This is a genomic window from Polaromonas aquatica (assembly GCF_042659145.1).
Taxonomy (GTDB): Bacteria; Pseudomonadota; Gammaproteobacteria; order Burkholderiales; family Burkholderiaceae_C; genus Polaromonas; species Polaromonas aquatica.
In genome coordinates this window covers 1-56,431 of sequence record NZ_JBHSRS010000082.1, presented here as the reverse complement: position 1 = coordinate 56,431, position 56,431 = coordinate 1, and the positions used below count along the sequence as shown (strand labels likewise).

The window sequence follows — 56,431 nt, the reverse complement described above, 5'->3', positions numbered from 1 at the left end:
CTTCTATGAGTCGGCCATGGAACGTCTCCTGGCACAAGGGGACATGAACCGTCCGGGGCCGGCCGCCGCCTGGTTTCGCCTGAAAGTTCCGATGGTGCAGGGCCAACCCACCTCACCCGCGATGCTGGCCGCTGCCGCAGCCGATTTTGGCAACGGCCTGAGCTGGGTGTTGCCCGCTGACCGCTACCTTTTTGCAAATGCAGACCTTAGCCTGCACCTGCACCGCCCGCCAAAGGGCGAGTGGGTCGGCCTGCTTGCGGAAACCCAGGCCGCTGCCAGCGGCGCGGGCACCACGCTGACACGCCTGTACGACGTGCATGGTCCCGTCGGCGTCGCCATCCAGTCGCTGGTGCTGCGCGAGCGCAGCGCGGCACCGTCCGCAGCGGCGAAGGCGGGCTGACTCCCTGCCTGGGCCGCCACCGCTGACTCCACCCGCATCAAAGACTTTGCGCAGGAATCTGCGGAACGGCAGATTAGCCGGTCAGGAACTGGTCCGTGGACAGGTCCTTGAGCGGCGTGTCGCGCTCGACGATGTTGCGCTCACGGTAGAAGGTTTGCACCTTCTGCATGCGGAAGGTGTTGATCTCGCCCGGCGTACGCTGCCCGGGGTAAACGAAGGATGCGTAGTAGCGCACGATGTCGCGCACGAGCTCTTCCTTGCCCTTGTGCTGCGGAAACTTCGCGGTGATGGCTGCGGCAGCGGCGTCGGGTGCGGCAATGGTGTCGGCCAGGCCGCGCAAGGTGGCACGCACAAAGGCCCGCAGCGCCTTTGGCCGCGCGGCAATGGTCTGGTCGGCGCTGATCATGGCCTGCGCCATGCTGGGGAAAAATTCGTCGGAGCGGAAAACCATGGTCTTGATGCCGCTGCGCTGCACCGGCACCACCCAGTCCGGCACGCCGGCCATGGCATCGGCCTTGCCGTCGATCAGCATTTGATAGACGCCCGTGGGCCCGGCCGGAACGATTTTGAGTTCATCGGGCCGCACGCCGATGGACGACAGGAAACCCAGCAGCGTGAAATAGGTGGTGTCCGTGTTTGAAACCACGGTGATGGTCTTGCCGCGGAAATTCTCGGGCGAGTAGATGGCGCTGTCACGCCGGGTCATGATCTGTGTCAGGGACTTGCCGCCCAGCACGGCAATCGTCTTGACGGCCATGCCGCGCGGGCGAACCAGGATAGGTGTATCACCGGTGCCGCCGCCCAGGTCGAACTCGCCGGCCGCGACGCGCTTGGCGACTTCGGTACCGCCTGCCACGGTCTGGAAATCAACCTCCAGCCCCTCCTCGGCGTAATAACCCTTGATCTGGGCCAGGTTGATGGGTGTAAAGGCCGGCAGGAACGCCGGCGCAGGCAATGCATAACGGATACGTTCGGCAGCGCGGGCGCGGCGCGGAACAGAGGCGGCCAGGGGAGCGAGCAGACCGGCCAGCAGAAACTGCTTGCGGTTGAGCACAGGCCGGGTGACAGATTCGTAAGTCAAAAGTACCCCTATCCAAAAGTTGTTACAACTTAAAAGTTTAGTCTGAATTCATTCCCGCCAAAGAGTCCCTGGAACTGGCGCGCGGATGTCAGCCGGACCCGCGTCAAAGGATGTGAAACCAGCATAACTTGCTATATTTTTCATAGCTGGCTGCGCGCATTCCTGCGGGGCCACAGGCCTATTTGGCATAAAAAAAAGCGCCTCCAGGGCGCTTTTTTCATGAATGCAAGCCCCACGGGGCCGTATCAGCAGAAACCGGCTCAGCCCTGGTGTGGGCGCTTGCCTGGGTTCTTTTTGCTGCGGGTATGCGAGCCGCGCTCCAGGCTGATCTTCTGGCCGCGACCAGTCGTGATGGTGTAGCCCTTTGGCGGGACTGGCTTGGGGGCGCAGATGTCGGCTTCGACTCTGATTTTCTTGGACATGGAAGACTCCGGGTTAAAAATGGCTGAACGGGTGATTTTAAGCCACTGGCCGCCAACTGCCGTGTCAGGCGTACAGACGGGCAGGTGCATCGCCCCAGGCTTGTTCTGCCTGCCGGCCAGGCAAGGCCCGCAGGACAGGCTCAAACATGCCGGCATAGGCCGGCAGGGCGGAAGGTGCAAAGGAGGTGTGCGGCCAGTCCGAACCCCAGACCATTCGCCCGTCAAACAGCGAGGCGACCTTGCGGATGTTGTTGTCCAGCGCCTCGTAAGGTGCGGCGGCCTGGAGCCTGTACCAGCCCGACAGCTTGACCCAGGCGCCAAACTGCGCGAGATCCGCCAGGGCCCACCAGGCAGCGTCATCGGCAGGCAGGCCTGCATGCATCCCGGCAAGGTGGTCAAGCACGGCAGGGATACCGCTCGCCGCGCTGCTGGCGTGCAGGGCCGAAATGACGGGCAGGTCCTGCGGGCGGGGATACCACTGCACGTGCCAGCCCAAAGCTCGCAAACGCGGCGCCAGATCCAGGAAAGTTACGGACGTATCAGCAGCACCGCCACTGCCCACGGGTGAGACCAGGTTAAAACGCACGCCCCGCACGCCCAGCGCGTGCATCTCCTGCAGCGCCGCGTCACTGACCGACGGCCCGAGCACCACCACACCACGATGCCTGCCCCGGCTGGCCCGCAGGGCATCCAGCAGCACCGTGTTGTCGGTGCCGTAGACGCTGGGCTGTACCAGCACCAGGTGCATCAAGCCCCTGCTGCGTGCCAGCGCCTCTATATCTGCCAATGGCCTGTGCACGGGCCGGTAGTGGCCCGGCGCCACTGCGGCCGTCCCATCGAATACATGGACATGGCTGTCCCAGCCAGGGGTGGCCCGGCCTTGCGCTGCAAAATCCACCTGCGTTTTACCCTGCGGTGATCTTGCGCTCGCGCACAATGCGCCCCCATTGCGCCTGCTGCGCCTTGAGGAAGGCCGGCACCAGGCCATCCGGGCCGTCGGGAAAGGCCTCGCCGCTCAGCGCGCGTATGCGGCCCAGCACCTCTGGGTCGGCCATCGCCTTGCGCAAGGCTGCAACCAGGGTGGCCTTGACTGCCGGATCCATTCCCGCAGGTGCCAGGACGGGATTCCACTCCAGCACCTCGTAAGCCGGCACACCGGCTTCTTCCATGGTGGGAATATTCGGCAACGCACGCGTGCGGCGGCGCGTGGTCACCGCCAGCGGGCGCAATCTGCCCGACTGGATCTGCCCCAGCGATGAGGCCACGTTGGCAAAAAACAGCGGTACCTGGCCGGCCATCACGTCGTTCATGGCCGGGCCGCCGCCGCGGTAGGGCACATGCACCAGGCTGACACCGGCGCGGTCTTCAAACAGCGCACCGGCCAGGTGCTGGGCCGAGCCGTTGCCCGACGATGCATAGGAGATCTGGCCCGGCCTGGCCTTGGCCATACCGATCAGGTCCTTGACGTTTTTGGCCTCAAAGCCGGGCGTGCAGACCAACACATTGGGAAACAGCGCCAGCACGGCCAGCGGGGTGAAGGCCTTGTCGGTGTCATAAGGCAGCCTGGGGAAAAGCACCGGGTTCACCGCAAAGGAAGATGCGTCAAGCAGCAACTGGGTCCCGTCAGGTGCGGCCCGCGCCACCAGGCCGGCGGCGATCTGGCCGCTGGCGCCAGGCTTGTTGTCCACCACCACGGTCTGGCCCAGGGCGTCGGCAAGTTTCGGTGCGATCAGGCGCGCCATCAGGTCGGCGCCGCCGCCCGCGGCATAGGAAACCACCAGGGTGATGGTCTTGCCGCCCGCCACCTGGCCGGCGGCGCGCGCCAGTGTCCAGGGTGCAGCGACAGTTGCAGCCGAGGCCTGCAGAAGCTGGCGGCGCGACAGGCTGCCCGCCTTGATGTGTTGGAGTGTTCGGGTCAATATCATGTTGTGTTCTTTCGGTATTTCAAAAAGTCGTCCGGGAGGCCGTCAAAACTCAGGTGATGGTGACGGTGTAGTGAAAGGCGTGGGCGTCACCGCGCGTGAAGCGCACCTCCACACAATGGCCCGCCAGGTCATAGGCATTGCGGGTCACCAGTGCACACGGGTGGCCTGCCGGCAAGGCAAGGTGCCTGGCCTGCGCGGCCGTCAGCGCTCCAAAGGCAATCTCGTCCACGGCCCGGTGCACATGGACCCCGCAACGCTCGGCAAACAGGGGGTAAAGCAGATCACCCCACGCCTGGGTATCGCTCTCCACCAGTTCGCCAAAAAGCGCTGGCGGCAGCCAGATTTCTTCGTAGACACCGGGCTGGCCGGCAAAGGAACGGACACGCAGCAGGCGCAAGGCGGTGTCACCGCGCGCCAGTCCCAGGCGGCGCGCCACCTCGGCGGGAGCGACCAGCAGCTGGCGCGACACGATGCGCGAGACCGGCACCTCACCCGTGCCCTCGCCAAAGCGGAAAAACCGCATCATGGTGGCGCCCGTCATGCCGGCGCGTACAAAGGTGCCGCGGCCGTGAATGCGCTCGATCAGGCCTTGATCCGCCATGAGCTCCAGCGCCCGGCGCAAGGTCCCCAGCGCCACGCCATGCTCGGCAGCCAGCGTCTGCTCGGCCGGCAAGGCGCTGCCCGGCGGCCATTCCCCCGCCACCACGCGTGCACGCAGGGCGGCGGCCAGCGCGGCGTAGCGGCTCTGGCCGGGTTCGACGGGTACGACGGTCAGGTGAGTGCTTTCTGCCATAAATTTACTAAAATTGATCTAGTCCTATAGATGACTAGATCATCGCATCAATTCGACCGCAAGTACTTCAGGGTTTACGCCATACGGTTCTGAAATAAAAAAGGGCAGCCAATCCTGGCTGCCCTGCGTATCCAGCGTCAGCTTCTATTCGATGGTTGCGCCGGAAGCCTGCACGATACCCTTCCACTTCTGGTAATCGGTCTTCAGCAGGGTTGAGAACTGCTCGGGCGACATGTTCTGCACCTCGGCGCCCTGCGCATGGACGGCAGCCTTCATGTCGGCCGTGGCCAGCAGCTTGTTGACTTCGGCATTCACGGTGGTGACGATTTCTTTCGGCGTGCCGGCAGGCATGAACAGGCCATACCAGGTGCTGACGTCAAAGTCCTTGAAGCCGAGTTCGGCCACGGTCGGAATGTCGGGCATCGAGGTGCTGCGGCGCGCCGAGGTGACGGCCAGCGGGCGCAGTTTGCCGGACTTGATCTGGCTGATGGCCGAGGGCAGCGACGACACCATCAGGTCCACATTGCCTGCCAGCACGTCCATCATGGCCGGGTTGGAACCCTTGTAGGGCACGTGGCGCAGCTTGATGTTGGCGGCGCTGTTGAAAATCTCGCCGGCCAGGTGGATGGTGGTGCCATTGCCGGGCGAGCCGTAGGTGATGGTGTCGGGCGCAGCCTTGGCCGCGGTCACCACGTCGGCCAGCGTCTTGAAGCGCGACTGCACGCCGGTGACGATGACCACGGGGGTGTAAGCCACATGGGCCACGGCCACCAGGTCTTTGGTCGGGTCATAGCTCAGCTTCTTGTAAAGCCAGGGCGCAACCACCAGGTTGTCTTTCTGGCCCATGACCATGTCGTAGCCCGTGGGCGCGGCGCGCACGGCTTCAACAATGCCGATGGTGCCGCCGGCGCCCGCACGGTTGTCGGGGACCACATTCCACTTGCTCACTTCCGTCAGCTTGTTGGCCACCAGGCGCGACAGGATGTCGGTGCCGCCGCCCGGGGGGAAAGGCACGATCAAACGTATCGGTTTGGAAGGGTAGGCCGGGGCGGGCGACTGCGCTTGGGCGCCGGTCACGGCAAGTGCAAGGAAAGCGAGGGGAAGGATTTTCCGGAACATATAAAAGAAGTCTCCTGGGTGGCCGACAAACGTCACGTGGACACAATGAACACGCACAAAGCTGCAACCAATTGGTCCCGCATTTTATGCAAGGGGCGGCATGGCGAACCCCAAGCCGGAATTAATCCGGCAACAGGGCCCTCTTGTCTGGCGATGGCTGGCCAGCCCCTGCCGCGCTACACCGCCTGGCGCAGCGGCAGATTCACAAGCAGGTTCTGCGGCTTGAGCCTGAGCACGCCTTCGGCGTTCATCATGAGGCCCAGGTAAACCGGCTTGCCGGCCACATCTGCGCGCATTTCCAGCGGGTCGGCAAAGTCCAGCCGGAACAGGCTCACCAGCCGCTGCAGGCGCGCGGGCTCAACCTCCCGGCCCTCGTACAGGTCGTTGAGCAAGGCACTCGCCTCAGCATCCAGGCCCACATGCCAGCGCCAGGCCGCATCGTCAATCTTTTGCAGCGGCCGGATGCTGACGGCCACGCCCAGGAAATGCTGCACCCATTTTTGCAACACGCCCGCCAGTGCCTTGAGGCCGGAACGGGCCCGGATCATGGTCAGGACCAGGCCGTGGCTCAGGTCATTGCTGACCTCATGCGTCAGGTCCAGCAGAAACGAATGCTGGCCCGGCTTGTCCCGGGCAGCCAGGAAATCGGGGGCATTGTCATCCGAAAGCACCCGCATGTTGATGTCCGGCATGGGCGCTTTGGCCTCTGCCAGAAAGCGCCCGATATCGCCCAGGCCGCCGGTTTCGTTGAGCATGTCCAGCGTGTCGCGGTCACCGCTGAGCACCTGGCCGTCCTGCGTGCTGATGCGCTGGCTGCGAAACAGCATCTCCGCGGCACGCATCTCGTAAACATCGCCGGAATCGGCCAGCAGGTTGCGCGTGATGGCCTCTGCCACCATGTCGATAAACAGTGGCGGTATGTTGATGCGGCCTTCCCCGCTCCGGGGGAACAGGCCCAGGTAATAAGCCTCCAGCGTTCCAGCCGCCTGCAGGCCGTCGCGAAAGCGCAAGAACAGCGTGTAACTTTCCCTCGCGTCGGCGTCCTGCAATGCCTGCAAACCGGCGGCTGGGACAACCGCGGAGGGATTGGCCAGCAGCGCCGCGTGCAGGGCTAACTCGGCCGGACACGACTCGGAAACAGGCGCCAGCTCGGGCCTGAGCAGGAAAAGCCGCAGGTAATCATCCGTGGGACGCAACCAGCCGCGCTCGTTGCGCTGGAGCTTGAACGGGGCGGGAGCGCCAGCAGGCCGGGAAATTTGCATGGCTGCAATCGTCGCATACCTTGAACCCGGCCATTGACTGGCGCACCCGGATGCTCCTGTTTTTATAGCTGCCTGCGCGCTCCCTGCAACGGCCACGGCCACTATTTATGCCCAAAACAGGCCCTGGGCAGGCTCTGGACAGGTTCACGGACCCAAAAACCCATTACATCCTGTTTCAGCGCACCCACACATGTGGCGCAATCTTTACCCGCCGTTAGCAGTCCGGCCTTCTCCTGAAGCGTTGTAAAGACATGCTTGTAGCTGTCTGCATCCAGGGCAGCGCAGCCAAGTCATAGCCCGGGGCCCGTCCGGGCGCGCAACAACGCAGGAGAGCGTGCACCATGACCACATCCATCACTCCATTGGCAACGCTGCGTTTGCGGCTCGCCGGTCCGCGCACGGGATGGTCACGCCGCATCGCGACCGCCCTGCTGCTTGTCATGCAGGCCACAGCCTGGGCTCAGGCGCCCGCGCCCGCCGGCGCGCCGCTGGACCCGCCCGGCCGCGTCGCCAGGCTGAACCTGATTGAAGGCGCGGTGAGTTTTGCGCCCGGCGATGCACCCGCGGGTTCTGGCGACAACGCCTGGATACCCGCCACGCTCAACCGTCCGCTGACCACCGGCGACCGCCTGTGGTCGGCCCAGCATGCACGCACGGAGCTGCACACAGGCTCGACCGCCTTGCGCATGAACGAGCAGACTAGCCTTGATTTTTTAACCCTGGACGACAACGTCACCCAGCTCCGCCTGGAACAGGGCACCATCAACCTGCGCGTACGCAACCTGTTTGAAGGCCAGCGGCTGGAGGTCGACACACCCAACCTGGCGTTTGTCGTTTCGCAGCCGGGCAACTACCGCCTGGACGTCAACCCCGCCAGCAACACCACGCGGGTGGTCGCGCAATCGGGCGCCGGCGAGATCTACGGCGACAGCGGAACGCCCCTGAACCTGGGCAACCAGCAGCAGGCCAGCTTCACCGGGACCGACCTGACACCCGCCGCACCGGGCGCCAGCGTACAGGACAGTTTTGATGCCTGGGCCCTGGCACGCGACCAGCGCGAAGACCAGTCTGTGTCGGCACGTTATGTGCCGCGCGAAACCGTCGGTTACCAGCAACTGGACACTTACGGCGACTGGACTCAGGACCCGAGTTACGGCGCCGTCTGGCTGCCGCGCGCCGTGCCCGTCAGCTGGGCGCCCTACCGCTTCGGCCACTGGAGCTGGATTGCCCCCTGGGGCTGGACCTGGATTGACGATGCGCCCTGGGGCTTTGCACCCTTTCACTATGGCCGCTGGGCCCAGATCGGCCCGCGCTGGGCCTGGGTGCCGGGACGGCTGGCACCACGCCCGGTGTATGCGCCCGCGCTGGTCGCCTTTGTAGGCGGCAACAGCGGCGGCGTGGGCTGGAACCTTTCCATGGGCGTGGGCGGCCCGCCGCGTCCCAGCGTGGGCTGGTTCCCGCTGGCGCCCGGCGAAGCCTTTCGCCCCGCCTACCGGGCAAGCCCGCGTTACATCACCCAGGTCAACAACAACATCGTGGTGAACAACACCACCACTGTGACCAACATCTACCGTTACCAGCGCCAGCCTGCGGCCGTGACGGCCTTGAGCGCCGCCGACTTTGCCAGCGGGCGGCCGGTGCGCGGCAACCAGCAAATCCCCAATGCCAATGATTTGAACCGCGCCCAGGTCGTGACAGGCGGCCCTGCAGGCGCCGCCGCCCTGCCGCAACGCCCCGACAGGCGCGAGCCAACCAGGCCAGCCCTGGCAGCGGCGCTGCCGCCTGCAGCCGTACTGGCAACGCGCCCTGTGGTGGACAGCCGCAATGACAGGCGCGACAACAGAAGGGACGAACGCGCCCAGGATCGCGGCGGCAACCCAATGGCCCAGGCGCCCGTGCCACAAACCGCTACGCCCGCCACACCGGCCACAAGGCCTGGCCTGGCAGGCAATCCGCCAGCCAATGTGAGGCCCGAAGCCGCAGCACCCGCCCGCCGGGAGCCCCAGTTGCAAGCCCAGCCCCAGCCTCAGCGCGAACAGGCACAAAGGCCCGGCCCACAACCCCAGCCGCTGATCGCCGGGCCAAGCCACCAGAACGCCCGCCCCGCAGCCGTCCAGCCCCAGCAGCCATCGCAGGCCCAGGAAGAACAGGCACAGCAAAGACAGCTGCGCGACCAGCAACAACGCCAACAGCGCCAGCAGGCGCAAAACGAGCAGCACAGCCGGCAGCTGCAACAACAGGCACAACAGACGCAACAGCAGGCCGAGGCGCGCCAGCAGCGGCAGCATGCCCAGCAACAGCAGCAGGAACAGCAAAGGCAGGCGGCGCAGGCACAACACCAGCAGCGCGCGCAGCAGGCAGAAGCAAGGCAGCAGGCCAACCGCGCAGAAGCGGCCCCGGCACGCGAAGCACGCACCGAAGGCGGTGCCAACCGGCACAGGGAGCCCTGAAGCCCGAAAGCAAACAGGCCCGGGTAGCTACAAAGTAGCAGGGCGTCGAACACCCATCATGGGGCGGATGCCATCACCCTTGTGCCAGGCAGGATGTCACGGCCCAAATGTCAGGCTGGCGACAGTCCTGCAGTCAGGGTCACCCATGACGCAAAACTACCTAAGGGTCTTACCCGGTATCGCCACCCATGGGGGCTGGCTACTATCACCTCCTGTATTGCACGGGGTCCGGCATTTTTGCCTGTGAAAGCGGCTGCTTGCGCCGCAGATTCAACCCCATCTGCCGGAGATTCATTTGCCAGTTGAGTTCATTCTCGAAACACGCGGCCTGACCAAGGAATTCAAGGGATTTGTCGCCGTCAACAACGTGGACCTCAAGGTCCAGCGCGGACATATCCATGCATTGATCGGGCCCAACGGCGCAGGCAAAACCACGTTTTTCAACCTGCTGACCAAGTTCCTGCCGCCTACCCGCGGCTCCATCGTTTTTAACGGCACAGACATCACGTCCGAGCAACCAGCGCAAACAGCGCGGCGCGGCATCGTACGCTCGTTCCAGATTTCCGCCGTCTTCCCGCACATGACGGTGCTTGAAAACGTGCGCGCCGCCCTGCAGCGCAACCTGGGCACCTCGTTTCACTTCTGGAAGGCCGAAGATACGCTGTTCCACCTGCATGAGCGCGCCCGCGAACTGCTGGCCGCCGTGGACCTGAGCAGCTTTGCCGACGAGATGACCATCAACCTGCCCTACGGCCGCAAGCGTGCGCTCGAGCTCGCCACCACACTGGCACTGGAACCCGAGCTGATGCTGCTTGACGAACCAACCCAGGGCATGGGCCACGAAGACGTGGACCGCGTGACACAGCTGATCAAGAAGGTCTCCGCAGGCCGCACCATCCTGATGGTTGAACACAACATGAATGTGGTGGCGTCGATTGCAGACCGCATCACGGTGCTGCAGCGCGGCGCCATCATTGCCGACGGCCCCTATTCGGAAGTGTCGAAAAACCCGCTGGTCATCGAAGCCTATATGGGCACCGCCAATACCGAGCTTCAAGGGGCACATTGATGACGACTGAGCTCCTGAAAATAGAAGAACTCAACGCCTGGTACGGCGAGTCGCACATCCTGCACGGCGTCAACCTGACCGTCAACGAAGGCGAAGTCGTCACGCTGCTGGGGCGCAACGGCGCGGGCCGGACCACCACCATGCGCGCCATCGTCGGCCTGACCGGCAGCCGCAAGGGCTCCATCCGCATCAAGGGCGAGGAATCCATCAAGCTGGCGCCGCACAAGATTGCCCGGCTGGGTGTGGGTTACTGCCCCGAAGAGCGCGGCATCTTCGCCAGCCTGTCGGCCGAAGAAAACCTGATGCTGCCGCCCACCATCGCCCCCGGCGGCATGAGCATCGACGAAATTTATGCCATGTTCCCAAACCTGAAAGAGCGCGCCAGCAGCCCCGGCACGCGCCTGTCGGGCGGCGAGCAGCAGATGCTGGCCGTAGCCCGCATCCTGCGCACCGGCGCGCGGCTGCTGCTGCTGGACGAAATCTCCGAAGGCCTGGCCCCGGTCATCGTGCAAAAGCTGGCCGAGATGATCCTCACGCTCAAGGCCAAGGGCTACACCATCGTGCTGGTCGAGCAGAACTTCCGTTTTGCCGCGCCGCTGGCCGACCGTTTTTATGTCATGGAGCATGGCCGCATCGTCAAGCAGTTTGCCCAGAGCGAGCTGTCTGCCAACATGGGCATGCTTCAAGAGTACCTGGGGGTCTGACCGGCCCGGCCGGCAACCCCGTATTTTCCGCGTCCCTTCACAACACCTTTAACAGGAGACTCTCATGAAACTCAAAGCTCTCGTCGCCGCAATGGCTCTTGGAATGGGCGCAGTCGCCTCTGCGCCGGTCCTGGCGCAAAACACCGGCCCGATCAAGATCGGCATCATCACGGACATGTCCAGCCTGTACGCGGACATCGACGGCCCTGCGGGCGCCGAAATGCTCAAGTGGGCCGTTCAGGACTTCGGCGGCAAGGTCCTGAACCGCCCCATCGAAGTGCTGAGTGCCGACCACCAGAACAAGGCAGACGTCGCCTCCTCCAAGGCCCGTGAGTGGATCGACAAGGACGGCCTGCAGATGCTGATAGGCGGCACCAACTCCGGCACGGCGCTGGCCATGTCCAAGGTCACGACCGAGAAAAAACGCCCATTCATCGCCATCGGCCCCGGCTCGGCCCGCCTGACCAATGAAGACTGCTCGCCCTACACCGTCCACTATGCCTACGACACCGTGTCGCTGGCAAAGGTAGCAGGTACCGCGCTGGTCAAGGCAGGCAACAAGAGCTGGTTCTTCCTGACGGCGGACTATGCTTTCGGTTACTCGCTGGAAGCTGATGCATCCGCCGTGGTCAAGGCCAACGGCGGCACCGTGGTCGGCTCGGTCCGCCACCCGCTGAACGCATCCGACTTCTCGTCCTTCCTGCTGCAGGCGCAGTCATCCAAAGCCCAGATCCTGGCGCTGGCCAATGCAGGCGGCGACTTCACCAATGCGATGAAGGCGGCCAAGGAGTTCGGCATCGGCAAAACCATGAAGGTCGCCGGTCTGCTGGTATTCATCAACGACGTGCACAGCCTGGGCCTGGCCAATACCGAAGGCCTGCAGCTTGCAGACAGCTGGTACTGGAACCAGGACGAAGGCTCACGCAAGTTTGCCAAGCGTTTCTTTGACAAGTACAAACGCATGCCTTCAAGCCTGCAGGCTGCCGACTATTCGGCCACCATGAACTACCTCAAGGCCGTACAGACCGCCGGCACCACCGATTCCGACAAGGTCATGAGCACGCTCAAGAGCATGAAGATCGACGACTTCTACAACAAGGGCCAGATTCGCGCTGACGGCCGCATGATCCACGACATGTACCTTTACCAGGTCAAGGGTCCCAAGGAGTCCAGCACGCCATGGGACTACTACAAGACCATTGCAAAGGTTCCCGGCGACCAGGCGTTCACTTCGCTCGCCGAATCCAAATGCTCGCTGGTCAAGAAGTAATCAGAAGATAGAAAATTAAAACGGGGAAGAACGAGGGTTTATTCCAGCCGGTCATGCCTGCATGACCGGCTGGCTTTTTAAGCAGGTCCCGCGTTTTCCCGATGTATTGACAGGCTCTCATGGAAATTTTCGGCATCCCTTTGCAAGCATTCATGGGCCAGTTGATGCTGGGCCTGGTCAACGGCGCGTTCTACGCCATGTTGAGCCTGGGCCTTGCAGTCATCTTTGGCCTGCTGGGCATCGTGAACTTTGCGCACGGCGCGCTTTACATGCTGGGCGCATTCGCGGCCTGGATCATGCTCGACCAGTTCGGCATCAACTACTGGGCCGCGCTGGTTCTTGCGCCGCTGGTGGTCGGCATCCTGGGCGTGGTGATAGAACGGCTTTTCCTCAGGCACCTGTACAAGCTCGATCCCCTGTACGGCCTGCTGCTGACATTCGGCCTCGCGCTGGTACTGGAAGGCGTCTTCCGCGAAATCTACGGCGTCTCGGGCCAGAACTACAACGTGCCCGAACTGCTGTCGGGCGCCACCAACCTTGGCTTCATGGTGCTGCCGAATTACCGCGCCTGGGTGGTGCTGGTGTCGCTGGTCGTCTGCCTGGGCACCTGGTACCTGATTGAACGCACCCGCCTGGGCGCCTACCTTCGCGCCGGCACTGAAAACGCGCCGCTGGTGCAAGCCTTTGGCGTGAATGTGCCGCTGATGGTCATGCTGACCTACGGCGCAGGCGCCGCATTGGCCGCGCTGGCCGGTGTGCTGGCCGCGCCCGTGATCCAGGTCAACCCGTTGATGGGCTCCAACCTGATCATCGTGGTGTTTGCCGTCGTCGTGATCGGCGGCATGGGATCCATCCTGGGCTCGGTCATCACCGGCCTGGGCCTGGGCATCATCGAAGGGCTTACACGGGTGTTTTACCCGGAAGCCTCCAACATCGTGGTTTTTGTGATCATGGTCATCGTGCTGATGGTCAAGCCCGCCGGCCTGTTTGGCAAAGAAGCATGACTGCCCCCACGCTCCCCACTTCGTGTGGTTCGCTGCCCCCTGAGGGGGCGCTGCGCCTGCGGCCTGGCAAAGCCAGTTCCGCGGCCCCGGCTTGCAATACTCCCCGCCGCCTTCCAGGTTCGTACAAAAAATGAATAGCTATAACAAAGTGACACGCGTCACCTATCTGGTGCTGCTGGTATTCGCGCTCGCCGCGCCCTTCCTGGGCCTGTACCCAGTATTCGTGATGAAGCTGCTGTGTTTTGCGCTGTTTGCCTGCGCCTTCAACCTGCTGCTGGGATTCACCGGCCTGCTGTCATTCGGGCATGCGGCCTTTTTCGGCTCGGCAGCCTACGTGACCGGCTGGTTCATCAAGTCGCAGAACTGGACACCTGAGCTGGGCCTGATTGCAGGCGCTGTCGCAGCAGGGCTCATAGGCCTGCTGGTCGGCATGGTCGCGATCCGCCGCCAGGGCATTTACTTCGCAATGATCACCCTGGCGATTGCGCAGATGGTCTACTTCGTCTGCCTGCAGGCACCGTTCACCGGTGGTGAAGACGGCTTGCAGGGCGTTCCGCGCGGCAAGCTGTTCGGGCTGTTCTCGCTGGAGTCGGACATTTCGCTTTACTACGTGGTGCTCGTGGTTTTTGTGGGCTGCTTTTTGTTCATCTCGCGCATCGTGCATTCGCCCTTCGGCCAGGTGCTCAAGATGATCCGCGAAAACGAACCCCGCGCGATCTCACTCGGCTACAACGTGGACCGCTACAAGCTGCTGGCCTTTGTGCTGTCGGCCGCGCTGACTGGCCTGGCCGGTTCGCTCAAGACACTGGTCATGGGTTTTGCCACCTTGTCCGATGTGCACTGGTCCATGTCGGGCGAAGTGATTTTGATGACGCTGCTGGGCGGCGTGGGCACATTCTTTGGCCCGGTCATGGGCTCGGGCATCGTGATCGCGCTGCAGAACCTGCTGGCCGACAAGGTCGGCTCCTGGGTCACCGTGATCATAGGCGCCATCTTTGTGCTGTGCGTGCTGGCCTTCCGCAAGGGCGTGGTCGGCGAGCTGCTGGCCTTCAGGGAGCGCCGCCGCAACGCCGCTGGCCGCAACGCTTCATCACAAGCCTGAACACCGATAGCCCAAGGCAGACAGGACGCGCCGCTTGTCCGGCGCGTCCTGCTTTTTGTTTTGTGTTTTTACTATCTTTTTGATAGCTGGCAGCGCGCACAAGACGGCGGCCGCAGGCACTTTTCGATCCAAGAATGCCCTGCCAAAGGCTCAAATCACCTTGACGGCACGGCCTATGAACTGGATGGGCCCGGTCGGTTTATTGATCGGTGAACCATTGACCGGCTCCAGCGTCAGCTCAAACAACTGGTTGGGCTGCAGCGGCGGCAGCTTGTCCAGCGGTATCTGTATCGTCTGGCCGGGCTTGACGAGGCCAAGTGACACCGGGCCGCTCCAGTTGTCGCCCTTGGTCCAGAACTGCAACGATTTTTCTGCCGGCACCTCGGACTGGCCCAACGGAATCAGGCTCAGCTGCTTGGGGCTGCTGGCCTGGACCACCCAGCCGGGCGCCTTGTCCTGCGGAGCCACCAGCACCACCATGTACTGCGGAGCAGCCGGCAATGCACCCTCCTGGCGCGTCACCAGCACGGCAGCCAGTACCGCCGCCGCGGCAAAACCGGTGCCCGCCAAACCGCGCCAGAGTTTCACGCTGTCCCACCAGCCATGTTTTGCCGGAGCCGTAACGGCCGGGCGCCGCGCCACCGGAACAGCAGCCGGTGCAATGCTGCGCTCAATCCGGTCCCACAAATGCGGCGATGGGTCCACAGGCTCCGCCAGCGCGGCCAGCGGCAGCAACTGTTCCTGCCAGCCATGCACGGCCGCGCGCAGGGCCGCATCGCCGGGCAGGCGCTGTTCGACTTCACGACGGCGCGCAGCCGACAGCGTGCCCAGCACATACTCGCCTGCAATATGCTGGATGTCTTCATGCGCGCTCATGCCATGCACTCCCGCAACGTCCCCATGCCGCGTTTTATCCAGGCCTTGACGGTGCCCAGCGGCGTTTGTGTGCGTTCGGCAATCTCGCCGTGCGAGCAGCCGTCAACATAGGCATACAAAATGCAGTTGCGCCGTGCGGGCTCCAGCCGCGAAAGGCAGTCGTTGAGCCGGCCCAGGCTCACGCGCAGGTCGAAGGCATCAGCCACCTGCGCATGTGCGTCCAGCGAGCTTTGCGCATCCAGCGCTTGCGCGGTTTCCTCGTCCACCGACACCTCACGCGCGCCGCTGCGCACGGCATTCAGCGCGAGGTTGCGTGTCACGCTGTAAATCCAGCCACGGCCGGAACCGAGTGCGGCATCAAAACTGCCGGCCTTGGTCCAGATGTTCATGAAAGCATCGTGCACCACGTCTTCCGCCTGCTGGCGCTGCCGCACAATACGCAGCGCCACGCCCAGGAGGTGGCGGCTTTCCTGCCGGTAAATGTCCTGCAAAGCCTGGCGGTCGCCGCCGGCACAGTTGCGCAGGGCAAGCTCGTAATTGAATGAATCAGTGGCGTCGGTTTCAGTCGTCACAGGCAGTTCAACCGGCTCGGTTGGTATAAGGGGATGAAACAACCCGGCACGCCATCGCCGGCCGCGCGGGAAATCGTTTCGTCCGATATTAGCCGACAGGCAAGTGGCCAGCCTGAATTTTTTCATGACAGGACGGGATGACACCATACGGCCGCCCGTCCTGTTTTCCCGCTCGTGGCTTTTATATGGCTTACGCGGCTTTCCAGAAGATGTAGTCGGCCTGGTACTTCACGATCTCCTTGGCGCCTTTGTTGGCCGGGCTGCAAACAGATGCAGGCGCCACGCCGCCCTTGAGCGCCACACGCTGGATGTGCGTCACGCCCGTCATGGCACCGCTGCCCACGGCTGGGTTGGCCCTGACCAGCTGGTAGGGCAGGTTGCCGGCGCCGGCTGGTGCGACGGCCAGTTGCGTCGCGGTCACTTTGGAGCCGTCCATGGCCTCCCAGGTGGCAGGAGGACCGTAATATTTTCCGACCTGCCTGCCGCTGCGATCGTTCAGTGCGGCGTTCGGGCCTACGAACACCCACTCGGTCTGGCCGGGTGCGTTGGCCTTGTCGCGGCATTCATAGGTGATGTCGCCCACGCCGACGGTTTCCATCGCCACGCGGTTGCCGGCCGGCACCTTGACGGCATCGGGCAGGCCGTCCTGCGTGAACATCGGCGTCATGGGTTGCATGGCGCCGCAGGCAGCCAGCAAGGTGACAGCTGAGGCCGCGGCGAGAAGAGAGAGGCGTTTGATCGACATGGAATGCTCCAGAAAAGAGTTGAACGACAGAGAACGTGTGGCAGCTTTTAAAGGCTGCTACAGGTACTACACGCCAGGTTTCTTTTTGGATGCAGCGGACTGAAATTATTTTTCCGCAGGCATGTCCACCTCAGCATCCGCTGCGGTTTTGCGCCGGTCATGACGCCAGTACAGGAACAGGAGAACCCATACGGCTGCGCCTGCCAGCAAAGGCCACCAGTCCATCAGCAGGTCCAGCCATGAGGTTTCGCCGGCACCCGACCAGACCTCAAGCCTGACCCGTTCCATCCTGACGTTTCGTGCGACCTCCAGCCGCAGGCCGGGGGCCACCAGTCGCCCGTCCTCAAGGTTTTCCGCAGCGGACGCAACCACCAGTTGCAAACGCTCGCCCGCCCGGGCGCCAGCCTCGCCCATGCCCGGCATGCTGCCGGGCGCCCCGGCCCAATAAGGCTGCCAGCGGGCCACCAAGTCGTCGTTGTCCAGGGACACACCCAACATCTTCACGACCAGTGTGTAGGGGTTGCCGGCACCGCTCGCGCTGAACTCAGGGCCGGTCCAGCCTTTGATGTCTGCCATCGCAGGGCCGCTGCCCGCCGCCTGGCTGCGCAGCGCCTCGTTGTACTGGTCCAGCAATTCGGCCGGCAACACGTAAGACCGGACCAGTGTTTTGCCGTAACGGGAAGGCCCGTCCTGCGCTGCTGCCGGGACTGCCAGCAACAGCATCGGGAACAGGCAGGCCATGCATGCTGCAAGCCACCGCGCGCCGCGCAACGTCAAGGTTCAGGCCTCGTCCATAAAGCGCACCTTGACGCTTTTGCCCTTGACCCCGCCTGCACTCAGCTTTTGCTGGGCCAGGCTGGCAATGTTGCGGTCCACAGCCACATAGGTCGAAAACTCGTTGACATTGATCTTGCCGACCTGTTCCCGCGTAAAGGGAGGAACGTTGCCGGCCTCGCCGGTCAATGCGCCCAGCACGTCACCGGCACGGATTTTTTCCTTGCGGCCGCCGACGATTTGCAGGGTAACCATGGGCGGCAGCAGCGGCTCGTTGCTGGCAGGTAGCAGCTCGCTGAGCTTGTGCCATTCGGACTCGGCTTTTTGCAACTGCTCGATCTTGCCGACATAACCCATCTCGTCCATGCTGGCCAGGCTGATGGCCCAGCCCTCTTCATCGGCGCGGCCAGTGCGGCCAATGCGGTGGATGTGCACCTCGGCATCCGGCGTGACGTCCACATTGATGACCATTTCCAGTTGCGCAATGTCCAGCCCGCGCGCCGCGACATCTGTCGCCACCAGCACCGAGCAGCTGCGGTTGGCAAACTGCACCAGCACCTGGTCGCGCTCACGCTGCTCCAGCTCGCCAAACAGCGCCAGTGCGCTAAAGCCCTGCTCTTTCAGGTAGGCCACCAGCGCGCGGCACTGCGACTTGGTGTTGCAAAACGCCAGGGTGCTGGCCGGACGAAAATGCCGCAGCACCTGAGCGACGGCACCCAGGCGGGCTTCATCATGGTCGCTGTCCGGCACCTGGTACCAGCGCTGCTGGATCTTGGTTTTTTCATGCTGCGCCTGCACCGTGATGGTTTGCGGCGTTTTCATGAATTGCTGGCTCAGCTTGGCAATGCCTTCGGGGTAAGTCGCCGAAAACAGCAGGGTCTGGCGCTCTTTCGGGCATTGTTTGGCGACGGTGGCAATGTCCTCGAAAAAGCCCATGTCCAGCATGCGGTCGGCTTCATCCAGCACCAGCGTGTTCAGCGCTTCCAGGTTCAGGTTGCCGCGCCCCAGGTGGTCCATGATGCGGCCGGGCGTGCCGACCACGATATGTGCGCCGTTTTCCAGGCTGGCCGACTGGTTGCGCAACGGGACACCGCCGCACAGCACCACCACCTTCACGTTCTCCTCGGCCCGCGCCAGGCGCCGGATTTCGGTAGCGACCTGGTCGGCCAGTTCGCGGGTCGGGCACAGCACCATGGCCTGCACGGCAAACCGCCGCGCATTGAGGTTGGCGAGCAATGCAATACCGAAGGCAGCTGTCTTGCCGCTGCCGGTTTTGGCCTGCGCAATCAGGTCTTTGCCGAGCAGCGCAACCGGCAGGCTGGCAGCCTGGATGGGCGTCATTTGGAGGTATCCCAGCTGCTGGAGATTGGCCAGAACGTGGGCTGGCAGGGACAAGGCGCTGAAGTCGGTGGGAGAGGTAGTCATCTCCCGATTATCGGTGCGCAGCCTTTTTTCGCCCTTATAAAGGCCATTGCCCCGTGGACGCCAGCGCCGGAGAGAGCACGGACGGCCCCCAAGCCAAAGGCAGGGAAGCCTCAACCCTTCGCATCGCCTGCACCCGACAACGCAGCAGGCGTTGTGCACCTTCAAAGGATTGCAACTCGGCACCATCCCACACAATTTCAGCCGTCACGGCCAGGTACAGCAGGTCACCGCTGTCAAAGTCCATGAACAGCAATCCGGCACGCGGGTTGACCGCAATATTGCCCAGCGTGTTGAAGAAAAAGTTACCCAAAAAGTCAGGCACGGTCAGGCTGCCGTCGGCATCCACCCGCACAAAGCCGGGTTTACCGCCCCGGTGCGAGACATCCACACCGCCCGCCGGGCCGGCCCCTGCGCCATGGCCCGTATAGGCCGTGGCAATAAACAGGGTATCAGCAGCTTCAAGCATGCGGCGCGCGGCGGCATCGAGTTGCGGGGCGTCGCGCACTGCGGGCTTGCTGGCCAGGCGACCGGGCAAATACGCCGGCTCACGCGCCTGTATGTATTTGGGGCAGTTGCCAAAGCTCTGGCTCACCTGCACAGCAAAACCCGAGCTGCCTACGCCCTGCACCACCCCGTTCATGCGGTTGCGCCGCCGTGTATGCGGCTCCAGCCCCAGCAAGCCCATGGCTATTCCATTGGCAAGTGTGCCCTGCAGCGGGTCACCCGCCAGGGGCTGCGCCTGAACCACCAGCGTATACGGGTCGGGCGACCGGACAAAACCCGGCGCAGCGGCGAGTACCGAGGCCCAGGGCTGACCGGCGGCATCGACCGTGCCGGCAATCACAAACGGCAGTTGTGCAAAAAATTCACGGTGCTGGTCGGGCATGAAATCACGGATCACGCGCGGCCCCAGTTGCTCCAGCCGCTCGCGCACGCCGACTCGCTGCTGCACCGCGCGTTCGCCTTCGTGAAAGGTCGGGAAGCTCATGCGGCCAGGCCAACAGGCGTTTTGGCCATGGGCACAAAACGCGGCAGCGCCTCCATGCGGGCCAGCCAGGCGCGAAGCGCGGGATAGCCGTCCAGCGACACATTGCCCTCTGGCGCATGGGCCACATAACTGTAGTTGGCGATATCGGCCAGCGTGACTGTGCTGCCTGTCAAAAATGCCGACTGGCCCAGTTGCTGCTCCATCACCTTGAACAGCGCATGGGCGCGGGCAATCGCGTCAGCGGGGCTGGCCGGCAGCTTGAAGAGCTGAATCACACGCGCCGTGGCCGGCCCAAAGGCCAGCTGGCCTGCGGCCACGGACAACCAGCGCTGCACATTCGCTGCGGCCAGCGCGTCACCGGGCAGCCACTGTTCTGCGTCCGCCGCATAACGGCCGGTGAGGTAGACCAGGATGGCGTTGGAGTCGGCCAGCGTGACGTCGCCGTCCTGTATCACCGGCACCTGGCCAAAGGGGTTCATGGCCAGAAAGTCGGGTTGTTTGTGTGCGCCGGCCGCCAGCGCAACATCGACCAGTTCAAAGGGCAGGCCCAGCAAGGACAGAAACAGTTCCACCCGGTGCGAGTGGCCCGAAATGGCCGACCGGTAGAGCTTGATAGGCTGTGCAGGGCGGCGCATGCTGGCGGATGCGGCAGATGGTTTGGAGTTTGCGTTCATGTGGGTCTTCCGGAAAGTTGGTATGTGAAAGCCGATTCTGTTTGATCCATTAACAAGAATAAATATTCAAAATAACATTTAACCAATCCATTTACCGGATTAATTCAGCCAGCTTCAATTACGATTGCAGACATGGACAAGCTGCGCGCCATGCAGGTTTTTATTCACATTGCCGACGAGGGCAGCCTGACTGCGGCTGCGCGTGTCATGGCCTCGTCGCTGCCGGCCATGGTGCGCACGCTGGCGGCGCTGGAGGCGCATCTGGGCGTGCGCCTCTTCAACCGCACCACCCGGCGCATTGCACTGACGGACGAGGGCCGCCGTTACCTGGACCATTGCCGCACAGTGCTTGCAAGCGTGCAGGACGCAGAGGAATCACTGAACACCCAGGCCGGGGAGCCGCGCGGCCAACTGGTCATCACGGCACCCGTCCTTTTTGGGCAGATGTATGTGGCGCCTGCCGTCACGCGTTTTGTGCAGCGTTACCCGGAGGTGCATTGCAGGGTCCTGCTGCATGACCGCGTCGTCAACATGCTGGATGAAGGCGTGGATGTCGGGGTGCGCATAGGCGCACTGGAAGACTCCTCGCTTGTCGCGCAAACCGTCTTCAGCATACGGCGCATCGTGGTCGCCAGCCCGGACTACCTGCGCAAGCACGGCGTGCCGTCGCACCCGCGCGAGTTGCAGGCCGCCAACTGCGTGCGGTTCACCGCCCCCAGCGGCCCTTGGTGGACGTTTCATGACAAGGGAAAAACCTTTAACGTCCCGGTTACCGGCAACCTCGAATTCAACAATGCAGCACCGGCCGTTGATGCCTGTGCGGCAGGCATGGGTTTCGGCATGTTTATCTCCTACCAGGCCGCCCCCCTCGTGCAGCAGAAAAAGCTGGTGGTGGTGCTTGAGGATTTTGAGCCGCCGAAACGCCCGGTGAGTGTGGTGTACCCGCATGCGCGGCTGATGCCGGCACGAACCAGGATTTTTATTGAATGGATGAAAAACGAGCTCCTGCAACTGAACCATGCAGCCCCTGCGCCGCACCGGGTGCCATAACCCCATGCTGAAAAAGTTGTGGGCCGGTGGTAAGGTCAGCACCATATTTTTGATTTGCCATTTGCCTGGAGAAGGAAGAACACATGCAGACTTTTGACTATGACCTCTTTGTCGTAGGCGGCGGCAGCGGCGGTGTGCGCGCCGCGCGCATGGCCGCGCAGCGCGGCGCCCGGGTGGCGCTGGCCGAGGTCTCTGACATGGGTGGCACCTGTGTCAACGTCGGCTGCATCCCGAAAAAACTCTACAGCTACGCCGCCCACTATGCCGAAGCCTTCGAGGAATCACATGGCTTTGGCTGGGTAGGCGAAGCGCCGACTTTTGACTGGAAGACGCTTAAAACCAATCGCGCACGCGAGATTTCACGCCTGAACGGCATCTATGTCCAGCTGCTTGAGAGCGCCGGGGTCAGGATCATCAAGGGCCGGGCTCGCTTGCTGGACGCACACACCATTGAAGTGAACAGCGAAAGGTTCACGGCCAAAAACATACTGGTGGCCACAGGCGGCACCGCGACCGTGCCGGCCGTTGAAGGCCGCGAACACGTCGTGACATCCGACCACATGTTCGACCTTGAACCCTTCCCCAAACGCCTGCTGGTGGTGGGCGGCGGCTACATTGCCTGCGAGTTCGCATCCATCTTCAACGGCCTGGGCGCCCAGGTGACGCAAATCCACAGGCGCGACATGCTACTGACCGGTTTTGACAACGACGTGCGTGGTTTCATTGCCAGCGAGATGAGCAAGACCGGCGTCAACCTGCAGTTGAAGACCGAGGTTGAGTCCATCACCAAGACGGCGGACGGCCTGGTGGTCAAGGTCAAAGACCAGTCCGCCAGTTTTACCGTGGACACTGTGCTGTATGCAACCGGCCGCATCCCCAACACCAGTGGATTGGGGCTGGAAGCGGCAGGCGTAGCTGTTGATGCAGCCGGGGCCATCCAGGTGGACGAACACTACCGGAGCTCGGCGCCATCAATCTACGCAGTGGGCGACGTCACGGCGCGCATGCAGCTCACACCGGTGGCGCTGGGTGAGGCCATGGTGGTGGTGGACCAGCTGTTCGGCCCGGCGGCAGGCAAGAAGCCGCGCAGCATGAGCTACGACTTCATTCCCACGGCAGTATTCACACACCCGAATATCGGCACGGTCGGTTATTCGGAGGCGGATGCGCGCCAGAAATTCGGCGGCATCAGTGTCTACCGCAGCGACTTCAAGGCGCTCAAGCACACCCTGAGCGGCAGCACCGAACGCACGCTCATGAAGCTGCTGGTCGAAGACGCCACAGACCGCGTCGTGGGCCTGCACATGGTGGGAGCGGACGCCGGCGAGATCGTGCAGGGTTTTGCCGTGGCCATGAAGGCCGGTGCAACCAAGGCCATCTTCGACAGCACGATTGGCATACACCCGACCATGGCCGAAGAGTTTGTCACCATGCGTGAACCAGTCAAGCAACCGGTCAAGCCCCTGTGAACATGCGGCGCCATGCAGGCGCCGCACGGTTTATTCTGACTCGCCAGAGACGTCCATATCCTCGCCGTCCTGGTCCTTGTCCTTGAGGCGCTGGTCCAGCCGCCTGCGAATATCACCGGCCTCCTGCAGAAACTGTGACACAGGGACAGCAGGCGCCATACGCCAGCCCGGCGGGTAAATCACAGACATGTGCAGGGTGTTGGACAGGCGCTTGTTTTGCAGCCAGCTGGTACCCAATATGCCGACCATCAGCAGCAGGGCGACGCCAGCGACAGTCCCGCCCAGCTTGCGGCGGCTGTGGGGCATGACGACTGCGAGGTGCAGGTACACCGCCACCGCCAGTCCCAACAGGATTTGAAGGTTTGCAAACTTCGCCAGGTTCTCCAGCGAGAACATGAAAGCCAGCATGCCGCACAAGGCCACCGCCGCCTGTACGAGCAGCGTGGACGCGCAGGCAATCCGCACATGGCGCCAGAATTGCAGGCGTCCGGTGAACAGCTTGGTAAGCAGCGCCCAGAAGCCGGCCCAGACGGGGAAAACCAGCGCCACCAGTGCGATCAGGCCCAGCAACTGGCCCGGCAGCTGGGCAGTATCCGTGTACATCAGCCAGGCCTCGAACACGACAGCCACCAGCATGGCGCCCACGGCGAGCAGGGTCCAGCCCACGGTACCCCAGCGAAAATGCGCCAACGGTTCCTCGGCGGCGACCGGCTCCTCCGCCAGCCGTAGCCCCAGCTTGAGGCGGCCAAGCGACAACACCGTGCCCGCCGGCCAGACAAAAACCTCACCCCGCATGTAGTGTTTTGCGTCCAGCGCTATGCCGTTGGCTGTATCGAGCACCTCGACCCGCACCTCCCCCTCAGGGCTGCGGTCAATGCGCAGGTGCGACGCCGCGAGGTGGCTGTCACCCAGCACCATGTCGTTGTCCAGTGCGCGGCCCACCGTCACCGGCCAGCGGCTTACATCCAGGCGGCCGGCGAGCTGGCCGTTGCGGTCGATCGCCTGCAGCAGGGCCAGCATGCCCGCGCTCACGGTACGGCCTCCCATTTGAAGCCGGCCAGGTAATGGGCAACCAGCTTGAGCCCATTGTCAAAGCTCACGCCGCGCGCATCCAGCCGGCCCTGCACACCACGCACCGGTTGATTGATGGACATGGTCAACACCGACACGTCGTACAGTCCCGGCAGCTTGCGGTAGGCACTCATGCACACGACAGCACGCATGGCCATGCCGCCAGTCGTTATGAAACGCTCCGAGCATTCAGCCGCCGTTGACTTGCGCGAACCCTGCGTCCGGAAGCTTTCGTTGGCAAAACTGCGCGAAGCCATGGTCGAATAGCGCCACCGACCGAGCTTGGGCGCGTCATAGGCTTCATAGCGCAGCTGGATGAAACCGGTATTGAAGTCACCGGCAAACAGGTGGCTGTCAATCTGGCAGTCGGTGCGCTCCACGTCAAATCCCTTGAAGCCGGGCTCGCGCCCGCGGCCCCAGCAACGGGCCAGCGAATCTTCCGGCACCGGCACGCTGTAGCCGCCATGTTTCTGCGGCACAAGCGGCGCTGCGGTAAAGCGCGCGGTCAGCAGGTCCTGATGGGCCGCAAGCTGCCTGGCCACCTCGGCGTAGGCCGGTTTGGTGATGGGTTGGGCATCGGCCGAGCGAGCAAGCAGCGCCTTGGCAAAATCGGCCGGGATCAAAAAGCTCAGCAAATCACCGTCCAGCCGCTTGGAGACATTGACCCCCACGACACGGCCGGCATCATCCATCGCCGGTCCGCCGCTCATGCCGGGGTTCAGCGCGCCGCCGAAAAAGATGCGGGGGTAAAAGCTGCGCTGTACCAGGCCGTTGTAAGTGCCTTCGGTCACCGCAAAGCCGATATCGAGCGGATTGCCCAGCGAATAGATGCGTTCGCCACGGGCCAGCGGTTTGTCGGCTTCGCGAAAGCCGAGCACCGGCATGCCGCCCACCGCCCCCTTGACGCGCAGCAGGGCCAGGTCATTGCGCACATCAAAGGCGAGCAGTTCAACCTCGCCTTCCTTGCCGTCAATGGGCACATAGACGCCGCGATAGCGCTCAGGCTCGAGTGCGAGCTGGCTGGCCACGTGGAAATTGGTAATGATGAGCCCGTTCGCCGCGACAAAAAAACCGGAGCCCACACTGGCCTGGGTGTTTGAGTTGCGCAGCAGTGTGCGTATCTGCACCAGCTTGTCCCGCGTGCTTTCGTAGGCGCGCCTGGCATCGCGGGAGATCTGCGCCGGCTCGGCAGCGGCAGCACGCGCACCGGGCGGGGCCAACGCGGCGGAAGGAAGGGATGTTTGCGCATGGGCGGCGTGCAGGCAGAGCCCGCCCAGCAACGCAGCCATCAAGGCGCGTGCCAGTCCCGTTCCAGGGTATTGTGTCATCGCTGCATTCTAGAGGCGGTACCTGCCGGAGCCCTGACACGAACACGTGCAGGCGCGCTTGCCCCACACCTGCTAATCTTGCGCCATGGCCACGCCACATTTCCGCCCTCCATCCGTGTGTCGCCCCCTTCACACATGCCTGCCGGTCCCGGCCCTGCTTGCCGGTGCCGGCCAGATCGGCTTGCGGAGCACCGCACCGGCATCTGCAGCAGCCCCATAAAGAAACAAGAACACCACATGCCCTACCTGCCAGCCTTCATTGCCCCCACCCGCTACACCGATGCAGCCGCAGCGCTCGCACAGGTGCAGCTGATTTACGAGCAACAGATCAGCCACCTGCGCAGCGCCATGCAGCGTTATGTGGCAGGCGAAACCCTGCCCGGCCACGTGCGGGCCTGCTACCCGTTTGTGCGTGTCCACACCGACACCGTGGCGCGCTCGCTGGCAACACCCGGCAGCCCTCAATTGAGTTACGGTTTTGTTGCTGGCCCCGGCCGTTACGAGACCACGCTGACACGGCCTGATCTTTATGGCGAGTACTACCTCGAACAGTTCAGGCTGCTGCTGCAAAACCACAGCGTGGAACTGGAAGTCGGCACCAGCACCCAGCCTATCCCTGTGCATTTTTCCTTTGCCGAGCACGACCACATAGAAGGCAACCTCAGTGCCGCACGCCGCACGCTGATGCGCGACGCATTTGACCTGCCCGACCTGGGCGCCATGGACGATGGCATTGCCAACGGCACTTTTGAAGCGCGGCCCGGCGAGCCGCAGCCGCTGTCGCTTTTTACGGCCGCGCGGGTGGACTACTCGCTGCAGCGCCTGCGCCACTACACCGGCACCTCGCCCGACTGGTTCCAGAACTTTGTGCTGTTCACCAATTACCAGTTTTATATCGACGAGTTTGTGCGCCTCGGACACGAAGCCATGGCCGACCCGAACAGCGAGTACACCTGTTTTGTGGAGCCCGGCAATGTGGTGACGCGCCGCGCCGGTTTGCCCGCAGCAGCCGGAGATGCATTGGGCGTGCCGCCGCCGCGCCTGCCGCAAATGCCGGCCTACCACCTGATGCGCGCCGACCGCACGGGCATCACCATGGTCAACATCGGCGTGGGGCCTGCCAACGCCAAAAACATCACCGACCATATTGCCGTGCTGCGCCCGCACGCCTGGATCATGCTCGGCCATTGCGCCGGCCTGCGCAACAGCCAGCAGCTCGGCGACTACGTGCTGGCCCACGGTTATGTGCGCGAGGACCACGTGCTTGATGAAGAGCTGCCGCTGTGGGTGCCGATACCGGCACTGGCCGAAATCCAGGTGGCGCTGGAGCGTGCCGTCAAGGACGTCACCAAAATGGAAGGCGCGGCCCTCAAAAGCATCATGCGCACCGGCACCGTGGCCTCCACCGACAACCGCAATTGGGAACTGCTGCCCAATAACCAGCCGCAACGCCGCTTCAGCCAGAGCCGCGCGGTTGCGCTGGACATGGAAAGCGCGACGATTGCCGCCAACGGTTTCCGCTTCCGGGTGCCCTACGGCACGCTGCTGTGCGTGAGCGACAAGCCGCTGCACGGCGAGATCAAGCTGCCCGGCATGGCCAACCACTTCTACCGCGAGCGGGTGGACCAGCACCTGCGCATTGGCATGCGTGCTATCGAGCTGCTGCGGGCAGAAGGCATCAACCAGTTACACAGCCGCAAGCTGCGCAGCTTTGCGGAAGTGGCGTTTCAGTAGGGCCGGGCTGATGGCAAGCCCCCTGCCCCGCTGGCCCCTGGTATTGATCACAGAAAAAACGCACGATGTGGCCATCGACATGATGTATGCCCGCCCGGACAATTTCACGGGCCACGTGATTTACCGGCACGCAGAGTGCTTTTTGCACCCCCAGGCCGAAGCCGGCCTGCGCAAGGCGGTTGCAGCAGCCAGAAGTTTTGGCTTCAGGCTCAAGATATTCGACGCCTACAGGTCGCAGCAAGCCCACGAAACGCTGTGGGCTGTCATGCCCGATGCGCGTTATGTGGCCGACCCGGTCAAGGGCTCCAACCACACACGCGGCGTGGCGATTGACCTGACGCTATTGAACAGCGCAGGCCAGGAACTCGACATGGGTACGCCGGTCGACACCATGACGCCCGCCTCACACCATTTTTACGCCGCGCTTCCTGCGGCCATGCTGGTCAACCGCATGTACCTGCTGACCATCATGCTGGAGGCCGGTTTTGTGCATCACCCGAACGAGTGGTGGCATTACCAGCTACCCGATGCCCATGATTTCCCGCTGATCAGCAGCGAGACATTTGAAACCTGCCTGGCCACCAGCACCTGATGCGCTGGATGCCCAAGACCAAGAGTTGGCGAATGCTACTTTTTTGATAGCTGACTGCGCGCACGCAGCGCCGACCACAGACACTTCTCATGCCTATTTCATGCCTCCAGGGGCCTGAGGAGGCCTTCCGGGGCCATATTCAGACCGACGTTTCAGGCAGGCTGCGCGTTTCGGGCCCAAGCTCAGCACGCATCAGCGGCAAATGCTGCGGATACTCGCGCTGCATGAAGTCCACCATCGCCTCGCGCACCTTGCAGCGCAGGTCCCAGTTCTGACCCGAGTTGGCAGAAGTCACCAACACGCGCAGTTGCATGCTGCGCTCGCCCGCCTCCACCACCTGCAGCTTGCACAGGCGCTTGTCCCATTCGGGCGAAGCCTCGCACACACGCTGCGCTTCGGCGCGCAGCGGCGCCAGCGGCATGCGGTAGTCCACCCACAGGAAAACCGTGCCTATGATGCTGGCACTCTTGCGCGTCCAGTTCTGGAAAGGGTTTTCAATAAACCACTGCAACGGGATGACCAGCCTGCGCTCGTCCCAGATTTTCAGCACGACGTAGGTGCCCGTGATTTCCTCGACCCGGCCCCATTCGCCCTGCACGACCAGCACATCGTCCAGCCGGATGGGCTGCGCCAGCGCGATCTGCAAGCCGGCGATCAGGTTGCTGAAAATCGGGCGTGCCGCAATGCCGGCAACCAGCCCGACCACGCCGGCTGAAGCCAGCAGGCTGGCCCCGAACTGCCGCGCCCCGGGAAAAGTCATCAGCATCAGGGACAACCCGGCCAGCAGCACCACAAACATGGCCGTGCGGGCCAGCATGCGGGTCTGGGTATGGATGCGCCTTGCCTGCAGGTTGTCCTCTATATCGACGGGATGCAGGCTGATGATGCCCATCGCCACCCCGCGCGCCGCGCGCATGCCCAGCCAGGTCAAGGCCAGCAGCAACAGCAGCGCATTGGCGTGGCGGATACCGCCAATCAGGGGAAAACCGTCAGGCGCGCCTTGCCAAACCGCCTGCAACGCGATCAGCGGCAGCAACAGCTGGGCCGGTCCCCTGCATTGCCGGGCCACCATGCCCGTCACCGGCATGGAACGCGTCACGCGCAGCACCACCATCGCGCCCACGCCGTGCACCAGCAGGGCCAGCACCACGGCGGCAAACGCTACAAGCAGGATGCGCAACGACGATTCGTCGGCCCAGTTGAGCAATGGCATCAGTTCCGGGAAATTCATGGGGCGCACATTCAAGCCGCGTGAGGCCTGACTTTCGAAGCCGCCAGTTTGGCATTGACACGCGCGGCCTCGACATCCGCATCAAACGCCAGCGCCACACCCATGCGGCGCTTGACAAAACTCTCGGGCTTGCCGAACAGCCGGATGTCGGTGTTGGGCACACGCAGCGCTTCGGCCACGCCGTCAAACACAATGCCCGTGGCATCGACGCCGCCGTAGATCACCGCGCTGGCGCCCGGGCTCTTGAGCGCGGTGTTGACCGGCAGGCCCAGGATGGCGCGCGCATGCAGTTCAAACTGGTTTTGCCATTGCGTGCACATGGTGACCATGCCGGTGTCGTGCGGGCGCGGGCTGACTTCACTGAACCAGACGTCGTCACCCTTGACAAACAGCTCAACGCCAAAGATACCCTGGCCGCCCAGGTTGTCCGTCACGGCCCTGGCGATGTCGCGGCTTTTTTGCAGGGCGGCTTCGCGCATGGGGTGCGGCTGCCAGCTTTCAATATAGTCGCCGCTGGCCTGGATGTGGCCGATCGGGTCGCAGAAATGGGTCTCGACCTTGCCGTCAGCCCCCAGCGCACGCACCGTGAGCTGCGTGATCTCGTAATCAAAATCAATAAAACCTTCAACAATCACCCGGCCATGGCTCACGCGGCCGCCCGCCATGGCGTAGTCCCAGGCCGCCTTGACGTCCGCCGAACCGGCAATCTTGCTCTGGCCCTTGCCGGACGAACTCATGACCGGTTTGATGATGCAGGGGTAGCCGATCTTCGAGTCGATGGCCGCCTGCAGCTCGGCCAGCGAATCGCAAAACACATAGGGGCTGGTCGGCAGGCCCAGGGTTTCAGCGGCGAGGCGGCGTATGCCTTCGCGGTCCATGGTCAGGCGTGCGGCACGCGCCGTGGGAATCACGCGCACCGTACCCGCGGCTTCAAGCTCCTCCAGCATAGGCGTGGCAATGGCCTCGATTTCAGGCACCACCAGGTGCGGCTTTTCCTTTTCAACCAGCGCCTTGAGTTGCGCCGGATCGCTCATGGTGATCGTGCGCGCATGGTGCGCGACCTGCTGGCCGGGCGCATGCTCGTAACGGTCCACGGCAATGGTTTCCACGCCCAAGCGCTGCAGCGCGATCAGCACCTCCTTGCCCAGCTCGCCGGAGCCGAGCAGCATGACTTTGGTTGCGTGGGGAGACAAAGGGGTACCGAATGTGGTCATGGGATTTGCAGGAATTGAAAGGGGAAGGTTTAAAAGCTCAGGCCCACGGGGGCAAAAGACAGAAACGAACACTGTACTTCACCCTGTGTAACGCAAGCCCGGACGGCCGCCGCAGCGCTTGCCCCTACGCCGCGCAGGTATACGCCACAAAGATGACAATCATTCTCATTTAAAACAAAACTCCGGAGAGCACCCTTTGACCGATACATCCAGCGCACCCGGCGGTGCCACCAATACAAGCCCCGCGCCAGCACGCAAACGCCGCCCGCCACGCCGCGTTGAGGTCAGCCGCATTCAGGTCCTGAGCCCGGCCATGCGCCGCATCACGCTCAAGGGCACCGAGCTTGAAGGCTTTGCGCCTGAAGCACCTGCCAGCTACCTCAAGCTTATATTCCCGGAACCGGGCCAGAGTGAGCCCGATCGCCCCCTGCCCGACGCGCCGCGGCCAAAATCCATGCGCACCTACACACCGCTGGCCGTCAGGCCCGAGGTACACGAAGTCGACGTGGACTTTGTGCTGCATGGCGAAGGTCCGGCATCCACCTGGGCCAGCCAGGCCAAAGTCGGCCAGGTGATCTACCTGATGGGCCCCGGCCCGGGTTATGCCCTCGACAAAACAGCTGCCCAACACCTGCTGATCGCTGACGACAGCGCCTTGCCTGCGGTTGAAAACATCCTGGCGGCCTTGCCCGCCAGCGCCAGCGTGCAGCTGCTCGTGGAAGTCATCAGCGCGCAGGAAGAACGTGCCCTGCAAAGCCCCGCAACAGTCAGCGCGCAGTGGCTGCCGCGCGGCACCGACCATCGCGCGGCCGGGCTGCCGCTTGAAAAAGCCTTGCGCGCCATGCCGCCCGTGCCTGCCGGTACAAGGGTCTACCTGGCCTGCGAAGCCGCAGCCATGCGCCGCATCCGCAAACTTCTGACGGATGAACTCGGCATCAACCGCAGCCAGATCGTGGGCCGGGGCTACTGGAAGCTGGACACGGCCAACCACCCAGACCACGATTACGGCGAGGATTGAGCCCCCACGGTCGCTCACTTCGTGTAGCTTCCTGCCCCCCGAGGGGGCCGCTGCGCCTGCGGCCTGGCAAAGCCAGTTCCGCGGCCCCTACTTGCGAAAACCCGAGGGAGGAGTCGCCATTCGTGCGCAACAATAGCGCCATGAGTGAAGCACTACTGAAGATCGAAGGCCTGACCAAACGCTACGGCGAGGCAACGGTTGTTGACAAGCTGTCGTTTGACATCGCCCCCGGCGAATGCCTGGGGGTCATAGGCCCCAATGGCGCCGGCAAGACCACCACGATACGCATGTGCCTGGGCCTGACCGCGCCGGATGCAGGCGAGATCACCTTCACACCCGGCGGTGCTGCCTTGCGCATGCCGCAGGATGCGCTGGCCATCAAACAAAGGCTGGGCATCGTCAGCCAGTTTGACAGCCTGGACCCGGACTTTTCCTGCGCAGAAAACCTGCTGGTGTTCGGCCGCTATTTCGGCATGAAAGACTCGGTGATCAGGGAGCGTATTCCCCGGCTGCTGGAGTTTGCCGCGCTGACACACAAGGCCGACGCAAAACTCAGCGAACTCTCAGGCGGCATGAAACGCCGTCTGAGCCTGGCACGTGCGCTGGTCAATGACCCGCAATTGCTGCTGCTCGACGAGCCCACCACAGGCCTGGACCCGCAGGCCCGGCACCTGATGTGGGAACGCCTGCAAAGGCTGGTGCAGCAGGGCAAATCGATTTTGCTGACCACCCATTTCATGGACGAGGCCGAGCGCCTGTGCAACCGGCTGCTGGTGCTGGACCACGGCAAAAAAATGACCGAAGGCACACCGCGCCAGCTGATTGCCGACAACCTGGAGCCCGACGTGGTCGAGGTCTATGGCACGGGCGCGCTGGCCCTGGTCGACTCGCCGCTCAAGGCCCTGGCTTCACGCACCGAGGTCAGCGGCGAGACCGTATTTTTCTACACCCAGGATTCCAAAAAGCTGCTGTCGGCACTGACCGATTACCCGCAGTTGCGTACGCTGCACCGGCCGGCCAATCTTGAGGATCTGTTCCTCAAACTTACCGGCAGGCAAATAAGGGAGGATGCTTGATGTCAGCGAGTACCAATGCCGCCCTGTTCCGTGCGCCGCAAATCAGCAGGCGCTGGCTGCCGGTGTTCAGGCGCAACCTGCTGGTCTGGCGCAAGCTGGCCATTCCCAGCCTGGTCGGCAATATTGCGGAACCGCTGATCACGCTGGTAGCCTTCGGCTACGGGCTGGGCGCCCTGGTCGGACAGGTCCAGCTGAATGGTGCGGCCGTGCCCTACATCCTGTTTTTGGCCAGCGGCTCGATCTGCATGAGCGCGATGAATGCCGCGTCGTTTGAAGCGCTGTACTCGGCCTTCTCGCGCATGCAGGTGCAACGCACCTGGGACGGCATCATGAACGCGCCCGTGCAACTGGACGACGTGGTGTTTGCGGAAATGCTGTGGGCGGCGTTCAAGTCGCTGTTCACCACGGTCGTGATCCTGCTCGTCATGCTGGCGCTGGGCATCAGCCACAGCCCCATGCTGCTGCTGGCCTTGCCGCTGCTCGGGCTGGTCGGCATCACCTTTGCGTGCATTGCGCTGATCTTCAACGCACTGGCCAAGGGCTACGACTTTTTCACCTATTACTTCACGCTGTTCCTCACGCCGACCATGTTCCTGAGCGGCGTGTTTTTCCCGCGTGACCAGTTGCCGGGTGTCATGCGGGTCATCTCCGACTGGCTGCCGCTGACGGCTGCCGTCGAATTGATACGCCCGCTCTTCATGGGTCAATGGCCGGCACACGGCCTGCAGAACCTGGCCCTGCTACTGGCCTACGCGGTGGCAGGTTTCTGGATCGCGCTGGCACTGACGCGCAAACGCTTTCGGAGTTGAGGTTTGACCATGACACAAGCATTAAACAGTGAATCGCTCCGGCAGATTGGCCGGGAAACCCAGCCAGGCGCCTGCAGTTGCTCACTTCGCCCATGCGCCGGCTGGGAAAGCTTCACGGAGGACCGCTGGCCGGCCGGCCAGATGCGCCAGCTTGGCAGCTTGCGCGACCCCGAGGTGTACGAGCCGACCCAGGAGGAATACCACCCGGACGGCACCCGCTATGCCTCGCCGGATGCCCCCATTGCAGTGAAATTTTTCCCCTGCAACGTCAGTGATGTCTATGCCTGCAACAACTGTAAAAAAGTTGTCTTGCGTTACACGGAATTCGGCGGTTATTACGTGGACCACCGCGTGCGGGAGCTGGACCCGGACCTGGTGGTTTAAACCTTAGGATCAAGCCTCGCTGATTGCAGGCACCGAAAACCGCGAAGTCAGCTCACCCAGCCCCAGCTCATCCAGCACCTGCTGCAGGCGTATTTGCGCTGCACGGGTTTTCGCAGGATGCGGCGTGGCCGGCCGGCTCGCCAGGATCAACTCATTTTTCATCGAATGTTCCCAGCCTACCAGTTCGGTCACGGTGACCTGGTAGCCGCTGGCTTCGAGTTGCAGGCAGCGCAGCACATTGGTGATCTGGCTACCGAACTCCCGGGTATGCAGCGGGTGGCGCCACAACTCGGCCAGCGGGTTTTTCGCCAGGTTGAGGGCCTTGCCCTTTTTGAGCACACCGGCCACCTCGGCCTGGCAGCAAGGTACCAGCACCATGTGGCGCGCATTTTTCGCGAGGCCAAAAGCAATCGCATCGTCAGTCGCCGTATCACAGGCGTGCAGGGCAGTCACGATGTCAATGCCCGCCGGCAGGTCCGGCGACCTTGTGGCCTCCTGCACCGACAGGTTTAAAAACGACATGCGTTCAAAACCAAGACGAGCGGCCAGCACGCGGGATTTTTCCACCAGCTCCGCGCGGGTCTCGATACCGTAAATATGGCCGGTGGTTTTTTCTCCCCGGTGCGCCACATTGAAGAACAGGTCGTAAAGAATAAAACCCAGGTAGGACTTGCCGGCACCGTGATCTGCCAGCGCGGGCGCCGGGCTGCTTGCCGACACCTCGTTGAGCAGGGGTTCTATGAACTGGTACAGGTGGTAGACCTGCTTGAGCTTGCGCCGGGTGTCCTGGTTGAGCTTGCCCTCGCGCGTGAGGATATGCAGTTCTTTCAGCAACTCTATTGACTGGCCGGGCCTGAGCTCTTCAATAACCTGACCGGGTTTTGGACTGGCGACTTGCCGGACTGGTTTTCCCGCTGGTGAGGTGGTATTTTTTTGCATGAACGTCCAGTTTAACGGGGGTCCTGATTCGTCTCTTGTGAGCGACAACAATCCGGGGAGTGGGCGCACATCCCAAACACAGACCAAGTTGACGTCAGGAAAAAGGGGCACTAAACTGCCACTTATTGCCATAAGTGGCAATAAATGCAATCTGACAAACAAAGCCATTTTCAAGAGGTAGTCTATGCACGTCGAACATATCACTCCATGTATTGGATCGGAGATCACCGGCATTGACCTGTCCGATCAGGCACAAGTCAAAGCCCAGGCGGAGAATTTGCGCACCCTTCTGGCGGAACGGCAGGTGATCTTCTTTCGGGATCAGGAGCTCAGTCCCGCAGCTCAGGTTCGCTTGGCGCAGGTTTTCGGCAGGGTTGATCCGGTTTCGTCCACGTTCCCCGCACACCCGGAAGAGCCCCACGTAGAACTCCTCATCAGCCAGGGGACCCGGACGGGAACGGACATCTGGCATGCCGACCTGACATGGCAAAAATCTCCGCCAGCCGGCGCATGCCTGTATGCGCTGGATGTTCCAGACACAGGGGGCGACACGATGTGGGCCAGCATGACAGCGGCTTACGCCTCATTGAATGAGGACATGCAGGCCTACCTGCGAAAGTTGAGCGCCCTTCACAATTGGGAAGCTCCGGCACTAAGGGCCAACCTGGCACGGCGGGACCCCACCGGTGAACTCTATAGATCGACTCGCCAGAAGTACGTTCCTATCGAGCAACCCGTTGTGCTCGATCACCCGGTCACCGGCAAGCCCGTAGTTTTTGTGAACTCTCTCTACACCACGCACATCCAGGGTGTCACGAATGACGAAAGTGTTGCACTGATTTCCCTGCTCAGTGGCCTGGCCAAAGTACCTGAATGGCAAGTTCGCTTTCGCTGGCGGAAAGGCTCGGTGGCGGTATGGGACAACCTCGCCACGCAGCACTATGCGATCAATGACTATCACCCCGCAGCCCGGCGGATGCATCGCGTAGCGATCCGCAGAGAGTGACCCCTTCCACTTTTCTCAGTACCGTTTTCATCCAGATCTTTCCCAAAGGCCAATCCCATGAAAAACATTCACCGAGCATTCGTTCTTGCAGCGTCCCTTACGGCCGCATGTTTTACCGGTGCCACCTGGGCCCAAGCATATCCCGGCAAGCCCGTATCGATTGTGGTCGCGTACCCGGCAGGCGGGGACACCGATGTGCTGGCACGCCTCCTCGCCGATAAGCTGTCAACCCGGATCGGGCAGCCCGTGGTGGTCGACAACCGATCCGGCGCCAGCGGAATCATCGGCAGCAACTTCGTGGCCAAGGCTCCGGCAAACGGCTATACGCTGCTATTTGCGCCAAGCACGTTTTCAATCGCTCAGCTGGTACTCAAAACCGGATCGGCTGCGGGCTATGACGTGCTGCACGGCTTCACGCCCGTTATCGAAGCGGGCACCGTATCGATCTTTCTTGTCGCGGGTTCGAGCGCCAACGTCAGGAGTTTCAAGGATGCGGTTACGGCAGCCAAAACCCGGCCAATGAGCTATGCCAGCCCCGGCAGCGGCTCGCCAATGCACATCCTCGGCGAGATGGTCAATAAAGCGACCGGCGCGCACTTCGACCATGTCCCCTACAAAGGCGTGGCACCAGCAGTCAACGACGTGTTGGGCGGCCATGTTCCGCTGACCTACATCACACTCGGCTCAGTAGCACCGTACCTTCCCAACGGCAAGCTCTTACCTCTGGCAGTCGCCGACCGCCAGCGCTCGCCGCTAGCGCCCAACGTGCCGACGCTACAGGAACTCGGCTACAAGGACGTTGAGGTCACGTCCTGGTACGGCCTGTTCGGACCAAAGGACATGCCACCTGAGGTCGTGAAAACACTGAACGAACATCTGAACGAGATCCTGAAAATGCCCGATGTCGTTTCGCGCATGGCCACACTGGGTGCCGTGCCCGTAGGCGGATCTCCAGAAATACTGGGCAAGACCAACGCTGCGGATTTTGAACGCTTCGGCAAGATCATCAAGGACCTGGGCATTCAGGCCGACTGACTCCGAAAAACCCGACAGCCCCGCGCTACGGGAAGTGATCTGTCCCCCGGGGGGGTCTTCGCCCTTTCCTCATTGGAGGCAGGCCTTCACCCGGATTCGGCCCTCCCGATTGATCGTCTTGTTGAATTCTGTCTGCCAGCATCCGCGAAATGAACTGCAGATATTTGTCGACTTGCCGATCTGCCTCCGGGCCGTCGCCAAACAATTCGGCAATAAGTGGTTGCGCAGTTGGAATGAATGCCGAAACACTGAGAATCGCCAGATGAACAAAACGCGGGTCCAGGCCGGCAAGCTGGGAATCGTCCATAAGCATGCTCGTGAGTTCCAGCCCGCGCTTGGTAATCCGTTGCAAGGGCGCTTCTGTCAAAGGTACCTTTTCGTCAACTTCGAAATGGTAAATCTCCGAGAGCGCCAGCCGTTCGAACTGTGGATGTTCGCGCATGAACTCCAGCCGAAGAATCAGACGCTGATGCACACGATCGGACAAGGTCCCCTGCACCCTGAGCGCCACCTCCATGCGGTCCTGCAGCTGACGCATCAAATATTCGGTCACCTCTCTCAACAAACCCTTGAGATCCGAAAAATAGTAGCGTACAAGCGCACGGGTAACGCCTGCTGCACCGGCAATCTCCAGGATGCTCAATTGCTCGGGCGTTCTGGTCTTGAGCAAGCGAATCGTAGTGTCAAAAATAATCTCCTTGCCCACACTTGCGTTGGCGGCAGGGCGGCCGCTGGCGCGCCGCGGCCTTGGCGTCGGAGAGGTATCTGGGCGTATCGTCTTTTTCGGCATGTAGATCAATTGTCGACGATGAACATCGCCGGGCTTATCGGGCCTGTCACCACCTCACTGAGCCGAACTTTTGAGCACGTGTGAAGAGCAAGAAAAGTGACGACGCGCCAAACCTGAATATTTCGTTACCCAGTCACTAACATTTCACCGGGTTGGCAAGGACTTCACCAATCCGGTTATCCAACACACCTTGCCATTGAAATGGGCAATCAGAAAAATAAATTGTACGCAATTTAATTGCGAGATAAAATCAAGACATGCCAAACAAATCCGATGCCATGCTCAAGCTGGACAACCAGCTGTGTTTTGCGCTGTATTCAACCTCGCTGGCCATGACCAGGCTGTACAAGCCGTTGCTCGATGAGCTGGGCCTGACCTATCCGCAGTACCTGGCGATGCTGGTGCTGTGGGAGAAGGACGGCCTGATGGTGTCCGAACTCGGCGAGCGCCTTTACCTTGACTCGGGCACGCTCACGCCCCTGCTGAAACGCCTGGAGTCGTCCGGCCTGATTTCGCGCATCCGTGCCGTCGAAGACGAGCGCCGTGTGCATATCACGCTGACCGCTGCGGGTCGCAAACTCAAAGCCAGGGCCGCCAGGATTCCAGGCTGCATCCTGAGCGCCAGCCAGTGCTCCATCCCCGAACTGATTGCATTGACCCAGCAAGTGCAGGCTTTACGGCAACAGCTCCTTGCATAACAATTTCAGCCAGTCCTCCAGCGCAAACGGTTTTTAGTTTCTCGACACACCCCAATCCCGGGGTATTTTCCAAAGGAAGCACCATGACCACCAAGCTCGAAAAAGTCCTCTACACCGCCCATGCCCACACCACGGGTGGCCGTGACGGCAAGTCAAAAACCGATGACGGCCGCCTGGACGTCACGCTAAGCTCGCCTGGCACCTCCGGCACCGGCACCAATCCCGAGCAGCTGTTTGCAGCCGGTTATTCGGCCTGCTTTATCGGCGCCATGAAAGCCGTTGCCGGCATGCAGAAAATCACCCTGCCTGCAGACCTTTCGATTGACGCCAGCATTGATCTGGGAAAAATCCCCGCCGGCTACGGCATTGCCGCCCGACTGGATATCAGCCTCCCCGGCATGGACCGCACGGCAGCGCAAGCGCTGATCGACGCAGCCCACCAGGTCTGCCCCTACTCCAATGCCACGCGCGGCAATATTGATGTGACGATCACACTCAAGTAATCAGGCCCCAGGTTCGCGCGCTTCGTGCCATGCAGGTCGCCATGGGGAAAACTTCCCCATGGCGACCTGCGCGCATTCCGGCACCGTTGATGACTCGTGCCGCAAAAATTTTCTCTTGTCAGGCGTACGTAACCCAGCCGCGAAACGCCAGGCCGGCATAGAACAGCTGTGTGCCAGTGAACCCTGCCTCCTTGAGCATGCGCTCCTCTTCGTCAGGGCCAAGCAGCGGCAGCCTTGAACCAATCGCTGACGCCGCGTTGCGGGCATCTTCCGGGTCGACGCCCGAGGCGATGGCGAACGCAGCGTAACGCGAGAGCCACAGGTCACGGTCTCCCGGAGCCTGCGGAAAACTCATATGGGCCAGAACAAACGGTGCACCGGGCTTGAGGCGGCGACGAATCTCCTTCAATGTGCGACTGCGTTCCTCGATGCTTACAAAGTGCATCGTCAGGAGGCAGGTCGCGGCATCGAACGGACCAGCCGCTGCCGTTTCCACGTAGCCATGGTGTAGCTGGACGCGATCGGCAAGTGGCCCGAGCGCGGCCTCGGCCAGCGCAAGCATGGGTTTTGAAGGATCAACACCGACAAAGCGCCATTGCGGGTACGCCTGCGCAAGGGCTTTCAATTCGACACCACCACCCGCCCCGATGACAAGCACGTTGGCGTACTCCGGTGCCCGTTCCGCCACCAGCAAGGCAGTCATTGTTTGCAAGTCGGACCAGCCCGGGACCAGGCGCCGGGTTTTGTCAGCATACGCAGAAACTGCAAGAGGGTCATTGAAGTGGGCGGACGGATCGACATTCGACTGAGTCATGCGATAAGTCTACCGTCCCCATCGGAGCCTGAAAAATTGACTCTCAGGACACATGCGACAGCAAGTGTCGCCAAAGCGGCCCGGCCGTATTGAACAGCCGGGCCGCTTCGTTTATGGTGCAGCCATGACAAGCAGCACCCTCACCCGCTTTCTGGTCCGCAAGGACAATCTCGGCACAACCCAGTTGCACAATGCCCCGCCGCGCGCACTGGCTGCCGGCGAGGTACGGCTGGCGGTCGACTCTTTTGCGCTGACATCCAACAACATCACTTACGCGGCTTTCGGCGATACCATGCAGTACTGGGGCTTTTACCCGGTGCCCGAGGTGGAGGATCGCGGCTGGGGCTGCATCCCGGTCTGGGGGTTTGCGACCGTGCGCGAGTCGCGGTGCGACGGCGTGGCGGTGGGCGAGAAGTTCTACGGTTATTACCCCATGGCCTCCCAAGCCGTGCTGGCGCCGGTGCGGGTCGATACCGGCGGTTTTTCCGACGGCGCCGGCCACAGGCGCGACTTGCATGCGGTCTACAACCAGTACATGCGCTGCAGCGCCGACCCGTTTTACAGCGCCTCGACCGAAGACCTGCAGGCCTTGCTGCGGCCGCTGTTCATCACCTCCTTCCTGATCGACGACTTCCTGGCCGACAACGACTTTTTTGGCGCCCCGGCAGGCGCCATGCTGCTGTCCAGCGCGTCCAGCAAAACTGCTTACGGCACCGCCTTCCAGCTGGCGCAACGACCCGGCATTGAAGTGATAGGCCTGACCTCGCCGGGCAATATCGCCTTTTGCGAAAGTCTGGGCTGTTACAGCCGCGTGCTGGGTTATGAACAACTGGACCAGATCGCCGCCGACCGCGCCTCAATTTATGTGGACTTCGCCGGTAACGCCAAACTGCGCCATGCCGTCCACAGCCGCTTTGCCAACCTCAAGTACAGCTGCTCGATAGGAGGCACCCACGTGAGCGAACTTGGTAATGCAAAGGACCTGCCCGGCCCCCGCGCCACCCTGTTTTTTGCGCCTGCCCAGATCAAAAAACGCAGCGCCGACTGGGGCCGTGACGGCCTGGGCCAGCGCCTGGTGCAAGCCTGGCAAACATTCAGCGCCCGTGTGGAACAACCACCGGCGCCCTGGCTGCTCACGCAGCACCACGCAGGCGCCGAAGCGGTGACCGCAATTTACCGGCAGGTGCTGGCCGGCAGTGGCGACCCACGCACAGGGCACCTGCTGAGGCTTTGACTGCGGCCTCATCTGCTATCGTTTTTATAGCTGTTTGCGCGCATCCCATGTCGGCCACAGGCCCTTTTTGTTCATAAAAAGGGGCTGTGGCAGGGAACAACGACAATGGAGGCATGACTGACAACAACAAGGCTGCTCCGGCGCGCAACATCGTTCACGCCTACGAGCACCTGACCCCCGACCTCGTGCTGGACGCGCTGGCCAGCGTGGGTTTGCTGGGTGATGGACGGCTGATGGCGCTGTCAAGTTATGAGAACCGGGTCTACCAGGTTCACCTTGAAGGCACGGCCGACGCACCCGGCGATGTCGTGGTCGTCAAGTTTTACCGCCCCGACCGCTGGAGCGATGCACAGATCATTGAAGAGCACGCGTTTGCCGCCGAGCTGATGGCGGCAGAAATCCCGGTGGTGGGTGCACTGGTGCTGGATGGAAAAACCCTGAACCATTTCGGCGGTTTCAGCTTCAGCGTGTCGCCAAGCCGCGGCGGCAGGCGGCCGGAACTCGACAACCTTGAGGTGCTGGAGTGGATAGGCCGTTTCCTGGCGCGCATACACACCGTCGGCAGCGTCCATCCTTTCACGCACCGCCCCGCGCTGAACCTGCAAACCTTCGGCTACGCATCGCGCGACATCCTGCTGGAGGGCGGCTACTTGCCGCTGGACATGAGCTCGCGCTGGCACAAGGCCTTTGATGAAGCGATGCTGACAGCGCAGGCCGTGTTTGAAAGTGTCGGTGAGGTCCAGACCCTGCGCCTGCACGGTGACTGCCACCCCGGCAACATCCTGTGGACACCCGAGGGCCTGCCCGGCGCCGGCCCGCACTTTGTGGACCTGGACGACGCACGCAGCGGCCCCGCCGTGCAGGACCTGTGGATGCTGGTGTCGGGCGACCGCGCCCAAAGCACACGCCAGCTGGGCGCGCTGGTCGATGGTTACGAAGAGTTCCGCGAATTTGACAGGCGCGAACTGGCGCTGATCGAGCCGCTGCGCACGTTGCGCCTGGTGCATTACAGCGCCTGGCTGGCGCAGCGCTGGCACGACCCGATCTTTCCGATCAACTTCCCCTGGTTCGGCTCCAGTGATTACTGGAAAGGCCAGGTCGACATGCTGGAAGAACAGACCGAAGCCATGCAGGGCGCACCGCTGATCGTCTGAGCTTGTGCAGCCACGCCAGGTCAGCCGACCGGGTTTTCCAGGCTGCCGATACCGTCAATCTCGATCCGTACCACATCGCCTGCCTGCAGGTATTTGGGTGGCTTGAAGCCTATGCCGACACCGACCGGCGTGCCGGTTGCAATCACGTCACCGGGGTAAAGCGTGATGCCTGCCGACAGGGTTTCAATCAGTTTCGGGATGTCAAAAATCAGGTCGGCCGTTGAAGCGTCCTGGCGCAGTTCATTGTTGACGTAGCAACGCAGCCGGGTTTTGCTGCCGTCGCACTCGTCCGCACTCACCAGCCACGGGCCCATGGGGCAGAAGGTGTCAAACGATTTGCCCATGTCCCATTGCTGGTGGCGGCTCTGCCAGTCGCGCGCGGTGACGTCGTTGACGATGGTGTAACCCCAGACATGCGACATGGCATCGCCGGCGGCAATGCCCTTGCCGCCGCGCCCGATGATGACGGCCAGCTCGGCCTCGTAATCAATCGCTGTGGAGACAGCCGGCATCTCGATGGTGGCGCCAGGCCCGACCACCGACTCGGGCACCTTGGTGAAGATGATGGGATCAGCCGGAATGTCGCCGCCCGACTTGGCGCTGCTGTCAAACCCGCTACCGGCAAACTCCTTGGCATGGGCAAAGTAGTTTTTGCCGACGCAGAAAATATTGCGCCGCGGTTTTGGCAAAGGCGCCGTGATGTGCACATCCGCCAGGGCCACCGCAGCCAGCAGCGCCGGCAAGGCCTCGCCGCGCGCCTGCATTTCAATGATGGGCAAGGCGCCCTGCCCGCGCTGCACGGCAGTCAGGTCAAACGGCTGGATCTGCTTGAGGTCGCTGGAGACCAGACCTACGCCGGGCTGGCCGTTTTGGTGAAAAGCAACAATTTTCATGGTGTCGTGTCTCTCTTGTCGTTATGCCGGGCCGCCAGCCGGGGCCGGCGTTCAGTGCGCTTGCCAAAGATTAGGGATTGCGATGATCCCCGGTTTTCAGGCGGATGTTAGCATGCAAACTATGACTATGGAACGGGGCTTGCGCCCGGCCAAAGCAGAGCCAAAACAAGGAGACAAGACATGAAACGCAGATCCATTTTTAAAGCCACATCGATAGCCGCACTGCTCATTTCAGGCAGCACACTGGCCGCCGCACAAAACGCCTGGCCAATGAAGGCGATCACGATGATCGTGCCCTTTCCGCCCGGCGGCCTGGCCGACCTGGTCGCACGCCCCGTCGCAGAAGCGATGTCGCGTGAGCTGGGCCAGCCTGTGGTGATAGAAAACAAGGCCGGCGCCGGTGGCGGCATAGGCATGAGCCAGGTGGCAAAGGCCAAACCCGACGGCTACACGGTCCTGATGGCCCTGTCGTCACTGACTGTGATTCCGGAAGCCGACGCGGTGCTGGCCCGCGCACCGATGTTTGCGCTCGCTGACCTGCGCCCCATCGCCCGTTATACCGCTGACCCCACCGTTCTGGCCGTGCGCGCCGATGCGCCGTGGAAGACCGCCCAGCAATTTGTGGATGACGTGAAAAAGCGCCCGGGTGTCCTCAATTACGGCTCCTCCGGCAACTACGGCACCATGCATGTGCCCATGGAAATCCTGGCGCAAAACGCCGGCATGAAGATGACCCACGTGCCCTTTACCGGCGCCGGGCCGGCTGTGGTGGCGCTGCTGGGCGGGCAGATAGATGCGGTGTCCACAGGCCCGGCAACCGTGCTGCAGCAGGTCAAGGCCGGCAAGTTGCGCGTGCTGGCCCATTGGGGCAACGGGCAACTCGGCTCACTGCCGGACGTGCCCAGCCTGAAGAGCGCCGGTTACAACGCCGAATATGCGCAGTGGTCCGGCCTGTTCATTCCCAAAGACACACCTGAACCGGTTGCCCAGCGCCTGCGTGCCGCAGCCAAAGCTGCAGCCCAGGATGCCAAGGTCAAGGATGTCATCCTGAACGCCGGCAGCCCGGTGCTTTACCTGGATGCACCCGAGTTTGAAAAGTACGTACAGGCAGATGCGGCCCGCATGGCCGTAGTCGTCAAACGTATCGGCAAAGTCGAGTAAGGCCAGACGCCGCAAGGCCTCTTGCGCTTGTATCTTGTATTCACCGGAGACAAATCATGGCTTTCAAACAATCCCTCGCCGTGCTCGCCCTGAGCCTCGCGGCCGCGCTGCTCGGCACCTCCGCCACCGCACAAACTTACCCGTCGAAGCCGGTCAAGATCATCGTGCCTTTTGCGGCCGGCGGACCGGCTGACAACTACGCGCGTTTTATCGCGCAGCGCCTGCAGGATGCACTGGGCCAGCCCTTTGTGGTGGACGACAGGCCGGGCGCAGGCTCGGTGATAGGCACGGATGTCGTGGCTAAATCCGCGCCTGACGGCTACACGCTGCTGCTGATGTCCAACACCCACACGGTCAATGAGTCGCTGATCCCGAACAAACCCTTCCAGCTGATGCGCGACTTTGTGGCGATTGCGCCCATTAACTACTCAGACCTTGTGCTGGTGGCCAACCCGGCCTTGCCGGCATCCAACCTCAAGGAACTGATGGCCCAGGCCAAGGCCAAACCCGGCAAGATCAACTACGCCTCCTCGGGCCCCGGAACGCCCTACCACATGGCCGGCGAGTTGTTCAAAAGCATGGCAGGCATTTCGCTCGTGCACATCCCTTACCGCGGCAGCTCCGGCGCACGCACCGATGTCATGGGCGGCCAGGTCGAGCTGATGTTTGACGCTGTCACCACCATGGCCGAGCAGGTCAAGGCCGGCAAGGTCAAGGCGCTGGCCACCACCGGCAAGGTGCGCTCCGATGTGCTGCCCGATGTGCCGACCATGAGCGAAGCCGGCCTGCCGGGCTACGAAGCCACGATCTGGCTGGGCCTGATGGCGCCGCGCGGAACGCCCAAGGCCGTGGTCGACAAACTCAATGACACGGTTTCAAAAATTGCCGGCCAGGCAGATGTCAGGCAGATCTGGATCAAGCAGGGCGCGGTGCCCATGGTGATGACGCCCGAAGTGTTTGACAAATATGCACGCGACGACATCAGCAAATGGGCGCAAGTGATCAAGACCGCCGGCATCAAAGTCGATTGAAAAAGAACACCAGCCCATGACTTCAGCCCCCAGCCCTTCAGGCCCGGTTCATGTACTCAGCGGTGGCGCAGCCCAGGGGCTGGTGACACAACTGCAGGACCGCTTCAGTGCGCAATACCCGTCAGGCCTTGCAGGCACCTTTGGTGCGGTGGGCATGATGAAAGACAAACTGCTGGCGGGCGAGCCCTGCGACGTGATCATCCTCAGCGAGGCCTTGATTACCCAGTTGACGGCCAGCGCGCACCTTGTGGCAGGCAGCGCGCAGGCCCTGGGCGCGGTGAAAACCGGGGTGGCAGTGAAAACGGGCGACAAGCCGCCTGATGTGGGCAGCCCCGAAGCATTGAAAACCGCGTTGCGGTCGGCAACCGGCATTTACTTCCCGGACCCGGTCAAGGCGACGGCAGGCATCCACTTCATGCGCGTACTCAAGGCTCTCGGGCTGGAGACAGAACTCGCCGGCCGCCTGCGTCCGTTTTCCAACGGCACCGCCGCCATGAAAGCCATGGCAGAGACAAACGAGCCCGGATTGCTCGGCTGCACCCAGGTCACCGAAATCATCTTTGCACCGGGCGTGCTGCTGGCAGGCGCCCTGCCCAGGGAATTTGAACTGGCGACGGTCTACACCGCAGCCCTCAGCAACCGGGCGGCGCAGCCACGCGCAGCCACCGCTCTGATTGAACTTCTCACCAGCCCCGAAGCCGCCGGGCTGCGCAGCGCTGGCGGCTTCGAGCCGCTGCCGGAGTAAAGCGACTCAGGCCTTTCGGGCAAGGCGTTAACACGCCACACAGAGCGGGCTGAATCACCCCTTGCCGAACCCGGTTCATCCGCAAGGGGATTGACTTCGATTTAATTTAGATATATCGTAATAATATCTAAACAAATACGAATTAATTCCAATGCGACATTCAAAACATTTTCGACTCTTCATGCGCCGAGGCCATGATGGCGACGGCATGGAAGGCGGACGCGGCGGCCCTGGGCGTGGCCACGGCCTGGGCGGTCCGCGCGGCGGCGGACGCATTTTCAGCCACGGTGGCCTGCGGTTTGTATTGCTGCAACTCATCAGCGACAAGCCCTGCCACGGCTATGAACTCATCAAGCAAATCGAAGAGCGCCTGGGCGGCAGCTACAGCCCCAGCCCCGGCACTGTCTACCCCACATTGACGCTGCTTGAGGAAATGGGTTACCTCAGCGTTGACAACGCCGACATCGGTGGGCGCAAGCGCTACCGCATCACGGATGCGGGCCAGGTGTTTCTTGAAGAAAACCGCGTCACCGCGGACGCCATGCTGGCGCGCATGCAGGGTGGCGTGGATGGCGCCGGCCCGCGCGGCGGCAGACCGCCCCAGGTTACGCGCGCCATTGAAAACCTCAAGCTCGCCATGCGCATGCGCCTCTCTCGCGAAGCCCTGACGCCCGAGCAGGCCGACGCATTTGCAGCGGTGCTGGACCATGCGGCACAACAACTGGAAAAAATCTGATGTACACAGCGACACTTGACCGCCTCAACGGCATGGTAGCCACCAACTCCGACTTCATCCCGCAGCGGGTCCGTCACCCCTTGCGTTTTCGCGTGCTGGCTGTGCACACGGTGGAGCGCATCACGCCCAATCTGCAACGCATCACCTTCAGCGGCGCCGCGCTCGAAGGTTTTACCAGCCCCGGCTTCGACGATCACCTCAAGCTGTTTTTGCCGGACCCCGTGACCGGCGCGCTCGTGTTACCGGCTGCCGGACCGGACGGCCCCATCTGGCCCGAAGGTGCGAAACCCGTCATGCGCGACTACACGCCCCGCCACTTTGACGCCCAGGCATTGACGCTGGACATCGACTTTGCACTGCATACCGCAGGGCCGGCCACCCAATGGGCGATGCAGGCCAGGCCGGGCCAGCAGGTCGGCATAGGCGGCCCCAAGGGGTCCTTTATCGTCCCCACCGGTTTTGACTGGCACCTGCTGGCGGGCGACAGCACTGCGCTACCGGCCATCTCCAGGCGGCTGCTGGAACTGCCCCGGAATGCGCGCGCAGAAGTCCTGATTGAAGTAGAAACACCTGAGGATCACATCGCCTTCGACAGCAAAGCCGAGGTTGAGGTGACCTGGGTGCATTGCAACGGCACAGCGGACGGCGGCATGCCTCTGCTTGATGCGCTGCGCGACATGCGCATGCCGACGGGATTTTTTCACGCCTGGATAGGCTGCGAATCAGCGCAGGCAAAAGCCCTGCGCGCCTACCTGGTCCAGGAATGCCGGGCCAATCCGGCATGGATACGTGCATCGGGCTACTGGCGCCGGGGCAGTGCCGCGACGCACGATTCACACAACGCGTGATTTAGAGCAGCAGCGTGTTGACACGTTTGACATAAGCCGCAGGGTCAGAAGGCATGCCGCCTTCGGCCAGCAGCGCCTGGTCAAACAGGATGTTGGCCAGGTCCTCAAAATGTTCGCTGCCTTCGAGCTTCTTGACCAGCGGATGCTGCGCATTCACCTCAAGAATCGGCTTGATTTCAGGCACGGCCTGGCCGGCCTGCTTGAGCATGCGGGCCAGTTGTGTGGACATGTCGCCGTCCTGCACCACCAGGCAGGCCGGTGAGTCGACCAAGCGTGTGGTGGCACGCACATCGCTGGCCTTGTCTTTCAACGCGTCCTTGAGCTTGTCGAGCATGGGCTTGAACTGGGTCTGCGCTTCTTCGGCAGCCTTTTTCTCGTCCTCATCCTGCAGCTTGCCCAGGTCCACCGCGCCCTTGGCGACGGACTGCAGCGGCGTGCCGTCAAACTCGTGCAGGTAGTTCAGTGCCCACTCGTCGACGCGGTCGGCCATCAGCAAAACCTCTATGCCCTTCTTGCGGAAGATCTCGAGCTGCGGGCTGCTCTTGGCCGCGGCCAAGGTGTCGGCCGTGATGTAATAAATCGCGTCCTGGCCTTCCTTCATGCGGGCCTTGTAGTCGGCAAAACTCACGGTCGCGGTGTCGGTGGTTGAGCTGGTAAAACGCAGCAGCTTGGCCAGTCGGTCGCGGTTGGCAAAGTCTTCGCCCAGACCTTCTTTCAGCACCGCGCCGAATTCGGCCTGGAAGGTTGCGAATTTTTCGGCGTCGTTTGCTGCCAGGTCCTCGATCATGGACAGCACACGTTTGGTACAGCCCTCACGGATCGCCTTGACGGCGCGGCTTTCCTGCAACAGCTCACGCGAAACGTTCAGCGGCAGGTCAGATGAATCCACCACGCCTTTGACAAATCGCAGGTAGGTCGGCATCAACGCCTGTGCGTCGTCCATGATGAACACGCGTTTGACATACAGCTTGACGCCGGCGGCCTTGTCACGGTTGAACATGTCCATGGGCGCCTTGGCCGGGATGAACAGCAGTTGCGTGTATTCGGTCGCGCCTTCCACGCGGTTGTGCGTGGTGGCCAGCGGCGCCTGGCTGTCGTAGCTGATCTGTTTGTAGAACTCGTCGTACTGCTCTTGTGTGATGTCTTTTTTTGCACGCGTCCACAGCGCCGCTGCCTGGTTGACGGTTTCCCAGTCGCCGGTCTTGGCCATCTCGCCGGGTTGGTCGTTTTCACCCTCTTTCCATTCTTCCTTTTCCATCATGATGGGCAGCGAGATATGGTCGGAGTACTTGTTGATGATGCCCTTGAGTTTCCAGGCGTTCAGGTAGTCGAGCGAGTCTTCCTTGAGATGCAGCGTGATGCTGGTGCCGCGTTCGGTGCGCTCGATCTCGGTGACCTCAAACTCGCCCGTGCCGTCGCTGGACCAGCGCACGCCCTGGCTTGCAGGCAGCCCGGCGCGGCGGCTTTCAACCGTGATCTTGTCAGCCACGATAAAGCCCGAGTAAAACCCCACGCCGAACTGGCCTATCAGCTGCGCATCGTTTTTCTGGTCGCCGGACAGCTTGGCCATGAAGTCACGCGTGCCGCTCTTGGCAATGGTGCCGAGGTTGTCAATCGCTTCCTGCTGCGACAGGCCAATGCCGTTGTCGGTGATGGTCAGTGTTTTGGCAGCCTTGTCGAAGCTCACGCGCACCTTGAGTTCGGCATCGGTTTCATACAAACCTGCGTCATTGAGTGCTTCAAAGCGCAGCTTGTCGCACGCGTCCGAGGCATTCGAGATCAGCTCGCGCAGAAAGATTTCGGGATTGGAATACAGCGAGTGGGTGACCAGCTTGAGCAACTGGGCGACTTCGGCCTGGAAGGAAAGGGTTTTTGACATGAAAGTTTTGTGTGGAAAGGAAATTTCAACAGATAAAAAAAGGCCAGGAAAACCTGACGCATGCAGGTACTTGGGCGTACATCCCGTTTTTTCAACCAGAGACAGTGCTGCACGCAAGGGTCAAAACGGAATTTTACAAAGCCCCGGAGCCGCCCCTATGCCAGCCAGCGCAGCAACTGCGCCGTGACTTCAGGCCGGTCCAGCAACTCCATGTGGTTCATGCCGCCGGCGACCCACTGGTTTTCCGGCAAAAAGGCCAGGGTGTGCTGCGGGTCCGCATGCTGGCCCAGCGCGCTGGGCACGGGCACCAGGCCATCACCTATGAGTTTGCCCTTGATGCTGCCGACCTCAACCGAAGTACTCGCAGCCAATGTGAAACAAGCTACCCCCTCGGGCAGGGGCAAAGGCTCGCGGCTATCGGGGGCACGTTCAAACCGGTCCGCATCCTGCCAGCTTGAGGCCAGTACATAACCGTAACGCAGGTCGGTGATGCCGCTGCTTCTGATCTGGCCGATTTTTGCGAAAGGTCGGGTCACCACATTGGCGCCCAGCAGCGTGTCGACCCAGTTGCCCAGCGTCTCCAGCGGCGCGCCGTGGTGTGGTGTGCCGAGAAACACCAATTGCTTCAAGCCGCTGCGCCAGCGGTGGCCGGCCGCCTCTCCATGATGGCAGGCGCTGCGCGAGACCAGGCCGCCCATGCTGTGCGCCAGCAGGGCCATCTCCTGCACCGGCTGCGGCCAGGCCTGCCACAGCTGCTCCAGCAGTGCAGCGAACTGCTGCCCGTTCACCGAGGTATGCAGGCCGGTGTTGTAGTGCAGGTAAACCGGCGTGTACCCCAGGGCATGCGCGAGCGCGTCTGCATGGCTGTCATGCCCGGAGCCCCATTGCAGGTCGTTCATGCACAGGCCGTGAACCAGCACCAGCAGCTTGCCGGTCGCGTGCGGCAGGCGCTGCGCCAGGGCAGCCTTTTCCAGCGGCAGGATTTCACCGTCATGCCGCAGGCTCATTGTGATGGCCAACGGATTCGCTGTTTCAAGCAACTGGTCACCCAGCACGCCGTTGATGGCCGACAGCATGGCCTCGCGGGGCGGCGACGAGGCCTGCTCGCCCACCAGCGGCGCAGCGCCCGACAGCACGGTATTGACCGCACCGCCCGCAAGCCGTGTCACGCCTTTCACGCTGCCGTAAACCAGCCCGGTGATGCCTCTTGCCTTGACGCCGCTTGCACCCGGCGTGTGGTCCACAAACCGCGCGCCCAGCGGCCCGAAAGGCGCGGCGACGGTCTTGTAGACATTGCCCTGCACGGTTTCAGCCAGGCCGGCAACACCCAGCACACCCTGGGTGGCGAGTTGCGCCAGCCCCTGGACGTCCGAGACATGAAGCCAGGTCGGCAGGTTCGCCAGAAAGCTGCCGCTTGTCGTTTTGGTCGGGTCGGGTTTGCGCATGCCCGATTGTGGCCTTATTGAATGTGGTCAGCCAGAACAGCTTCAGCATAAAAATGCTACAAATTTCATAGCTGGTGGCGCTTGTGGAATGGCGGCCACGGCCACTTTTGATGCCAAAACCAGTTCAAGAACCCGGGTTTCAGGCGGCCAGCCGCCCGTTGCCGGCCATTTTTAAGCATAAAAAATGCCCGAAGCCCAATGGTAACGTGCGCAACCAGCTATTACATTGATAGCAACCCTGGTGCCACACGCATCGCCGGCAGTCCGGCCAACCAGCCAGCTGGCGCTAGTACGTCAGCGTGACGGTAATGGTGTCGGAGTAGGCGCCGGTCGGTGCCGCGGCCTGGGCAGGGACTCGGCCATAGACGGTTTGCGAGACCGGGCTGCCCTCGCCCACGCCCATGCCGCTGGAGGTGTCCGTGCCCAGCGTGTTGCCCCAGCGTTGCGTACGCGCGCTGTCCCGGTACAACTCATAGGTCACATAGTTGCCGGTAGCGCTGCGCATGCGCCTGACCGTGCCGTTCGGGTTGACGCCGTTGCTCAGCCCCAGCCTCCAGTTGGTGCCGGTCGGACAGCGCACCATGATGGTCGATGCCTGGTCGCGGTTGGACGACAGTGCGCCGGCGTTGCCGAAGTCAAGATCCGTCGCCAGCGTGATGCGGCATGCATTCGACACGCTCGCGCTCACGCCCTGGTAAAACGTGGTGTTGCCCGTCACCGCACTGCCGCCGCCGTTGCAATCCGGCGGATAAGTCGTGTTGCTCCAGCCCCAAGCCAGGGTGCCGCCGCTGATCTGCGACTGGAAGGTGTTGCCGGCCGGCAGGCTTTGCCCGGACGGCACGCGGCCATAAATCTGCGCCGTGTTCTGCTGCTGGGTATACCCGCCGGGCACCACCACGGTAAAGGTATAGAGCGGAAAACCGCCGCCCCCCGGTGGCGGGCCGATGATCTGTGTGCGTGCGGCGTCGGAATAAAGGTTGTAGGCCATCTCCGCGCCGTTGTAGTTGGTCATGCGCCGCGGGTTGATGCCGCTCAGCGGACTGCCCTCGGGGATGTACATGCAGACGCGGAAATACGTTGTGCTGGCATTGGACTGGCAGGTGTAGCTCAGGCTGCTTTGCGTGTCGGTATTGGCATCGGGGCTGACCGTGCCAAAGTTGATGGCGGTGGTGGTGCCTATAAAACAGCTCTGCGCCTGCGCGGGCGCGGGCGCAAACAGCAGCGCCAGCAAACACAGAAAGAGCGCGGGCAGAAGTTGCGCCAGCGTCAATCGCTGCCGGGGCAAACGTGGAGTCAGGATGTTTTTCATGGCGCTTTTGTTCCGGTCGGCAATAGCCGTCAGCATCATTGACAGGTTAGCACGCCGAGGTCCAGCAAGCCGCTGGGCTGGAGTACGGAAGGCAGTGCGGCACGGCAGGGGCCGGCGGGTGTTTCTACGCGCAGGACAGCACCGGGCACCGGGTCTTCAAGGTAGACCAGGCCGTCATAACCAACCACCGTCGCAGCGGCGGGTGGCTTGCCTGCGCCGGCAGCCGCATCCAGCCAGACCTGGCTGCCCGCAGCCAGCCACGCGCCCTTTGCGTCACGCAACGCCAGCTGGACGGCCAGGATGCGCCGCATGTCAAAACGCGCCAGCATGCCGCTGCGGCCGGGGGGCACAGCCTCCAGCGTCGAACGGGCAATGCGCATATCGGCCGGCAACTTCAGGGTATCTATGCTCAGGCGGTTGACCTGGTAGGCGTTGAGCTGGGTCACAAAAAGCATGCCTTGCGCATCGGTTTCGCCGACCACGCGATTTTCCAGCCGGACCGGCACACCCGGCACACCGCTGGTCGACACCAGTGCAAAGGCATCGTCCACCCGACGCGCCGCATACACGTTGCCCTGCATCAGCATCAGGCCGCCGTTGGCGCTGCCGTAGACGGATCGGGTCGCGGCCGCACCCTGCTGGCCGGCAAACTGGCTGACACCCGCCGTCCATTGCCCATAGCGTCCCAGGTTGCTGATCTGGCCCTGCGCCCCGGCGTTGTCGCCCACGCCGGCCTGTACACGCCAGCCCCAGCCGCCAACATCGCCCGGCGGCGACCTGGCCGCATCCGCCGTGAGGCTGCGGGCACCACCAGCCGAGCGTGCCGACCCGGAAACCGTCAGGTTGCGATCCAGCGGCATGGACCAGGACAGGTAAACGCTGGTCCCGCCTGCATCGCCAAGGCTGCGGTTGACGTTCAGCGCCAGCATCGCGTTGCCCGGAAGCTGGTAGGACCAACTCAAGCCGGCAAAGCGCACGGGCAGCGCGCCAAAATACTGCTGGCGCATGGTGCTCACCCCGAATTGCCCCAGGCCGCCGTTGATGCCGAAGTAGGCCGAGTCGCTGCCGCGCGACATCACCTCGCCCGGCAGCGTCGCCACGTCGCGAAAGCCCGCGTCACGCCGCTGGGTGTTGAGCGACACCGTGAAACGGCGGGAATTCCACTGGTAGCCCATGCTGCGCTGGGTGCCGCTTTGTTCGGTGCCCGCAGCGGCGGCATTGTCTGCCGACTGCCGGCTGCCGGCCATCGATGCACTCAGGAGGCCGCCCTGCTCGCCCAGCAGCCAGACACCGCCCAGACCCGCCTGGACAACGCCGGAACCGGCCTCGGCATGGGCCTCCAGCGTGGTGCGCGGGCTCAGGCCATAACGGCCGCTGGCGCTGAACAGCTGGCCACCATAGGAAAACGAACTCAGCCCGTAGTTGCGCCGCACAGTGCCCATGTCCAGCGACCAGTCCGACAGGCCCTCGGCCAGCAGTTGCGGTGCACCATACAGGTCAAAGCTGACCACACGGCGCTGGCCGGTGATGTCGGTGATCACCATTTGCGCCTGCCCGGTGCCGCCCAGTGACGGCACGCCGCTGAGCTGGAACTGCCCTGGCTGCACGGTCTGGCTGGACTGCTTCAGGCCATTGACGAACAGGTCCACCGTGGAGGGCAGCACGGCCGAACCCTGGAAGGACGCCAGCGGCGTCGTGATGCGGTAGGGCTGCAGCGCAAAATTGCTCGACAGGCGGATGCCGCCAATCCGCGTGGCGCGCGACCAGGGCAAGGCGCCCGTGATGACATCGCCAGCCGTCAGGGTCAACGCCTGGTCCGGAAAGTTGCGTTGCCAATAGGTGTCAAGACGGATATTGCCGTGGCGATCCAGGCCGCTGATATTGCTGTCCGCCCGGCTCAGCATGGTGTTGCTCCATACGCCGTCGCCCACGCCAAAAAAGCGCACTTCACTGAATGCACTGACGGAGCGCTGGTTTCCCGTCTGCTGCGCGTAAAGGTCGTAGTTGAGGATCAGCCCCGGCACCTGCGTGGACGGGTCCACCAGCGCACGGATGCCCGTCTCTGCAACCAGGCGCACCACGGGACGGGCAAGCAGATCAACCGGGGCCATCAGCACCAGCCGCTGGGCCGGCACATCGTAGGAAACCTGCAGGCCGGGCAGCGCACTTAATGCCACCAGGCCACTGGCGCCCTCCCCGCCTGGCCACTTGAGGCCCATCTCCCGCAGGGTTTCTGCACTGGCCAAAAAAGCACCGCCACGGCGCACAAAGCGGCCCAGCGTGCCGTTGGTCACACCGTTCAGCGTGACTTCGAGGTACAGCTCCTGTTCCTCCTCCTGCGCGGCTTGCGCAGGCAGGGCTGTCACTGCAGGCTTGTCGGGGGCGACCTGCGCAAGCGCGCCGCCACAAGTCCCGAGAAGGCCCAGGACACTAGGAACGATTGCTGGCCAGCGGCAGGGTTTGCTCTTCCAGGTCGGCATTGAATTTGGCCTTGAGGGTGCCGTTGGCCGGCAGCACCTGTCCAGCCGGCAGGTTCAGGGGCCATTGCATGCGCTGGCCAGCCAGCACGTAGCCCAGCAGGCCAGGTGCCAGCGGCGTGCGCCGGCCTTCGGCATCGACATGGACCAACTGGCTGATCTTGACGCGCCGGGGTCCTGCATTGCTCACGGACAGCACAAGCTGCGACCCACTCGTGCGCAGGCTGGCCGACAAGGCTGAAATATCGCTGGGTTTATTGTTGGCCGGCACGGGCTCGGTCAGCGCCACAAAAACCGGCACCGAATACCGCAGCAAGAACTGCAGGCCAGGAGACGTCGCAGCACCTGCGGGCGCGACCACCTCCGGCAGCTCGTCGATGATCAGGCGGAAAGCCTGCTCTTGTGCCGGCGGCGCCGGTTGCAGGCGGATGATGCGGACCATCTGCTTGCCGCCGGGAGGAATTTCAACAACCGGCGGGCTGGCGACCAGTTCGCGGGTCGCACTGAGTTGTTCAACACCGTCCGGCTGCGACCACTGCTGCACACGCACCTGCGCGCGCACGGTCGCCGTACCGGAGTTGCTGAGCCACACACTCTGCGCCTGCTCTGCAGGGGAAAACTCCAGCGAGATGGGCGACACCTGCAGGCTGGCCGCACCGGCCGGCCCGCTGTGCAGCAACGCAAGGCCAAGCGTCAATGCCAGGCCAAGGACAACCCTGCGTGCGCGCCAAAGCCCGCGGGTCAGGATGTCTTGGCTTGCATGGATCACAGGGCTGGACCTTTATTTACCTTGCAGGCTTAGTAGGTGATCGTGGCCGTCACGGTATCGATATAGGCACCGGCCGGAGCATTGGCCGATACTACGCGACCATACACAGGAAGGGAAACTGATGCGCCCGTACCCGTGCCGCCCAGCCAGCTACCGGTTGCATTGCCCCAGAAGGTAGTACGGCCGGTGTTCTGGTACAGCTCATAGCCGACATAGTTCGCAGTGCCGGAAAGCATGCGGCGGCTTCCTGCCGTTGGCGTGGCGGTCGTGCCTGTATTGTTGGCACCACCGTTCAGGCCAATGGTGTAGGGCGTGCCTGAGGTGCAATTCACATTCAGGGCACCGGCCGCATCCAGGGTAAGGGCTGCGCCAGTGCGCGCTTGCGAGCCAAAGTCTACGTCTGTAGGCGCAGTAGCGCTGATAAGACACGATTCAGTGATGGTCAGCTTGACCTTGAAGGTCGTCACATCGGTGGCGGCCTGGGCAGCGCCCATCGCGCCAAGGGCGACAGCAGACAACAGGACAGCACGAGCCACTTCCGACTTGATGTTTCTAAAAGTTACAGTTTTAAGCATGATTTGTAGCCTTTGGGTGTTTTGGGATGGTTTATTTTAGGGTTCACCCCTAGCACTTCAACACTTCTTGTTACATATGACGCTTATTTCCGTGAGAGATCACCGGTTTCCGGCACTAAATTGTGTAAAGACGATGAAAGTGCGAGCTTTACATCCGGTTTGATCGCATTTGCCTTACGGTTTTGCCATGGTTTGAGATGCGCTGAGTGCCAATCGCACGCCGTAACGTTTTGAGGACGAGGTCATATGCATTGCGGCCGTCCAATACAAGCGTCCCGCGCACCCACTGTGGATGGCAACCCTTAACGGGCAAGTTGAGTTACAGGCCAACCCCTTGGCCATGAGCTGATTTGCAGGCGTCACCGGCTTCCGGCACATGAACGACCGGACCCGCACCATTGCGAATATCGCCCCCCTCAGGGCCAGCCTTGGCACGTGCCGGGCACCCCGTCGCCATCAGCGCATAGCGAATTGCGGGCAAAACGCTGGTTTCAGGCCTCTTGAGCCATGTTTCCCCCCAAGCCCGCGCCGGGGGCCAAGGCCTGATTTCCAGTTTTTTGCATGAAAAATGCCCCTGGCCCGCCAGGTACAAGCGCAGAAGCTATCCAATTCATAGCAACTCCCGCTGGCTGTGCCCCGTCTTACAGCCCCCTGGCCATCACGGCAAAGGAAGACGGCAACCGGTCCATAAGCACCTTTGAAGGCCCATGGGCCAGTGGGAATAAACAATTATTACGGATTCTGCAACTATGTATTGTG

At 62.5% G+C, this 56,431-nt stretch carries 54 protein-coding genes (1 of these 54 cut by a window edge); 26 read left to right on the top strand and 28 right to left on the bottom strand.

The features are described from left to right. On the top strand, nt 1–400 hold the 3' end of the coding sequence (locus ACFQND_RS18040; RefSeq protein WP_371436876.1) for a thioesterase family protein. Its footprint begins 458 nt before the window's first position; the window shows 400 of its 858 coding nt (coding positions 459–858); its start codon lies off the left edge, out of view; it ends in the stop codon at nt 398–400. Nucleotides 401–473: 73 nt separating this feature from the next. Here ACFQND_RS18040 and ACFQND_RS18035 read toward each other — a convergent pair whose 3' ends face one another. The 7 genes from ACFQND_RS18035 to ACFQND_RS18005 form a co-directional block, all read right to left on the bottom strand. Beyond that, entirely contained in the window at nt 474–1,481 is a 1,008-nt protein-coding gene (locus tag ACFQND_RS18035; RefSeq protein WP_371436875.1) for an ABC transporter substrate-binding protein, read from the bottom strand. Between the two features lie 260 nt (nt 1,482–1,741). Then, nucleotides 1,742–1,903, bottom strand: coding sequence for a hypothetical protein (locus ACFQND_RS18030; protein WP_293405752.1), 162 nt, complete (start codon nt 1,901–1,903; stop codon nt 1,742–1,744). Between the two features lie 64 nt (nt 1,904–1,967). Next, nucleotides 1,968–2,801, bottom strand: a complete 834-nt coding sequence (locus ACFQND_RS18025; protein ID WP_371436874.1) for an amidohydrolase family protein — start codon at nt 2,799–2,801, stop codon at nt 1,968–1,970. Between the two features lie 7 nt (nt 2,802–2,808). Then, a complete protein-coding gene (locus ACFQND_RS18020) occupies nt 2,809–3,828 on the bottom strand; it encodes a tripartite tricarboxylate transporter substrate binding protein (RefSeq protein ID WP_371436873.1) in 1,020 nt (339 codons plus the stop codon). Between the two features lie 49 nt (nt 3,829–3,877). Beyond that, entirely contained in the window at nt 3,878–4,621 is a 744-nt protein-coding gene (locus ACFQND_RS18015; protein ID WP_371436872.1) for a GntR family transcriptional regulator, read from the bottom strand. A 144-nt stretch (nt 4,622–4,765) separates the two neighbouring features. Then, a complete protein-coding gene (locus ACFQND_RS18010) occupies nt 4,766–5,740 on the bottom strand; it encodes a Bug family tripartite tricarboxylate transporter substrate binding protein (RefSeq protein WP_371436871.1) in 975 nt (324 codons plus the stop codon). Between the two features lie 176 nt (nt 5,741–5,916). Continuing rightward, nucleotides 5,917–7,002: a DUF6352 family protein gene (locus ACFQND_RS18005; RefSeq protein ID WP_371436870.1), complete on the bottom strand. Its 1,086-nt coding sequence runs from the start codon at nt 7,000–7,002 to the stop codon at nt 5,917–5,919. Between the two features lie 341 nt (nt 7,003–7,343). On the opposite strand from ACFQND_RS18005, the gene ACFQND_RS18000 reads away from it, so the two are divergent. The 6 genes from ACFQND_RS18000 (at nt 7,344) to ACFQND_RS17975 (ending at nt 14,601) form a co-directional block, all read left to right on the top strand. Beyond that, entirely contained in the window at nt 7,344–9,452 is a 2,109-nt protein-coding gene (locus ACFQND_RS18000; protein WP_371436869.1) for a DUF6600 domain-containing protein, read from the top strand. A 295-nt stretch (nt 9,453–9,747) separates the two neighbouring features. Then, nucleotides 9,748–10,521 carry an ABC transporter ATP-binding protein gene (locus tag ACFQND_RS17995; RefSeq protein ID WP_371436868.1) on the top strand — a complete coding sequence of 258 codons (774 nt, stop codon included), beginning with the start codon at nt 9,748–9,750 and terminating at the stop codon, nt 10,519–10,521. Further along, entirely contained in the window at nt 10,521–11,225 is a 705-nt protein-coding gene (locus ACFQND_RS17990) for an ABC transporter ATP-binding protein (protein ID WP_371436867.1), read from the top strand. Before ACFQND_RS17995 ends, ACFQND_RS17990 begins: the two co-directional genes overlap by 1 nt. 64 nt (nt 11,226–11,289) lie before the next feature. Beyond that, nucleotides 11,290–12,495 carry an ABC transporter substrate-binding protein gene (locus ACFQND_RS17985; RefSeq protein ID WP_371436866.1) on the top strand — a complete coding sequence of 402 codons (1,206 nt, stop codon included), beginning with the start codon at nt 11,290–11,292 and terminating at the stop codon, nt 12,493–12,495. A 119-nt stretch (nt 12,496–12,614) separates the two neighbouring features. After that, complete coding sequence (locus tag ACFQND_RS17980) at nt 12,615–13,499, top strand: branched-chain amino acid ABC transporter permease (RefSeq protein ID WP_371436865.1); 885 nt, start codon at nt 12,615–12,617, stop codon at nt 13,497–13,499. A 130-nt stretch (nt 13,500–13,629) separates the two neighbouring features. Beyond that, nucleotides 13,630–14,601 (top strand): branched-chain amino acid ABC transporter permease, encoded by a 972-nt coding sequence (locus ACFQND_RS17975; RefSeq protein ID WP_371436864.1) that lies wholly within the window; start codon nt 13,630–13,632, stop codon nt 14,599–14,601. A 150-nt stretch (nt 14,602–14,751) separates the two neighbouring features. Here ACFQND_RS17975 and ACFQND_RS17970 read toward each other — a convergent pair whose 3' ends face one another. From ACFQND_RS17970 to ACFQND_RS17940, 7 genes are all read right to left on the bottom strand, one after another. Beyond that, nucleotides 14,752–15,477 (bottom strand): anti-sigma factor, encoded by a 726-nt coding sequence (locus tag ACFQND_RS17970; RefSeq protein WP_371436863.1) that lies wholly within the window; start codon nt 15,475–15,477, stop codon nt 14,752–14,754. Then, on the bottom strand, nt 15,474–16,049 hold the full coding sequence (locus ACFQND_RS17965) for a sigma-70 family RNA polymerase sigma factor (protein WP_371436862.1): 576 nt from the start codon (nt 16,047–16,049) through the stop codon (nt 15,474–15,476). The genes ACFQND_RS17970 and ACFQND_RS17965 overlap by 4 nt, the downstream gene beginning before the upstream one ends. A gap of 190 nt (nt 16,050–16,239) precedes the next feature. Further along, a complete protein-coding gene (locus ACFQND_RS17960) occupies nt 16,240–16,794 on the bottom strand; it encodes a DUF3455 domain-containing protein (RefSeq protein WP_371436861.1) in 555 nt (184 codons plus the stop codon). 105 nt (nt 16,795–16,899) lie between these two features. Continuing rightward, entirely contained in the window at nt 16,900–17,535 is a 636-nt protein-coding gene (locus tag ACFQND_RS17955; protein ID WP_371436860.1) for a hypothetical protein, read from the bottom strand. A gap of 39 nt (nt 17,536–17,574) precedes the next feature. Next, complete coding sequence (gene dbpA, locus ACFQND_RS17950; protein ID WP_371436859.1) at nt 17,575–18,993, bottom strand: ATP-dependent RNA helicase DbpA; 1,419 nt, start codon at nt 18,991–18,993, stop codon at nt 17,575–17,577. Between the two features lie 34 nt (nt 18,994–19,027). Continuing rightward, complete coding sequence (locus ACFQND_RS17945; RefSeq protein ID WP_371436858.1) at nt 19,028–19,981, bottom strand: pyridoxamine 5'-phosphate oxidase family protein; 954 nt, start codon at nt 19,979–19,981, stop codon at nt 19,028–19,030. Next, nucleotides 19,978–20,655, bottom strand: a complete 678-nt coding sequence (locus tag ACFQND_RS17940; RefSeq protein ID WP_371436857.1) for a glutathione S-transferase family protein — start codon at nt 20,653–20,655, stop codon at nt 19,978–19,980. The genes ACFQND_RS17945 and ACFQND_RS17940 overlap by 4 nt, the downstream gene beginning before the upstream one ends. Nucleotides 20,656–20,787: 132 nt before the next feature. On the opposite strand from ACFQND_RS17940, the gene ACFQND_RS17935 reads away from it, so the two are divergent. Both ACFQND_RS17935 and gorA read left to right on the top strand, forming a co-directional pair. Further along, nucleotides 20,788–21,705, top strand: coding sequence for a LysR family transcriptional regulator (locus ACFQND_RS17935; protein WP_371436856.1), 918 nt, complete (start codon nt 20,788–20,790; stop codon nt 21,703–21,705). 83 nt (nt 21,706–21,788) lie between these two features. Further along, nucleotides 21,789–23,174 carry a glutathione-disulfide reductase gene (gorA, locus tag ACFQND_RS17930; RefSeq protein ID WP_371436855.1) on the top strand — a complete coding sequence of 462 codons (1,386 nt, stop codon included), beginning with the start codon at nt 21,789–21,791 and terminating at the stop codon, nt 23,172–23,174. A gap of 30 nt (nt 23,175–23,204) precedes the next feature. Here the strand turns inward: gorA and ACFQND_RS17925 are convergent, their stop codons facing one another. Together ACFQND_RS17925 and ACFQND_RS17920 are read right to left on the bottom strand one after the other, a co-directional pair. Continuing rightward, complete coding sequence (locus ACFQND_RS17925) at nt 23,205–24,206, bottom strand: FHA domain-containing protein (protein ID WP_371436854.1); 1,002 nt, start codon at nt 24,204–24,206, stop codon at nt 23,205–23,207. Further along, nucleotides 24,203–25,573, bottom strand: coding sequence for a S1 family peptidase (locus ACFQND_RS17920; RefSeq protein WP_371436853.1), 1,371 nt, complete (start codon nt 25,571–25,573; stop codon nt 24,203–24,205). Before ACFQND_RS17920 ends, ACFQND_RS17925 begins: the two co-directional genes overlap by 4 nt. Nucleotides 25,574–25,810: 237 nt before the next feature. On the opposite strand from ACFQND_RS17920, the gene ACFQND_RS17915 reads away from it, so the two are divergent. Further along, nucleotides 25,811–27,307 carry an AMP nucleosidase gene (locus ACFQND_RS17915; protein WP_371436852.1) on the top strand — a complete coding sequence of 499 codons (1,497 nt, stop codon included), beginning with the start codon at nt 25,811–25,813 and terminating at the stop codon, nt 27,305–27,307. A gap of 10 nt (nt 27,308–27,317) precedes the next feature. Then, entirely contained in the window at nt 27,318–27,899 is a 582-nt protein-coding gene (gene ddpX / locus ACFQND_RS17910; protein WP_371436851.1) for a D-alanyl-D-alanine dipeptidase, read from the top strand. Between the two features lie 139 nt (nt 27,900–28,038). Here ddpX and ACFQND_RS17905 read toward each other — a convergent pair whose 3' ends face one another. Both ACFQND_RS17905 and purT read right to left on the bottom strand, forming a co-directional pair. Continuing rightward, nucleotides 28,039–29,130: a mechanosensitive ion channel family protein gene (locus ACFQND_RS17905; RefSeq protein WP_371436850.1), complete on the bottom strand. Its 1,092-nt coding sequence runs from the start codon at nt 29,128–29,130 to the stop codon at nt 28,039–28,041. An 11-nt stretch (nt 29,131–29,141) separates the two neighbouring features. Then, entirely contained in the window at nt 29,142–30,344 is a 1,203-nt protein-coding gene (gene purT, locus ACFQND_RS17900) for a formate-dependent phosphoribosylglycinamide formyltransferase (RefSeq protein WP_371436849.1), read from the bottom strand. Nucleotides 30,345–30,540: 196 nt separating this feature from the next. Between purT and ACFQND_RS17895 the strand changes: the two genes are divergently transcribed. From ACFQND_RS17895 to ACFQND_RS17880, 4 genes are all read left to right on the top strand, one after another. Continuing rightward, nucleotides 30,541–31,362, top strand: a complete 822-nt coding sequence (locus ACFQND_RS17895; RefSeq protein ID WP_371436848.1) for a siderophore-interacting protein — start codon at nt 30,541–30,543, stop codon at nt 31,360–31,362. 140 nt (nt 31,363–31,502) lie between these two features. Then, the gene (locus ACFQND_RS17890) at nt 31,503–32,438 is read left to right on the top strand and encodes an ATP-binding cassette domain-containing protein (protein WP_371436847.1); all 936 of its coding nucleotides are present in this window, start codon (nt 31,503–31,505) and stop codon (nt 32,436–32,438) included. Further along, nucleotides 32,438–33,247 (top strand): ABC transporter permease, encoded by an 810-nt coding sequence (locus tag ACFQND_RS17885; protein WP_371436846.1) that lies wholly within the window; start codon nt 32,438–32,440, stop codon nt 33,245–33,247. The genes ACFQND_RS17890 and ACFQND_RS17885 overlap by 1 nt, the downstream gene beginning before the upstream one ends. A gap of 9 nt (nt 33,248–33,256) precedes the next feature. Further along, on the top strand, nt 33,257–33,631 hold the full coding sequence (locus ACFQND_RS17880) for a hypothetical protein (RefSeq protein WP_371436845.1): 375 nt from the start codon (nt 33,257–33,259) through the stop codon (nt 33,629–33,631). A gap of 9 nt (nt 33,632–33,640) precedes the next feature. Here the strand turns inward: ACFQND_RS17880 and ACFQND_RS17875 are convergent, their stop codons facing one another. Further along, nucleotides 33,641–34,570 (bottom strand): class I SAM-dependent methyltransferase, encoded by a 930-nt coding sequence (locus ACFQND_RS17875; RefSeq protein ID WP_371436844.1) that lies wholly within the window; start codon nt 34,568–34,570, stop codon nt 33,641–33,643. A 184-nt stretch (nt 34,571–34,754) separates the two neighbouring features. On the opposite strand from ACFQND_RS17875, the gene ACFQND_RS17870 reads away from it, so the two are divergent. Then, a complete protein-coding gene (locus tag ACFQND_RS17870) occupies nt 34,755–35,576 on the top strand; it encodes a TauD/TfdA dioxygenase family protein (protein ID WP_371436843.1) in 822 nt (273 codons plus the stop codon). A 57-nt stretch (nt 35,577–35,633) separates the two neighbouring features. Continuing rightward, complete coding sequence (locus ACFQND_RS17865) at nt 35,634–36,611, top strand: Bug family tripartite tricarboxylate transporter substrate binding protein (RefSeq protein ID WP_371436842.1); 978 nt, start codon at nt 35,634–35,636, stop codon at nt 36,609–36,611. Nucleotides 36,612–36,636: 25 nt separating this feature from the next. Here the strand turns inward: ACFQND_RS17865 and ACFQND_RS17860 are convergent, their stop codons facing one another. Beyond that, on the bottom strand, nt 36,637–37,401 hold the full coding sequence (locus ACFQND_RS17860) for a TetR/AcrR family transcriptional regulator (RefSeq protein ID WP_371436841.1): 765 nt from the start codon (nt 37,399–37,401) through the stop codon (nt 36,637–36,639). 257 nt (nt 37,402–37,658) lie between these two features. Between ACFQND_RS17860 and ACFQND_RS17855 the strand changes: the two genes are divergently transcribed. Together ACFQND_RS17855 and ACFQND_RS17850 are read left to right on the top strand one after the other, a co-directional pair. Next, on the top strand, nt 37,659–38,099 hold the full coding sequence (locus ACFQND_RS17855; RefSeq protein WP_371436840.1) for a MarR family winged helix-turn-helix transcriptional regulator: 441 nt from the start codon (nt 37,659–37,661) through the stop codon (nt 38,097–38,099). Between the two features lie 83 nt (nt 38,100–38,182). Next, nucleotides 38,183–38,602 carry an organic hydroperoxide resistance protein gene (locus ACFQND_RS17850; RefSeq protein WP_371436839.1) on the top strand — a complete coding sequence of 140 codons (420 nt, stop codon included), beginning with the start codon at nt 38,183–38,185 and terminating at the stop codon, nt 38,600–38,602. 118 nt (nt 38,603–38,720) lie between these two features. On the opposite strand, the gene ACFQND_RS17845 is transcribed toward ACFQND_RS17850, so the two are convergent. Continuing rightward, nucleotides 38,721–39,416, bottom strand: a complete 696-nt coding sequence (locus tag ACFQND_RS17845; protein WP_377414257.1) for a methyltransferase domain-containing protein — start codon at nt 39,414–39,416, stop codon at nt 38,721–38,723. Between the two features lie 124 nt (nt 39,417–39,540). On the opposite strand from ACFQND_RS17845, the gene ACFQND_RS17840 reads away from it, so the two are divergent. Then, a complete protein-coding gene (locus ACFQND_RS17840) occupies nt 39,541–40,650 on the top strand; it encodes a DUF2855 family protein (protein ID WP_371436838.1) in 1,110 nt (369 codons plus the stop codon). Nucleotides 40,651–40,763: 113 nt separating this feature from the next. Further along, nucleotides 40,764–41,804: a serine/threonine protein kinase gene (locus ACFQND_RS17835; protein WP_371436837.1), complete on the top strand. Its 1,041-nt coding sequence runs from the start codon at nt 40,764–40,766 to the stop codon at nt 41,802–41,804. A gap of 20 nt (nt 41,805–41,824) precedes the next feature. On the opposite strand, the gene ACFQND_RS17830 is transcribed toward ACFQND_RS17835, so the two are convergent. After that, entirely contained in the window at nt 41,825–42,697 is an 873-nt protein-coding gene (locus ACFQND_RS17830) for a fumarylacetoacetate hydrolase family protein (protein ID WP_371436836.1), read from the bottom strand. 180 nt (nt 42,698–42,877) lie between these two features. On the opposite strand from ACFQND_RS17830, the gene ACFQND_RS17825 reads away from it, so the two are divergent. The 5 genes from ACFQND_RS17825 to ACFQND_RS17805 all read left to right on the top strand — a co-directional run bounded on the left by ACFQND_RS17825 (nt 42,878) and on the right by ACFQND_RS17805 (nt 47,218). After that, a complete protein-coding gene (locus ACFQND_RS17825; protein ID WP_371436835.1) occupies nt 42,878–43,858 on the top strand; it encodes a Bug family tripartite tricarboxylate transporter substrate binding protein in 981 nt (326 codons plus the stop codon). 56 nt (nt 43,859–43,914) lie between these two features. Beyond that, complete coding sequence (locus ACFQND_RS17820) at nt 43,915–44,889, top strand: tripartite tricarboxylate transporter substrate binding protein (protein WP_371436834.1); 975 nt, start codon at nt 43,915–43,917, stop codon at nt 44,887–44,889. Nucleotides 44,890–44,905: 16 nt separating this feature from the next. Continuing rightward, the gene (locus ACFQND_RS17815; RefSeq protein ID WP_371436833.1) at nt 44,906–45,634 is read left to right on the top strand and encodes a molybdate ABC transporter substrate-binding protein; all 729 of its coding nucleotides are present in this window, start codon (nt 44,906–44,908) and stop codon (nt 45,632–45,634) included. A gap of 181 nt (nt 45,635–45,815) precedes the next feature. Beyond that, nucleotides 45,816–46,370 carry a PadR family transcriptional regulator gene (locus ACFQND_RS17810; protein WP_371436832.1) on the top strand — a complete coding sequence of 185 codons (555 nt, stop codon included), beginning with the start codon at nt 45,816–45,818 and terminating at the stop codon, nt 46,368–46,370. After that, on the top strand, nt 46,370–47,218 hold the full coding sequence (locus tag ACFQND_RS17805) for a siderophore-interacting protein (RefSeq protein ID WP_371436831.1): 849 nt from the start codon (nt 46,370–46,372) through the stop codon (nt 47,216–47,218). Before ACFQND_RS17810 ends, ACFQND_RS17805 begins: the two co-directional genes overlap by 1 nt. Nucleotide 47,219: 1 nt before the next feature. Here ACFQND_RS17805 and htpG read toward each other — a convergent pair whose 3' ends face one another. The 6 genes from htpG to ACFQND_RS17775 form a co-directional block, all read right to left on the bottom strand. Continuing rightward, the gene (gene htpG / locus ACFQND_RS17800; protein WP_371436830.1) at nt 47,220–49,097 is read right to left on the bottom strand and encodes a molecular chaperone HtpG; all 1,878 of its coding nucleotides are present in this window, start codon (nt 49,095–49,097) and stop codon (nt 47,220–47,222) included. A gap of 155 nt (nt 49,098–49,252) precedes the next feature. Then, the gene (locus ACFQND_RS17795) at nt 49,253–50,542 is read right to left on the bottom strand and encodes an esterase/lipase family protein (protein WP_371436829.1); all 1,290 of its coding nucleotides are present in this window, start codon (nt 50,540–50,542) and stop codon (nt 49,253–49,255) included. A gap of 286 nt (nt 50,543–50,828) precedes the next feature. Continuing rightward, complete coding sequence (locus ACFQND_RS17790) at nt 50,829–51,851, bottom strand: Csu type fimbrial protein (RefSeq protein WP_371436828.1); 1,023 nt, start codon at nt 51,849–51,851, stop codon at nt 50,829–50,831. A gap of 35 nt (nt 51,852–51,886) precedes the next feature. After that, a complete protein-coding gene (locus ACFQND_RS17785) occupies nt 51,887–54,217 on the bottom strand; it encodes a fimbria/pilus outer membrane usher protein (protein WP_371436827.1) in 2,331 nt (776 codons plus the stop codon). A gap of 64 nt (nt 54,218–54,281) precedes the next feature. Further along, complete coding sequence (locus ACFQND_RS17780) at nt 54,282–55,097, bottom strand: fimbrial biogenesis chaperone (protein WP_371436826.1); 816 nt, start codon at nt 55,095–55,097, stop codon at nt 54,282–54,284. 29 nt (nt 55,098–55,126) lie between these two features. Next, entirely contained in the window at nt 55,127–55,672 is a 546-nt protein-coding gene (locus tag ACFQND_RS17775; protein WP_371436825.1) for a Csu type fimbrial protein, read from the bottom strand. Nucleotides 55,673–56,431 lie beyond the last annotated feature (759 nt).

What these genes read in the sequence shown, in the direction of transcription:
- ACFQND_RS18020 (WP_371436873.1), bottom strand. Translation starts at nt 3,828, where the DNA reads ATGATATTGACCCGAACACTCCAACACATCAAGGCGGGCAGCCTGTCG.
- ACFQND_RS17810 (WP_371436832.1), top strand. Translation starts at nt 45,816, where the DNA reads ATGCGCCGAGGCCATGATGGCGACGGCATGGAAGGCGGACGCGGCGGC.
- ACFQND_RS17790 (WP_371436828.1), bottom strand. Translation starts at nt 51,851, where the DNA reads ATGAAAAACATCCTGACTCCACGTTTGCCCCGGCAGCGATTGACGCTG.
- ACFQND_RS17805 (WP_371436831.1), top strand. Translation starts at nt 46,370, where the DNA reads ATGTACACAGCGACACTTGACCGCCTCAACGGCATGGTAGCCACCAAC.
- ACFQND_RS17815 (WP_371436833.1), top strand. Translation starts at nt 44,906, where the DNA reads ATGACTTCAGCCCCCAGCCCTTCAGGCCCGGTTCATGTACTCAGCGGT.
- ACFQND_RS17820 (WP_371436834.1), top strand. Translation starts at nt 43,915, where the DNA reads ATGGCTTTCAAACAATCCCTCGCCGTGCTCGCCCTGAGCCTCGCGGCC.
- ACFQND_RS17840 (WP_371436838.1), top strand. Translation starts at nt 39,541, where the DNA reads ATGACAAGCAGCACCCTCACCCGCTTTCTGGTCCGCAAGGACAATCTC.
- ACFQND_RS17955 (WP_371436860.1), bottom strand. Translation starts at nt 17,535, where the DNA reads ATGGCCTGCCTGTTCCCGATGCTGTTGCTGGCAGTCCCGGCAGCAGCG.
- ACFQND_RS17835 (WP_371436837.1), top strand. Translation starts at nt 40,764, where the DNA reads ATGACTGACAACAACAAGGCTGCTCCGGCGCGCAACATCGTTCACGCC.
- ACFQND_RS17920 (WP_371436853.1), bottom strand. Translation starts at nt 25,573, where the DNA reads ATGACACAATACCCTGGAACGGGACTGGCACGCGCCTTGATGGCTGCG.
- ACFQND_RS17860 (WP_371436841.1), bottom strand. Translation starts at nt 37,401, where the DNA reads ATGCCGAAAAAGACGATACGCCCAGATACCTCTCCGACGCCAAGGCCG.
- ACFQND_RS17885 (WP_371436846.1), top strand. Translation starts at nt 32,438, where the DNA reads ATGTCAGCGAGTACCAATGCCGCCCTGTTCCGTGCGCCGCAAATCAGC.
- ACFQND_RS17985 (WP_371436866.1), top strand. Translation starts at nt 11,290, where the DNA reads ATGAAACTCAAAGCTCTCGTCGCCGCAATGGCTCTTGGAATGGGCGCA.
- ACFQND_RS17795 (WP_371436829.1), bottom strand. Translation starts at nt 50,542, where the DNA reads ATGCGCAAACCCGACCCGACCAAAACGACAAGCGGCAGCTTTCTGGCG.
- ACFQND_RS17850 (WP_371436839.1), top strand. Translation starts at nt 38,183, where the DNA reads ATGACCACCAAGCTCGAAAAAGTCCTCTACACCGCCCATGCCCACACC.
- ACFQND_RS17905 (WP_371436850.1), bottom strand. Translation starts at nt 29,130, where the DNA reads ATGAATTTCCCGGAACTGATGCCATTGCTCAACTGGGCCGACGAATCG.
- ACFQND_RS17935 (WP_371436856.1), top strand. Translation starts at nt 20,788, where the DNA reads ATGGACAAGCTGCGCGCCATGCAGGTTTTTATTCACATTGCCGACGAG.
- ACFQND_RS17990 (WP_371436867.1), top strand. Translation starts at nt 10,521, where the DNA reads ATGACGACTGAGCTCCTGAAAATAGAAGAACTCAACGCCTGGTACGGC.
- ACFQND_RS17980 (WP_371436865.1), top strand. Translation starts at nt 12,615, where the DNA reads ATGGAAATTTTCGGCATCCCTTTGCAAGCATTCATGGGCCAGTTGATG.
- ddpX (WP_371436851.1), top strand. Translation starts at nt 27,318, where the DNA reads ATGGCAAGCCCCCTGCCCCGCTGGCCCCTGGTATTGATCACAGAAAAA.
- ACFQND_RS17855 (WP_371436840.1), top strand. Translation starts at nt 37,659, where the DNA reads ATGCCAAACAAATCCGATGCCATGCTCAAGCTGGACAACCAGCTGTGT.
- ACFQND_RS18005 (WP_371436870.1), bottom strand. Translation starts at nt 7,002, where the DNA reads ATGCAAATTTCCCGGCCTGCTGGCGCTCCCGCCCCGTTCAAGCTCCAG.
- ACFQND_RS17975 (WP_371436864.1), top strand. Translation starts at nt 13,630, where the DNA reads ATGAATAGCTATAACAAAGTGACACGCGTCACCTATCTGGTGCTGCTG.
- ACFQND_RS18000 (WP_371436869.1), top strand. Translation starts at nt 7,344, where the DNA reads ATGACCACATCCATCACTCCATTGGCAACGCTGCGTTTGCGGCTCGCC.
- ACFQND_RS17960 (WP_371436861.1), bottom strand. Translation starts at nt 16,794, where the DNA reads ATGTCGATCAAACGCCTCTCTCTTCTCGCCGCGGCCTCAGCTGTCACC.
- ACFQND_RS18010 (WP_371436871.1), bottom strand. Translation starts at nt 5,740, where the DNA reads ATGTTCCGGAAAATCCTTCCCCTCGCTTTCCTTGCACTTGCCGTGACC.
- ACFQND_RS17940 (WP_371436857.1), bottom strand. Translation starts at nt 20,655, where the DNA reads ATGAACGCAAACTCCAAACCATCTGCCGCATCCGCCAGCATGCGCCGC.
- ACFQND_RS17890 (WP_371436847.1), top strand. Translation starts at nt 31,503, where the DNA reads ATGAGTGAAGCACTACTGAAGATCGAAGGCCTGACCAAACGCTACGGC.
- ACFQND_RS17775 (WP_371436825.1), bottom strand. Translation starts at nt 55,672, where the DNA reads ATGCTTAAAACTGTAACTTTTAGAAACATCAAGTCGGAAGTGGCTCGT.
- dbpA (WP_371436859.1), bottom strand. Translation starts at nt 18,993, where the DNA reads ATGACTACCTCTCCCACCGACTTCAGCGCCTTGTCCCTGCCAGCCCAC.
- htpG (WP_371436830.1), bottom strand. Translation starts at nt 49,097, where the DNA reads ATGTCAAAAACCCTTTCCTTCCAGGCCGAAGTCGCCCAGTTGCTCAAG.
- ACFQND_RS17945 (WP_371436858.1), bottom strand. Translation starts at nt 19,981, where the DNA reads ATGAGCTTCCCGACCTTTCACGAAGGCGAACGCGCGGTGCAGCAGCGA.
- ACFQND_RS17875 (WP_371436844.1), bottom strand. Translation starts at nt 34,570, where the DNA reads ATGCAAAAAAATACCACCTCACCAGCGGGAAAACCAGTCCGGCAAGTC.
- gorA (WP_371436855.1), top strand. Translation starts at nt 21,789, where the DNA reads ATGCAGACTTTTGACTATGACCTCTTTGTCGTAGGCGGCGGCAGCGGC.
- ACFQND_RS18015 (WP_371436872.1), bottom strand. Translation starts at nt 4,621, where the DNA reads ATGGCAGAAAGCACTCACCTGACCGTCGTACCCGTCGAACCCGGCCAG.
- purT (WP_371436849.1), bottom strand. Translation starts at nt 30,344, where the DNA reads ATGACCACATTCGGTACCCCTTTGTCTCCCCACGCAACCAAAGTCATG.
- ACFQND_RS17825 (WP_371436835.1), top strand. Translation starts at nt 42,878, where the DNA reads ATGAAACGCAGATCCATTTTTAAAGCCACATCGATAGCCGCACTGCTC.
- ACFQND_RS17880 (WP_371436845.1), top strand. Translation starts at nt 33,257, where the DNA reads ATGACACAAGCATTAAACAGTGAATCGCTCCGGCAGATTGGCCGGGAA.
- ACFQND_RS17830 (WP_371436836.1), bottom strand. Translation starts at nt 42,697, where the DNA reads ATGAAAATTGTTGCTTTTCACCAAAACGGCCAGCCCGGCGTAGGTCTG.
- ACFQND_RS18030 (WP_293405752.1), bottom strand. Translation starts at nt 1,903, where the DNA reads ATGTCCAAGAAAATCAGAGTCGAAGCCGACATCTGCGCCCCCAAGCCA.
- ACFQND_RS17870 (WP_371436843.1), top strand. Translation starts at nt 34,755, where the DNA reads ATGCACGTCGAACATATCACTCCATGTATTGGATCGGAGATCACCGGC.
- ACFQND_RS17970 (WP_371436863.1), bottom strand. Translation starts at nt 15,477, where the DNA reads ATGAGCGCGCATGAAGACATCCAGCATATTGCAGGCGAGTATGTGCTG.
- ACFQND_RS17915 (WP_371436852.1), top strand. Translation starts at nt 25,811, where the DNA reads ATGCCCTACCTGCCAGCCTTCATTGCCCCCACCCGCTACACCGATGCA.
- ACFQND_RS17865 (WP_371436842.1), top strand. Translation starts at nt 35,634, where the DNA reads ATGAAAAACATTCACCGAGCATTCGTTCTTGCAGCGTCCCTTACGGCC.
- ACFQND_RS17845 (WP_377414257.1), bottom strand. Translation starts at nt 39,416, where the DNA reads ATGACTCAGTCGAATGTCGATCCGTCCGCCCACTTCAATGACCCTCTT.